The organism is Streptomyces sp. NBRC 110035 (assembly GCF_000829695.1).
In the GTDB taxonomy this organism is placed as follows: Bacteria; Actinomycetota; Actinomycetes; order Streptomycetales; family Streptomycetaceae; genus Streptomyces.
Genome location: NZ_BBNN01000039.1, coordinates 1 through 57,671 on the forward strand (window position 1 = coordinate 1; position 57,671 = coordinate 57,671).

Consider the following 57,671-nt stretch of genomic DNA (forward strand, 5'->3'; position numbering starts at 1 on the left):
GGAAGAAGTACGTGATCCTCTCCTCCAGCATCGCCCGTCTGACCTCGCGTTTCGTCGGCTCGGCCGGGCGACGTCGCCACTTGTGGAACCACGCCTCGGATACGCCGAGCGCGCGGCAGGAGACAGTGTGCGGGATGCCGTGCCCGGTCCTCTGGTCGCTGATCACCCCGACGAGAGCCGCCGGGTCCGCCACAGCTGCTTCACCCACAGGACCATGCAGCGTTTGAGGACATCACGCTCCATGGCCAGTTCCTTGTTCTCTTTGGTCAGCTCGGTGTTGCGCCTGCGCAGTCGCTCCAGTTCCTCCTGGACGCTCTCGCTCCGCCCGCCAGCAGCCGCACCGTTCCGCCGGGCGCGAGAGACCCAGCTGGCCAACGTGGTCTCGTTGATCCCCAGCTCCCTCGCGACCTGCGCGAGCGGCTTGCCTGTCTCGGTCACGATACGCACAGCCCCCTCACGGAACTCCGCGTCGAACTTCCGCCTCTTCTCCGCCATGACTCCCAACTTCCCCTGCAGTCACGGCCTCTACGCTACGAGGGGAAGGTCACCGCTTGACCGCTGATGAGGGGCCTGACGACCACTCCGGTTCGGCGCAATGCCGGACCGCTTTGCGGGTGGGGATGTCTGCGTAACGTGGTTGCCGGCGTGTGGTGCCGCAGGGACGGCCGGGAGTTGAGGCGACGAGAGGCGAGGGGCACACGCACATGGTCGACACGACCGGGACAGATCTCTTCCTCGGCCTGGACCTGGGCAAGGAGTTCCACCACGCCCACGGCCGGACCGGGGACGGCAGAACCGTGCACGACAAGCGGCTGCCCAACACCGAGCCGAAACTGCTGGAACTGTTCACCAGACTGGTGGCGAAGTTCGGCACCGTATTGGTGATCGTGGACCAGGTCGCCAACATCGGCGCGCTGCCGCTGACGGTGGCCCGCGCGGCGGGCTGCCGGGTCGCCTACCTGCCCGGGTTGTCGATGCGCCGGGCCGCCGACCTGCACCCGGGCGAGGCCAAGACCGATGCCCGCGACGCGTTCGTGATCGCCGAGACCGCCCGGACCATGCCGCACACCCTGCGCGCGATCGACCGCGACGACGAGGTGCTGGCCGAGCTGACCATGCTCACCGGCTACGACAACGACCTGGCCGGCGAGGTCAACCGCACCACCAACCGGCTGCGCGGCCTGCTCTCCCAGATCCACCCCTCCCTCGAGCGGGTGCTCGGCCCGCGCCTGGCCCACCCCTACGTCCAGGCCCTCCTGGCCCGGCACGGCTCCCCGGCGCGGCTGAAGAAACTCGGCCGCACGCGGTGCGAGGCCCTGCTCAAGGCACACGGCTCGCGCAAGGCCCACCACCTGAGCGGGGAGATCTTCGACGCGCTCGCCGAGCAGACCCTGGTGGTTCCCGGCACCGAGGCGTCCGCGCTGATCGTGCCGGGCCTGGCCGCCCAGCTCGCCGCCGCCCACACCCAGCGCAGCCAGGCCGAGCAGGAGATCGCCGCCCTGCTGGAGGCCCTCCCTCTTTTCCACCTCCTGACGTCCCTGCCCGGCCTGGGCGTCAGGACCACCGCCGCGGTGATCGTCGCGATCGGTGACGGCACCGGCTTCCCCACCGCCGGACACCTCGCCTCCTACGCCGGACTCGCCCCGGCCACGAAGTCCTCGGGCACCTCGATCCGCGGCGAGCACGCACCGCACCGCGGCAACCGGCTCCTCAAACGCGCGCTGTTCCAGGCCGCGTTCGCCGCGATCGGCTGCAAGAGCGACCCGTCCTCGCGGATCTACTACGACCGCCAGCGCGCACGCGGCAGGACCCACACCCAGGCGATCCTCCGTCTGGCCCGGCAACGCGTGAACGTCATCCACGCGATGATCCGCACCGGCACCCTCTACGAACCACGCACCCCCGACGACGTCGGCCTCGCCGCCTGACCACTCCACCGTTCCTACCCTCCAGGCCCCATCACGCCCGCGCACCGGCACGGCCGGTCCAGCCCTGCCGGCCACCGGGCTGCCCATCAGGCACCCGATCCGCCGGGAACGTCCCGCTTCGCGGGACGTTCCCGGAAACCAGCACGAACCCCTACGAACCAGCCCTGCCAGGGTTGACGAAACACATAGGGGCACCCCCCTGGAAACACCGCAGGGCGGCGCGGCGACCGGGCCCCCTCACCAACCCCCCGGCCAGGCAAAGGAAGCAGGGAACGCCAAGAGCAAGGCACAGCAGAAGGCCGCCACGGAACGCTGACGGTGCAAGCAGGACATCGACCGGCTCCGCCGTACAAGAAGGCCTCGCGGGGCCGTGATCTGGTGGACGGCCACGACTGTCAGCTTCCTTCCTGCGCTCTACGCCGCTTGGGCGTTGTCCCGCTCCAGTGCCGCGCGCAGCCAGTCGTCCGCGGAGCCCGGGGTCGGCTCCGGCCGGCCATCCGGCAAAGTGAGCACCACGGCCGTCAGCTCCCAGTAGCGGTCCAGGCGCGGCCCGGTCGCGAGCCGCGCGGCCAGCAGGCGCCGGAACTCCCGGGTGTCCTGGCTGCCGTACGCGCTCGCGTACGCCGCCACGTAGGCGTCCAGCGCCTCACCCGGGTACGGATTTCGTGCCCGGCGCAGCTGCGGGCCCGCGATCTCGTACGCCTCGGCGAGACCCGCGTACAACGCGGCCGCTCCGTGGGCCCCGGCCACCCGGTGCACCTCCGGCTGGGGCTGCCGGCCTTCCGGGCAGGGAGCCGTCGTCATCGCGTGCAGCCCGGCGAAAGCGAGCACCTGCGCCGGGGCCGGCTCGTCGGGCAGCTGCGGGACAGCCACTTCCAAGAACGCCGCCGTCGCCCGGGCCGGCATCCGCGGCGGCAGCCAGACACGCCAGAAACGGGCCAGCGATGCCGTGCTCGGCGGGGTACTCACCGCGCCGAGCAGCCGCAGTCGGCCGGCCCGCTCCGCGGCCGGGCACTCCTGCACCAGCCGCAGCGCCGCCTCCCGCCAGCGCAGCGTCTTCAGCTCACTGCCCAGCTCGCGCAGGCGGCTCGCGACGGCCTCCTCCAGCACACGGCCCGCCGCGTCCTCGTCCTCGAGGACGCGGCGCACCTCGGGCAGCGACAGGTCGAGGGCGCGCAGGGAGCGGATCAGCCGCAGCCGCTCCAGCGCCTCGGGGCCGTACCGGCGGTGTCCGCCGCCGCTGCGGAAAGCCTCGGGCAGCAGACCCCGGTCGGAGTAGAAGCGGACGCTCTTCACAGTTGCCCCCGCGCGCTCGGCGAACTCGCCGATGCTCCACAAAGCCTCGTGTGATGCGGACAGTTGAACCTCCCTCTGGGGGAGCTCCTACGGTATCGGCACACACGGGCCGGGGGTACGCCCCGGTCCGCGGACCACGGCGTGCGCGACCGGCGCGACGTCGTGTGACAAACCCGAGGAGAGGTCCATGACCGTGTTCATCATGGTGGCGGGCGTGTTCACCGGCGCCCATGTGTGGCAGGAGACGGCCGCGCGGCTGGCCGCGGCGGGCAGCGAGGCGCACGCGGTCCCGCTCACCGGAGTCGACGCAGGCCGCCCCGCCGCGTCAGCCCGTATCGGTCTGGAGACACACATCGCGGACGTGGTCGCGGCGATCGACGCGGCGCTTGACCGGGAAATCGTGCTCGTCGGTCACGACTACGGCATCCATCCGGTGCTCGGTGCCGCCGACCGGCGGCCGCAGCGCGTCGCCCGCGTCGTGTACCTGGACTGCGGGATGCCGCAGAACGGTGTCCCGGCCCTGGCCACCGTACCGGACCAGGCCCTGCGCGCACAGCTGGCCGAGCGGAGCCAACGCGGTGATTTTGAAGGGGAGTTGGCGCCTCCGTCCCGTGACGAGTGGCAGCGCTGGGGCAGTACCGCCGGGGTCTCCGAAGCGGCACTGGACCGGCTCACCGCCCTCGCCGCACCACAGCCGCTGGGCACCTTGCTCCAGCCGCTGCGGCTGACCGGATCGGCGGTCGCGGTGCCCACCACCGGAGTGCTGTGCACCCGTAACGGTGTCAGCGTCGACCTGGTGCAACGGCTCGTCGACTTCGGCGACCCCACGCTGGCGGCTCTGACCGGCCCTCAGGCCACCTTCTTCGAACTGCCCACCGGGCACTGGCCGATGCTGTCCTGCCCCGCCGGGCTGGCGGATGCCCTGCTGCGGGCCGCGGCCGGCGAGGGGCACCGTCTGCGGCCGACCGGCGCCCAGCCCGCCCATCTGCGCCCGTTCCCGATGGATGTACCAGAGCTGCCCCGGGAGCGCAGAGGACCTACCGACCTGTACGTCCCCGACGCCGAGGGCCCGCGACCGGCCGTGGTCTTCGTGCACGGCGGCCCGGTGCCGGCCGGGTCCCGGCCGGCACCGCGTGACTGGCCGACCCTGGTGGGCTACGCCCGCCTGGCGGCCGCCGAGGGCATGATCGGCGTGACCCTCGACCACCGGCTGCACGACATCGCCGACTACGAGCGCGCCGCCGCGGACGTCACCGCCGCGGTGGAACTGGTACGGGCCGACCCCCGGGTGGACGCCGACCGGGTGGCCCTGTGGTTCTTCTCCGGTAGCGGCCTGCTCACCGCGGACTGGCTGACAAAGCCTCCCCTCTGGCTGCGCTGCCTGGCCGCCTCCTACCCGATCCTGGCGCCGCTGCCCAACTGGGGGCTGACCGGCAGCCGGTTTCACCCGACCCGTGCGATCACGCACGCGGGCACACTGCCCATCGTCCTCCTGCGTGCGGGACGAGAGGCACCCCAAATCGCCGCCACCGTGGAGGCGTTCACGACCGCCGCCGAGAACTGCGGGGCGGACCTGGAACTGATCGACGTCCCGAACGGCCACCACGGCTTCGAGACCCTCGATGCGCCCGAGGAGACCCGACCGGCCCTCCACCACGCGATACGCTCGGTAGCGACCCACCTGACCAGCTGACCCCCGGACCGCGTACCACGGGCCTCGCCCCCCGGGCAAAAAGCCCCGAAGACACCGGCACCGCGGTGACAGACCTACAACTCCGGCCGGTTCACCGACGTCACGCGATCAGCCCGCCCACCCAGCAACAACAGATCACCCGACGCGGGAAAGGCATCGCTCTTCCAGAGTGGTGAGCAGCCCCCGCACCCACCGGACACGACCGGCACAACGAGAAGCGGAGCGCGGCCGTGGTCGGGGGGAAGCCGTCGCGCGATGGTGGTGAAGCCGTAGCCGCCTATGTACAGAAGGCGGCAGGTTGACGCTCCATCAGGCGGAGAACCCTTGCGGATCCTGGCTCCGGACTCGAGGACGCCATGGTGCGCCACCCTGGGCATGCACGGGCCGTCACCCGAAAGTGGGTAGCGGTTACTTCGCGTTGCAGCCTACCCGCATGTGAAGAAGCCCTGTTCCTGCCACGGCACAGGAACAGGGCTCCTTATGGAGCGCTGGGCAGGCCTCGCACCTGCATTTCCCCGCAGGAAGCGGGGCGTCTTTCCTTGGACGACCAACGCATAGACTGCAAACCGCCGAAACGGCCCGCGCCTTCTAGAGAAGACTTTAGCGCAGGTCCGCCAGCAGCACACACCAGGCCCCACACCCGCGCAGCCACCCGGCCGGGGCGGGGCAACAACTCCAGCCGCAGAGCCGGACACACGCCGAGTCGCCTTGCGCACCGACCCGGAGATACCACCCCTCCCCCGTTCCCTGTGGTTTCCGTACGGGTCCGCACCGTGCGCTGCGCCACCGGAGTGACCCCGCGGACAAGCCTGCCCGGTCGGCTACGTGCGCATCTGCCGGTAGGCCGACTTCGGCGGCTTCGCTTCAGGCCTCAGGCGGGTGGTCCGGACCGACTGACGGCTGGTCAGGCATGTGCGTGTCGTGGTGCAGTCGCCTTCCGTGACGCGGCGTGGTGTGCAGGAGTGCCCGAACCCGCGGCCTCGAGACGCCGGAGCCACAGGGAGGCTGCAAGCAGGAGGCCCGCGAAGACGGCCAGAAGGAGGGCGGACACCCACATCTGCCGGCTCCCGGGGAACTGCCAGCCCGTCCAGGCGGTCGATGCCGCCCACAGCAGGATGCCTGCCAGGTAGAAGGCGCGGACCCGGCGCAGTTGCCGCACGGCCCGCAGGGACATGACGCGATCAGTCTTGGATGCCATGCCGGCCCGTATACCCCCGTGCGCGCTGTTCAGTGGTTCGGGTTCGGCCCTGCTGTTTCACTGGTTCGGTCACCTTGGCTCTTGCTGCTGGGTGCGTCCTTCGAAGTTGCTTCGTACTGCCGCGCCCTGGTCTTCGATGAGTCCTGCATCGTCGGGGAGGTCCAGTACGGCACCGCAGCGCCTGCACTGTTTCCCGTCTTCGGCCGGCGTACCGCACGCCTTGCAGAACCGGTTGCCCTTCTCGTTCTCGGTCTTCTGTGTCATTGCTCTCCGGGGCAGGGGGGATGGTGAGGGATGTGGAGTACCCATGACGTCGGTGTTGATGCGCTGAGGGTTTGCCGATCATCAACATGTTGCTTCCCGTTGCGGAGCTCGTTGGCGTGGTGTGCGCGTCCCGGACGAGACCGGCGGGCAACTCGTCGCGAGGGCCGCAGTGTCGTTTCCGCATCCGGACGAGCGGCAGGGCGACTGCTTACGGCTGCCGAGGACTGGGGGCCGGGAGCTGGGGCACGGCGGTGTCAGGGCAGTCGCACGTGCGGTCGAGGTGAGTGGGACGACGCTCCGCAAGGGTGAGTTCGAGGTGGAGGCCGCCTTCAGCGCCGCCGGCCTGCCGACCGCCTGGACTGGGGTCGAAGTGCCTGAGATCAGGATCTGCGCGGCCGCACACCGTCCCGGATGCCCGACCCTGGCTTCCCGCCGTCAGGTCGGCGCCTCCTCGTAGGCGACCTGCTCGACGGTGGTGCGGCAGGCGGTGGGCGGCGGACGTGCTGTCGGTCATGGCATCCTCCAGTGCTGCCGTCGGCCGGGAGCACGGCTGTACGGCCGGGGCGGGGGCCACGGGTCGTGCGGTGCGGGGTCGCGAGCGGCTGTCCCATACGCCGAGGTGGACGCGGCCGGAGGCGTCGATCCACTGGCCGGTCACCCGGCGGGCCTCGTCGCTCGTCACGAACGACACCACGTCGGCAATGTCCGCGGGGGTGCCGAGCCGGCCGAAGACAAAGACGTCCGCATACCTCTGGCGGATCTCCGGGAGGCAGCGAACCGGTCGGCTGACTCCGTCGGCAGACCGTCACGAAGGATCGAGGTCAACGCTCCAGGCGTAGCTGAGCGTTCCGTCAGACGTGCAGGTCACCGGCCGACACCGGAAATCAGGATCAATCTCACGCGCCCGGGACGAGTGGAGAAACCACACCGGTCAGGGCGGGGAAGCGCGGGCGCGCAGGGCCGGGGTGGGTGTGTGCCGGCCTGCTCGACCCGCCTACTTCCGCCGCAGTAGCCGCCGACTCCCCGCGTCGGACGTCCGGACCTGTCCCCTTCCTTAGCGTCGTAGACATGACCGGGGCGAGAGAGCCCACCGGATGCTTCGGTGGCAAGACCGCCGTCGGCGGCTGTCCTGCGCCCGTCCGGCCCTGCCCTGTGAGCAGCCTCCTCGGCCCAGAACGGCGTCGACGAGTTCAGCCCCGTGCGTGTGGTCCTCGGCCTGGACGCCCTCACGTCGAGCGCTGTGGCCGGCCGTACCGGGAGCTGCGCGCCCGCGACGCGTGACCATCCGTACGATCCATGAATCGAGGAACCTTCATGACTCTCCTGCGCAAGCCCCACACCCGAGTAGCCCTCGTCATCGCCGTCCTCATGCTCATGCCGGGCGCGGCTCAGAATGCCGCCGCTCCTTCAGGACCGGACCAACACGAGTCCGACGCCCACGTCGTCGACGAAAGGCGCGTCGCACCCCGCTGGCCAGCTACAGCGAATACGTACACCCCCTGCAGCACACCCACGCGATCGAGACCGCGGTCGACTACCTGAACAAGGCCGACCTCATGGACACCGACTGGAAGGACATCTGGGGCGCCCCGGAGACCAACCGGGAGAACTGGAAGCAGCACGACCCGTATTACCTGGCCGACAAGCTGCGCTCCGTCCCGGTCCATCTCTCCAGCGGCGACGGCACCGCAGGCGTCCTCGACCCTCCGGGCTTCGAAGACGAGTACATCCCCGGGCTCGAGGACCCCGATGAGCCCTTCGCCGAGGACGTGGTCTCCCCGACGGAGACGCTGATGGACCGCGAGTCGAAGGCGGTGGCCCAGCAGCTGCAGAAGGCCGGTGCGGACGTGACCACGCACTTCTACAAGGGAACGCACTCACCCCAGTACTGGAAGCGCGAGTTCCAGCGCTCGCTCCCGATGCTGCTGTACGCCCTCGGTACCCGGCCGGCAGGCCGCTGACCGCCACACACCGGCCCCGGTGCGTCATGCCGCACGGTGAACCGTTTCTCCCGCCAGGCGCGGGACTGGGTCGATCGGGCCGGTCCCGGATCGGAGCCTTCGCTGCTCACATGAGTGGGACGGGGCGGGGCATCCGTATGTCCGTCCACCAGCAGAGGGAGCCGATCATGGTAGCCGCCGCCGTCATCGCCATGTGTGGTCCTGGCCTTTCTCGTCACCCGCCTCTCCCGCCGTCCCGAACGCGGCATGCAACGCACGCTCGGTACCGGGGCGCGGGCCGGTGGCACGACGTCCGGCATCCTGGGCCGGCTCTTCAGCAAACCCCTCCACGCCAGTTCGCGTGCGGTGGGCCGCGGTGGTTCGGCAGGTCGCCGCTCCCGCGGCCGTATGCCCTTCTGGCCAACTGTGCGAACTGAGCGGAGAACCTGGTGACGAACACCGAAGATGCGGACAAGCTGCTGGACGGGCTGACTGTGGATGCCCGTCGGCGAGAGCAGCCGATCGTGCTGGACACGGACGGGCGTCCCATCCGGACATGGCGGGAGAACCATCCGTACGACCGCAAGGTGGGCCGCAGGGAGTACGAGCGGACCAAGCGCATCCTGCAGATCGAGCTGCTCAAGCTCCAGCGGTGGGTCAAGGACACCGGCACACGCCTGGTCGTCGTGTGCGAGGGGCGTGACGCGGCGGGCAAGGGCGGCACGATCCAGCGGCTCACCGAGCGGCTCAACCCGCGTGGCGCACGCGTGGTCGCCCTGGACAAGCCCACCGAACGCGAGGCGGGCCAGTGGTACTTCCAGCGGCACATCGCGCATCTGCCGACTGCCGGTGAGATCGTCTTCTTCGACCGCTCCTGGTACAACCGGGCCGGCGTGGAGCGCGTGATGGGATATTGCTCCAGGGACGAGTACAAGCTGTTCCTCGACCAGTGCCCCGCATTCGAGCGGATGCTGGTCGACGACGGCATCCTGCTGGTGAAGTTCTGGTTCTCCGTGTCCCGCTCCGAGCAGCGGACGCGCTTCGCGATCCGACAGGTCGACCCGGTGCGCCAGTGGAAGCTCTCGCCCACCGACCTGGCGTCACTGAACCTCTGGGACGACTACACCGAGGCGAAGGTCGACATGTTCCGCGCCACGGACACCGCCCACGCCCCCTGGACCGTCGTCAAGAGCAACGACAAGCGGCGCGCCCGACTGGAGACCATGCGCAGTCTGCTGTCGCGCATCGACTACGCCAGCAAGGACGGCGAGGCGGTCGGCACACCCGACCCCCTCATCGTCGGCGCCGCCGACACACTTCTGGAGCCCGGCGAGGAAGACACCACCCTGTCACCCACTCCGTTGTCACCCGGCGCCGACGGGCCCGGCAAACACCCCGAGACGAACTGACGCCCATGAGCCCTTCACGAGAGGGGCCGGACCTGCGTCATCGCTGCGCGGGGGCGCGCCTTTCGATGCGATGGTCTCGTACTACGCCACGCGGTCACCGCCACCACGGCAGCCGGACCGACCGCAAACCGGGGAGGGGACGGGGAGACGAAGGGTGTGAGCGTCGGCGAAGCTGGAGAAAACAGTGCCGGAGGTGCGTTCCGGGCCGCTGATAAGCTGTGTCCGCGCTTCATTGCACCGGGGTCCGTACCGAACGGTACGGACCCCGGTGCGTTCCGGGCGCCAGATCAGGAAGGTGCCTCATGAACGCGAAGCCGTCGGTCTCCGGGCTCTCCAGGGGTGACACGTCCCCGCGAGTGACAGCGTCGCCGGAGGTGACTCCGGCCGCGTCCTTCGGCGCGTTCGGGCTGCCGCCGGACCTGGTGGAGACAATGGGACGGCTAGGGGTGACGAAACCGTTCCCCATCCAGGCGGCGACGCTGCCCGACGCGCTGGCCGGCCGGGACGTCCTCGGACGGGCGCGGACGGGATCCGGCAAGACGCTGGCCTTCGGGCTCGCTCTGCTCGTCCGGACGGCGGGCCGGCGTGCGGAGGCGAAGCGGCCGCTCGCGCTGGTCCTGGTGCCGACCCGGGAGCTCGCCCAGCAGGTGAGCGACGCCCTGGTGCCGTACGCGCGGACGCTGAACGTACGGCTGGCGACAGTGGTCGGCGGGCTGTCCATCAACCGGCAGGTGGCGGAGCTGCGGAGCGGCACCGATGTGGTCGTCGCGACGCCGGGGCGACTGGCCGACCTCGTATCGCGCCGGGACTGCCACCTGGACCGCGTTCGGATCACGGTGCTGGACGAGGCGGACCAGATGTGCGACCTGGGGTTTCTGCCGCAGGTCTCGGACATTCTGGAACAGGTCCCCTCCGACGGGCAGCGGCTTCTGTTCTCGTCCACGCTCGACCCTCACGTCGAGCAGTTGGTGCGGAGCCATCTGAACGACCCGGTCCACGCGTCGGTCGACCCCGGGGCGGGCTCGGTGAGCACCATGGACCATCACGTCCTGACCGTTCATCCCGCCGACAAGTACGCCGCGGCGACCGAGATCGCCGCTCGGGACGGCCGGGTGCTGATGTTCCTGGACACCAAGGCGGGCGTCGACCAGTTCACACGTCATCTGCGGGCCGGCGGTGTGCGGGCCGGCGCCCTGCACAGCGGCAAGTCGCAGCCGCAGCGCACACACACGCTTGCCCGGTTCACGGACGGTGACATCACCGTGCTGGTGGCTACCAACGTCGCGGCGCGGGGCATTCACATCGACGCGCTCGACCTCGTCGTCAACGTCGATCCGCCGGCCGACCCCAAGGACTACCTGCACCGCGGCGGGCGCACAGCACGGGCCGGACAGTCCGGGACCGTGGTCACCCTGGTCACTCCCGCCCAGCGGCGTGAGGTGAACCGGATGATGTCCGATGCCGGTGTCCGGCCGACCGTCACCCCGGTCCGCTCCGGCGAGGCGACCCTGACCGCCATCACCGGTGCGAAGCGACCGCCGGCTGGGACGAAGGCCAGCAGCGGCAATGTGCCCTTCCGCGGCCTCGGCAGCCGTCCGGGCCGCCCCGTCAAGGAGTCCCGCAAGGCAGCCGAGGCCCGCAAGGCGGCGGAGGCCCGGGCGGCGGCCCGAGTGCGCAGGGGTCACTGACCCCGGACGGACCCCACCTGCCGATCGTTACCGCGAGCGTCATCGACTCCCGGCTGGTCACCGCGGTCGGCAGGCAGGACGCGATCGCCGGCCGGACGCTCATCGAACGGGTTGCCGCCGAGCATCCCACCGTCCGCGAGACCTGGGGCGACGGCGGTTGCCGCAGGCACCTCGTCGAGCACGCCGTCCCCCCCCCTGGGCATCGACATGCATGTCGTCCGCCGCGATCCCACAACCAGGGGGTTCACTGTTCCACCCCACCGTTGGGCCGTCGAGCGGACTCCGGGGTGGCTCATGAACCACCGGCACCCGGCCCGCGCCCACGAAACCCACCCGCACCGGCCCGAAGCCATGATCCGAGTCGCGATGATCAGCCTCACGACCCGCAGGCTCGCCACTGATCCCCCCGACATGGCGCGGCGCATGAACCATGAGCGACCCGGCAATCTCAGGATGAGAGGACGGGACGAAACGCTCTTCAGGACTTGCCGCTGGCACACCGCGTGCACGGGGCGACGGCGGTGAGCCGCTACCCCGCCACCAGCTTGCGTACGTTCTCCACGCTGCCGCAGTTGGTCTCCAGGTACCTTGCGCGTGCTTCACGGAACGCCGTCCCGAGCTGAGCGCGGCGATCGTCGGCCACGTTTTCGCGGGCGTCGTTGAGGAGGGTCCGCTCTTCCTCGTCCATGTGGTGGTTGACCGCCGTGACAAGCTCTTCGAGCTTGTCCTCCCATTCCTGCGAAGCGGTGTCTTCCACTTCCAGCAGAGCAAGCAGTGCCTCGTTTCCCTCCTCGTGTTCGTGGACGCCGTGGTCGACGTCGTCGCCGTCCACGTTCTTGTGGCGTCGTAGGGCCGGGTAGACCTTGTCCTCCTCGGCCGAGGCGTGCGCGATGAGCAGGTCCGCGAACTCCGCGAGAGCGGTGGCGCGGTCGGCCTCGACGTTGCGCATGGTGCGGAAGAGGTCTTCCATGCGGCGGTGGTCCCGCAGGATGAGTTCGACGACGTCATGGGACGACACAGTGGCTCCTCACCTGTGAGCGTTGGTGTTCGGCTCTCCCAGCTACCCCCGTTCCCCCTGGTGAGACATTTCCTGTTCCGCCCGCCGCTCGTGGCCGGGCTCAGCTCTCCGGCGTGTCGAGGCCGTGAACGGTGGTCAGGTCGGCAAGCCCTGAAATGTTCAGGACCGGGGCCAGCAGGGGGGTGGCGATGAGTTCGATGCGGTCGGTGTGAGTGAACAGCACGCTCAGGCCGGCGCTGTCGAGGTACTCGACGGCCGTGAGGTCGATGACGAGAGGGCCGTCGGTCGTCTCGATGGCCGTGGCCAGGACATCGGTGTTGCTCATGTCGATTTCACCGACGACCGTCAGCAGGGTTGCACCATCGGAACGCCGGCTGGGGGTGAGAGTGAGCGGGGTGGTCATCAGGCGATCCTCGTATGCATGTCGACGGTGGTCCCGGCCGCGCCGGAGGTGATGGTGACCTGCTGCATCAGAGCGCGCATCAGGGCCACGCCTCGCCCACGGTGGGTGTTGAGGTCGGGCCGGGGTGGCTTCCACCGGCCGGTGTCGGCGACGGTCAGGCGGAGATCGTCGACGAAGGCTTCCGCGCGTAGCCGGATCGTGTCTCCGGGAGCGTCGCGGTGCCCGTGCTCGATGGCGTTGGCGCAGGCTTCTCCCGCCGCCACCAGGATGTTCTGGACGGTATGAGGTGGAAGCTCACACCGGTCGAGCCAGCTGCGCAGGGCCTTGCGGACCGGCGCAAGCTGTGACGACTCCGCCGGGAAAGCCACGTCCAGCGGTGCCGGGTGCCGGTAAAGCAGAAGAGCCACGTCGTCGTCGTAGCCGTCGGTGGGCGCAAGCCGTGTCATGACCTGGGTGGCGAGGTCGTCGACGGCTGCGTTGCGGCCCTCCTGGATGGCCTGGCCGGCCTGGTCGATGCCGACGGTCAGCGGGCGGCGCCGACGTTCCACGAGGCCGTCGGTGTACAGCAGGAGGGTGGCGCGTGCGGGCACGGTGCAGGCGCCTTCGGGGCGGTGCTTGCCCGGGCGTACGGCCAGGGGAATGGACCGTCCTTCGTCCAGGAACAGGATGGTGCCGTCGGGGTGGGTGAGGATGCCCGGCGGGTGCCCGGCGCTGGAGTAGGTGAGGTGGCCGGTGCCGGGGTCGAGGACCGCGCAGAAGACGGTGGTGCACATCGCGCCGGGGACGCCTGCGGCGAAGCGGTCCAGGGCCATGAGGGTCTGAGCGGGGCTGGCGTCCTGAAGGAGCAGGGCACGGCAGGCGCTGCGCAGTTGGCCCATGACGGTGGCGGCTTCGAGACCGCGTCCGACGCAGTCGCCGACGACGATGCCGATGCGTCCGTCCTGGAGCCGGACGGTGTCGTACCAGTCGCCCCCGACCTCCAGGGGTGGGGTGGCGGGCTCGTAACGGACGGCGAAGCCGTCGGGCAGGTTGGACGGGCCGAGGATGGCTCGTTGCAGGGCGATGGCCGTCTCGCGCTGCTGGTCGATCTGATGGGCGCGGGCCAGCCCCTGGGCGAGCTGGCCGGCCAGCAGGGACAGCAGCAGTTGGTCCTCATCGGTGAAGGGACGATGGTTACCGAGGTCGATCCACACCACCATGGCCCCTTCGGGGTGGTTGACGGTGATGGCTGCACCCGTGTCGTCGTCCACCTGAGTGAGCGGGGGCTGGTCGAGCCAGGCGGTGAGTTTGTCCCGGCGGTCGGCAGGCAGGTCCTGCCAGCGCAGATCGGCATCGGTCGCGGTCACCGACGCTTCCTGACCGGCTGCGGCGACGGCCGCCAGTACGCGTTGGGCACGCCACAGGTGCTTCAGCTCGGCCAGGACTCCTGCCAGCGCTTCCGGCAGGCTGGTCGCCTGGGTGAGCCGCATGCCCAGGGCGGCTTGGGCGCTCCTGCGCTGGATTGCGTAGTGCTCGGCGGTGACGTCGCGGAAGGTGCCGACGGTGACCTGGCGTCCGGTGTCGGGGTCGTGGGCCTGGTTGAAGGTGGCGGTCACCCACAACCGGTGCCCGTCGCGATGGCTGACCGGGATGGTGTAGGAGCCCTTGGGATCGCCCAGCAGTTGAGCGAAGGCGTCGGAGACCTGGTGGTGCGCTTCGGGGTCGGTGTCGGCGTCCGGCCACCAGGGGTGCACCGGCGAGTAGGGCAGGCCCTCGGGGCCGTAGCCGAGGATGTCGGTGAAGGCCGCGTTGATCTCGACGACGGCACCGTTCTCGTCGCAGACGAAGAAAGCCTCCTGAAGGGAGTCGATCAGTGCGGTGCGCCAGCGCGCCTGGTGATTGCGCAGCCGCGCCAGCTCGACGTTGGCCCGCACCCGTGCAAGGAGTTCGGCCGCGGCGAACGGCTTGACGAGATAGTCGTCGGCGCCCGCCTGGAACCCCTCGATGGACGCCTCCTGCCCGGCCCTGGCGGACAGCAGCAGCACCGGCACGGAGGAAGTCCGCGGGTCGGTGCGCAGCGTCGTCACCAGTGTGAGGCCGTCGAGGCCGGGCATCATGACGTCGCTGATCACCAGATCGGGAGCGTCCGCTCGGACGGCCTGCAGGGCCGCCAGACCGTCGTTGACGGTGTCGACCCGGTATCCGCCGCCGTGCAGGAGGCGGGTGAGGTACTCGCGCATGTCGGCGTTGTCGTCGGCGACCAGAACCCGCGCCGACGCAACCGGGCCAGAGGTGTGTCCCTGCGCTCCGGCGTCAGTCACTGTGGCAGCTGTCTGCTCGTCGGCGCCGGCCGCCTCGTCCGGCAGCCAGCGCAGCGCTTCCAGCAGATAGGGGTCGGCGGCGGACGCCACACGGCTGCCCTCGGCCGGCACGAGAGCTTCGGAGGGGAGGTGAGCCGCGCCGAACGGCACGCGGATGGTGAAGCAGGTGCCCTCGCCTTCGGCGCTGTCGGCGGTGATCGTACCGCCGTGCAGGGCGACCAGTTCCTTGACCAGGGCCAGTCCGATGCCACTGCCCTCGGTGGAGCGGGAGCGGGCGGTCTCGATACGGTGGAATCGTTCGAACAGCCGGGGCATCTCCTCCGCGGGCACACCGATGCCCGTGTCGGCGACCGCGACGACCGCGTGGGTGTCCTCGGTGTGGACGGTGACGCGGATCGATCCGGTGAAGGTGAACTTCAGTGCGTTGCTGAGCAGGTTGAGGATCACCTTTTCCCACATGCCGCGGTCGATGTACACCTCTCCCGCCGGCGGAGAGCATGCGATGTCGAATTCCAGACCGGCCTTGTCGATGGCGGATCGGAACACGCTGGCCAGCTCCGCTGTGACCTCGGCCAGGTCGACCGGTTCGTAGCGTGCCTGCATCCGGCCGGCCTCGATACGGGAGAAGTCCAGCAGCGAGTTGACGAGCTTGCCCAGCCGCAGCGCGTTGCGGTGGATTGCGTCCAGTTCCTCTCGCACCGGCGCCCCGGCGTCTGCCAGGCGAGCGCGCAGTTCCTCCACCGGTCCCGTGATCAGGGTGAGCGGGGTGCGGAACTCGTGGCTGATGTTGGAGAAGAAGGTGGTCTTGGCCCGGTCCAGCTCGGCCAGGTCCTCCGCCCGCCGCTGCTGCTCCTCATAGCTGCGGGCACTGGCGATACCGGCCGAGAGGTGACCGGCGACCAGCTCGATGAATCCGCGGTAGCCCTCGTCCAGCACGCGGTAGCGGTTCAGTCCGGTCACCAGAAATCCGTACGGTGCGCTGCCCGACTGCTGCAACGGCACCACCAGCGCCTGTACGGGCGGCTCGGACCAGCCTCCGGCCGGCAGGCCGAGGAACGGGGCGCCATCGAGCGACACGAGCACGGACTCCCCACGAACCGGCTCCTCCACCGGCCAGACGTCGCCGGAACCGGAAACGGGCAAGGTGACGGGGGCGATCGCGTGCCCGCTGGGCATCCCGGTCGTGCCCGCGAGCTTCGCGGAGCCGTCGGGCTGGAACAGGTAGGTCAGCGTGAACGGCAGATCTTGGAGGTTGCGGCCCAGTTGCTGGTCCACGAAGGTCAGCATCTCCTGTTCGGTGCGCACCACGCTGGGATCGGATCCCAGGTCACGCAGCGTCGCCATCCGCCGCTCACCGATGACCCGCTCGGTCTCCTCGCTGACCACGCAGAGCATGCCGACCACCGCGCCGTCGTCGTCGCGCAGCGGACTGTACGAGAAGGTGTGGTAGCTCTCCTCCGTGTAACCGGACCGCTCCAGGAACAGGAGCAGACCTTCGTCCCAGGTCGCCCGTCCCGTGGTCATCACGGTGTCGATCCGGGGGCCGATGTCGTCCCAGATCTCCGCCCACACCTCACTCGCCGGCCGGCCCAGCGCCCAGGGGTACTTACGGCCCAGCGTGTCCCGTCGATAGGCCGCGTTGCAGAAGAACGTCAGTTCCGGACCCCATGCCATCCACATGGAGAACCGCGTCGACAGCAAGATGCTGACCGCCGTCTGCAGACTCTGCGACCACTGGGCCGGAGGGCCCAGCGGGGTCGACGCCCAGTCCACCGCGGCGAGGTCCCGGCCGACCTCCGCCTCGGCGGCGAACACGCCGGAACCGGCCGTGACCGCCGGCTCGTGTTCAGCGTCTTGCGAACGCTCCACTGGACACCCTTCCCCTCACACCCTCACCACACCGCCGCACCGGTCGCCGCGCCTCATGACGGACAGCACTCGCGTCGCCTCGGAATACAGCACGTACGGACACAGCCGGACGGCCTTGTTCCACGGGCTCGTCGCTGCCGGACTTGCCCGCGGGTGCTGCCAGCTTCGTAGGATAGGCCAGGCGGCCCCATGCCCTCGCCGCAGGTAGTATCACGACGGACGCACAGCAGGGAGCGGTAAGGGTGGCAGCAAGTCCTTTGCAGGTCCCCCTGCCACGGGCGTCCGACGAGGGAAGTCGCCTCGACGCGGTCCGGCGCTACCAGATCCTGGACACGCCGCCGGACGGCGCGTTCGACAGGATCGCGGGCCTCGCTGCCCGGATATTCGACGCGCCCATGGCCACGGTGTCGATCGTGGACACCGACCGCGTGTGGTTCAAGGCCGCCCACGGACTGACCGGTGTCACGCAGATACGCCGCGATCCGGGCCTGTGTTCCTCCGCCATCCTCCACGGCGAACCCTATGTGGTCACCGACGCCGCGACCGATGCCCGCGCACTCGCCGACCCCCTCGTCCAGGGCGACATCGGCGTCCGCTTCTACGCCGCCGCTCCCATCACCACGGCCGACGGGCAGCGTCTGGGCACGGTCGACGTCCTCGACACCCGACCGCGCAAGCCGACCGATGTCCAACTCGACGCCCTGCAGGACCTGGCCGCGCTGGTCATGGACGAACTCGAGTTGCGCCTGTCGGCCATCCGCACGGTCGCCGCCGAACGCGACCGGCGTACTGAAGCCGAACGCCTCGCCCGGACCCTGCAGCGCACCCTGCTGCCCCCGGCCCTGCCGACGGTCCCCGGCCTGCAGACGGCAGCCGCCTACCACACGGCCTCCCCGCACGAGGTCGGCGGTGACTTCTACGACCTGTTCCCCCTCGACGACGGCCGCTGGGCCTTCTTCCTCGGGGACGTGTGCGGCAAGGGCGCCGAGGCAGCCGCGCTGACCTCTCTGACCCGCTACACCCTGCGCGCCGCCGCCATCTACGACCCTGACCCGTGCGCCGCGCTGTCCAATCTCGACAGCGTCCTCAAGGGCGAGTACCAGGGCAGCGACCCCCGCTACTGCACGGCGGTCTTCGGCGTGCTGCAGCCTCTTGCCGACGGTTCCTTCACCGTCACTCTCGCCGGTGGCGGGCACCCCTCGGCCCTCGCAGTACGCGTCGACGGAAAGGTGGAGCCGATCTCCACCACCGGCGGCCAACTCGTGGGCATGCTGCCCGACCCCCAGTTCGTACAGAACACCACGCGGTTGTCACCGGGTGAGAGCCTCCTGCTCTACACGGACGGTCTCACCGAGGCGCGCATCCCGGGTGGCACCATGCTCGACGAGGACGGACTCACCCAGCACCTGCTCTCCACGTGCGTCCACGCCGAGGACCGCTGCGCCGACGGATTGCTGGGCTCCGTCGAAGCACTCCTGCACCGCCTGGGCGACGGCGTCAGCGACGACACCGCGCTGCTCGCCCTGTCCGTACCCGCACAGCCCGAACCCCGCACTCTGGAGAAACGGTGACCGAGCCCGAACACCTGCTGACCGTCACCCCGCGACAGGCTCCCGCCGGTCCCTTCGTACTGGAGGTGACGGGTGAATTGGACCACCACAGTGCCCGACTCCTGTCCCAGGCCGTCAAAGAAGCCCCCTTCGACAGCCATGGTGTGATCCTCGACCTGTCCGGGCTGACCTACTGCGACTCCACTGGAATCACGGTGCTCCTCACCGCCCACCAGCGGTCACAGACAGCCGGCTCGCCCCTCAGCCTCGCCGGCGTCAACCCGGACCAGATGCGTGTCTTCCAGGTGGTCGGACTCGACCAGGTCTTCACCTTCCACGCCACCACCCAGGAGGCCGTCTCCGCCCTGCGACGTTGACCCCGCGCCCCGCTGTCCACACGCTCGGTTTCCAGCCGACTCCCGACCGCCGTGTCGCCGTGCCACGACAGTGGATACATTGGCCGGTACACGGTTGTCCGGCCATGGGGGAACACGGCACGGGAATGCCCTGAGAAGGCAGGATCGACAGGGGAGGGTGGGAGGCCGGGGTGATCACGTCCGAGGGCACGGACCGCCGGGTCCAGGACATGGACCATGGTGATCACTTGTGTCTGGCGTTCACCGACGATACCGAGCAACGCCGAGTGGTGACGGCGTATCTGACGTCCGGCCTGCGCCGCGGTGAACGGATCATGTACTTCGCCGACCAGCTCACTCCTCAAGAGGTCCTCGGCTGGCTGGCCGTGTCCGGCGCCGATCCCCGCCCGGCGCTGGAAAAGGGCCAGCTCGTGGTGACAACAGCGGACGACAGCTACCTGGCGACAGGCTCGTTCGACGCCGACGGCATGGTGGCTGCCCTGCAGCAGGAAGTCAGGAAGTCCCTGACCGCCGGTTACACCGGGTTACGCGTAAGCGGCGAGATGGGCTGGGTGCTTCGCCAGGTCCCGGGGGCCGATCGGCTCACCGATTACGAGACCAAGGTCAACCAGGTGTTCGCCGGCCAGCGGGCCTCCGCCGTGTGCCAGTACGACGCCCGCCGCTTCAGCCTCGATCAACTGGACCACCTGCACGGCTGTCATCCGGGGGCGGTCGAGCCCGAACCGCTCTACCACGACAGCACGCTGCGGCTCGTTCCCTCCTTCCGGGGAGGGCGCCGCAGCCTGCGCGTGGTGGGCAGCGTGGACCACCGCACCACGGACGCCCTCGCCGATGCCCTGGAAACAGCGCTGGCCTGGCCGGGCGACATCCAGGTGGACATGCAGGCGCTGGAGTTCATCGACCTGAGCGGCGTGCGGGCCTTGGCCCGCGCCGCCGCGCGGCTGGAGGACGACCGACGACTGCACGTCGTGGAGCTCGCCCCCTTGCTCTGCCAAGTGATCGGCATGGTCGGCTTCGACGAGACCCCCGCCCTGGTCGTCACCGCCCAGGAGGTCCTCGCGTGACCGGCCGCCTCACCGCACCGCCCCGGCCACGCCGAGGCGGTGGCCTGACCCACCAAGGGCTCATCCACAGCAGCAGCCAGGAATTCCTGGCCACCACGGTGCCCTTCTGCCGCGAAGGACTCGAGCAGCGGGACGCCGTGCTGGCGGTGACCACCCCCGCCAACATCGACCTGCTGCGACAAGCACTCGGGGACGCGTCCGGGCAGGTCGAGCTCATCGACGCCGGCGAGTGGTACCGGGCGCCCGAACGCACCCTCGGCGCCTACCACCGGTACGTCGACCAGCGCACCGGCACGGGGCGGCACCAGCAGGTACGCGTCATCGGCGAGCCGGTCTGGCACGGCAGGGACACGCTGGAGACGACTGAGTGGACCCGCTACGAATCCGCGATCAACGTCGCCCTCGCCCACTGCCCGGCCTGGATCATCTGCCCGTACGACACCCGGGCCCTGCCCGAGAGCATCGTGGCCGACGCCCGGCGTACCCACCCGCACCTGGCCGTGGCGGCATCCGCCCGCCCCAGCGACAGCTATGCGGATCCCGCCGCCACCGACAACGGCTGGCATCGGCCGCTCGCGCCCGTGGCCGGGGAGGGAGAGGAAGCCTTCATGCGCTTCGGAGCCGACCTTTCAGCAGTGCGTTCCACGGTCGCCGAAACCGCTGCCGAGATGGGCCTGTCCGCCGACGGTACCCAGCGTCTCGTGTTCGCGGTCAACGAGGTCGCCACCAACGCCGTCCAGCACGGCGGAGGCACGGGGCACATAGCGGTCCACCGCGCGGGCCGGCGCATCGTGTGCGACGTCACCAGCACCGGCCGCAACAAGACGGACTGGTACCTGGGCCACCTCCCGCCCGACCCGCAGCAGCAACGCGGGCACGGCGTGTGGGTGGTGCGTCAACCGTGCGACCTGCTCGAAGTCCACACCGGACAGGACAGTACGACGGTACGCCTGCACGTCAGCCTCGCCTGGGCGGAGAACACCGGCGCCCCGCACCGCCTACCGTGGCATCGGCCGCTCACCGGGCTGGACCACCTGACGCCCCGGGCGGACCGAATCGTCCAGTGAGATGCGCGCGATAATACGCTTGCCGGTCGGTTCTCGCTGGACATCGAGGTCCTGGCTCAGCGCCGCGACAATCTCCAGACCGTGCTGACCGACCCGGCGCGGGTCGGCAGGCCGGTGCCTCGGCAGCGTCGTTTCACCGTCGCGAACGGTGACGGACAGCGTGTCCTCAGCAAGAACCAACGACAACTCCACTGGCCCGGAACCGTACTTGATCGCGTTGGTGACCAGCTCACTCACCACCAACTGCGTCGCCTCCACCACGCGCACGGACAGCGCCGGTTCCCCGCCGTTCTGCGAACCGGCGAGGAACTGGAGCGCGGAGTCACGCGCCTCGGCGGCGTGGAACACCTGTCGCTCGAAAGTTACGGAGAGCGTCCTCGGACCGTTGCCAGCAGGTGCCTGCCAGAATTGTGAATCATTCAGTTCGAACTCACCATCCCGCACAACCGTCGCGTGACTCCCCCGTGGAGCACGGAACATCGACCCGTTCCTCGTGACACCAGAAGACCTGGCAACCCGATGATAGTTCCCGCGTGCACCCGGCCGCCGTCAGCCCAGTCGTCGCAGAACCGGCCGGACGTTCAGTGGCTGGTGAGCATGCCTTCCCGCAGGCGGCCCAGCAGACGCGAGATCAGCCGGGACACATGCATCTGCGAGATGCCGAGGCGCTCGCCGATGTCCTTCTGGGTGAGTTCCTCGACGAACCGCCAGTGGATGATCTGCCGGTCGCGTTCGTCCAGCTCGGCGATCATCGGAGCCAGGGCGTGGAAGTCGTCCACGAGCGCCAGAGCGGCGTCGTCCGTACCGATGAAGTCCGCCAGCGCCGACTCGCCGTCCTCGCTGCCGCTGATGGTTGCGTCCAGGGAGGCGGAGGTGTAGCCGTTGGCCGCGAACCGGGCCTCGACGACCTCGTCCTCCGGGAGGCTCATCAGCTCGGACAGTTCCTTGGTGGTGGGGTTACGGCCCAGACGGCTGCACAGCTCCTCGGTGGCCCGGGCCAGCTGGACACGGGCCTCCTGAAGCCGGCGGGGCACGTGCACGGCCCACGAGGTGTCACGGAAGAACCGCTTGATCTCGCCGACGATGTACGGCACGGCGAAGGAGGTGAACTCGACCTCACGGGTCAGTTCGAACCGGTCAATGGCCTTGATCAGGCCGATCATGCCGACCTGGACGATGTCCTCCATCTCCTGCGGCCCGCGGCTGCGGAAGCGGCCGGCCGCGAAGCGGACCAGGGAGATGTTCATCTCGATCAGCGTATTGCGCGCGTACTGGTACTCGGGCGTCCCCTCCTCGAGCGTCGTCAGCTGCTCGAAGAACAGCCTCGACAACTCCCGCGCGTCCTTGGGCGCCACCTTCGACGGGTCCGCAATCTCCGGCATCGCCGTGGTGGTGTGCTCGGTGGTCTGTGCGGTCGCCGTCACCATGATGTGCCCTCCCAGTCGATCGGCCTTGCCTCTGCCCGTCTCATCGGCCGACGGTCGAGCGGCTACCCCGAACAACGGGGCGCATGCCTCGGTCTTGCCTGGCGGGCCGTCGAACCCAACGGGTCTGTGTGCAGCACGTCCTGATCTTCGTCCGCTCCACAGGGCGCGCCGCCCCGGGACGCAGCGGCGTTCCGACATCCCGGGGATGCGCCGGCCGGCCTACTCGTCCACGGCGTGGGGCCGCGATCCCGCACGCAGGTCGGTCTGCGCCCTGCGGCCGGCGCGACGGCTGGGCGCCTCCATCTGTGTGCTCCGTATACGTCACGGCGGTCGGGCGGGTGGCGCGGCGGAGGCCGTGGACCTGGGTGGCGAGGAACCGGCGCCGGGTGGGGCCGGAGCGGGGCGGGCGGGGTGGGGGCGCCTCTTGAGGGCTGCGGGATCTCCCCTACGGTGGACGGGGCGGGCGAGCTCGCCCGGTGTGCGGCGGTCGTCCCAGATGCTGTTCTCGTGTGCCGGACGCAGGATGAGCTGTTTGACGGTGGGCACGGCCGAGGACCGTCCCGGAAGGCGGCGCCCGGTGCTGTCCGCTTCCGAGAGACCAGGCACCGATGCCACGCCGGCAGGACCGCCCGCCGGGCCCCGAAGACGGCGCCCGCCTCCCGCCGTGCCGCATCGTCACACGAGTCATGCGCCTGCGGGCATCCCGCGGTGTTCTTTCCTCACGCCAGCGGGCTGTCGGCCAGGGACGCGAGCAGTTGGGCGGGGCTGTCGTAGACCGCCCGCGCGCCCGCCTCCTCCAGGTCGGCGCGCGGAATACCGCCGCACAGCACGCCGACGCAGTGCACCCCGGCCCTGCTGCCCGCCTTCATGTCCCACACGGTGTCACCGACGAACACCGCGCGCTCGGCGGGCACCCCTGCCAGCTCCAGAGCGTGTTCGACGGGTTCGGCGGCCGGTTTGCCCTGCTCCACGTCGTCGGCGCCGGCTGTGGCCTTGATCGCGTCGTCCGCGTCGATCGCCCGGCGCAGCGCGGACAGCTCCGCGCCCCCGGCGGAGGTGGCGAGTACCACCGTCCAGCCGTCCTGGTCGAGGCGGCGCAGCAGCCGGCCGGCATCCCGCAGTGCGGGCAGCCGGTCGAAGTACTGCCCGTAGAGGGCCTTGTGGGCGGCGCTCAGCTCCTCGTCCAGGTCCTTGTCCCGGTCGTCCCCGAGCAGATGGGCGACGAGGTCGCCGGAGCCGAGCCCGACGGCCCGGTGGATCGCGTGCATCGGCACCTGGTGGCCCGCCTGCCGGAACGCCTCCCACCAGGTGGTCACGTGGAGGTGGTTGGTGTCGACGAGGGTTCCGTCGACGTCGAACAGGGCAGCCCGTTCCATGCGCCGGTCCCTTCCTCTCTGTCGTCGTGTGCCACGGACGTATGACGTCCTGTTGTCGCGGACGTCCGTGTCGGTACGGGTTCCACGTCAGAGGCTTGTCACTCCGGCCGGAACTCGACGGCTGCTCGCCGCCGCCGGGCGGTGCGCCGCGCCGCACCGGGTACGCGTCGGCGGCGGAGGGTCCGGCCACCGGGCCGAGATGCTCTCCGGCTACGACGGTCTTGCCAGAGCCGCGTAAATATGTACGCCGGCAACCCCACCCCCTCGCCTGTGCCGGCGACCGGGCGTGAGGGGGCTCCCGGCTCTGGACGACAGCCGGGGCGTTCCCGTCCCAGGTCCACTTCACCCTGAACGGGCAGGACTCCCCCACGCTTCGGGCCTGCCCAGCAGCGAGTCCCACGCCGTGCGGGGCGGCCTTGCCGTATTCACCGTGTTCGAGGGGAAGGTCCGCATGATGCTGCAGGTCCCGAAGCACCCCCTCACCGAAGCGGGTTCTGGCGCACCTCGGCGGTGAACAGGCTGCTGCAGGTGTGCTGCCGGACGGGGCCCGGCGGCACGGAGACCACCACCGTCACCGACGGGGCGAGCGCCCTTCACCAACCCCGTAGGCGCGGCCTCCTCACCCGAGGGAGAGGGCCTGCCGGCGTTTCACGGTCCTCAGGGGATGAAAGGGGTGGCGGAGCGGGCCCGCTCCCACATACCGGGCAGTTGTTCCTCGGGGCGCTGCTGCTCACCGTGCAGGGCGTTGAGGATCACCAGGCATCCGGTCAGGGCCGGTACCGCCCACTGCGCGTAGCCCAGCTGCCGCCGGGCCTTGTCGATGTCGATGGGATGCTGCTGCGCCTTCTCGACGTCCTGCGGGTCGGAGGAGGAGGCCAGCTCGACCTTCTTGCCCAGGATGCGGGCGTAAGCGGTGGCGGCCAGGGCTCCGGCGGTGACGAGGGTCTTGGCCGTAGTGGAGGCGGCCACACCCTTCTGCGCGGCGACCCGGTGGGTGTTCACGGCGAGCAGCCCGCCGCCGCCGAACAGGTGCGCACCGATGGCAGCGGCGTTGACCGGCGCCCACTTCGCCCAGCCCGACGAAGCAATCAGTGCCTTGGCCTGGTCCGTTCCGCCTTCCTCCTTGGCCGCACCGTTCAGGCCGACCGCGCCCATGAGTGAGCCGCCGAACCAGGCTGCCAGGCCCACATCGTGCAGGCTGCGGATCCAGGTATTGCGTTCGGACACGAGAGCGCTCCTTCGAAGGGCTGTGAGTTGACAGGAACATCGAGCACTCCCTCACCCTCACCCGGCCATGCTCTCGCCGCCATCACTGCTGACCCGGGCGGGTGATCCGCTTGCGTGTGGCGGCGCTTCAGCGGCATCGCCTGTGTTCGCCGAGCTGCACCACGGTCACCCGGACCCTTCTTGGGCAGGTCAGTTTCGCCGCCAAGACCTGTGGGCCGTTCCTCCTAGGCGACTGCCGTCGCAGCACCGCCGGGGCTGCGCGGGGCGCCGCCCGTGACGTGGGGATTCCTCATCAGGAACGGGCGGCCAGGACATCGCGTGGTTCACCCACGGCGGGTACGCGATGGCGGCCGGCGGGGATCGCTTGGTACAAGTCCTTCACCCGCAGGGGTACGAGCCCCGTGCGGTGTACCAAGGCGGTCAGCCCTGCTATGAGGGGTACATGACCCGTTCACCGCCTGAATGGCGGGGGGGGTTCCCGGCCGGGAGACCGTCCGTGTGCCTTCGGGACGGGGCACGGGATCGTGGTGCCTGAGCCGTACCGGCCCTCGAGTGGTGCCCGGTTCGTCGTCCGGGGAGCCGGAGCGGGACGGCCACCGATGGCTGAACCACCGGACGACCGGGGCGATGACGAGCAGAAACATCGTCCGGGCAAGCCGTCCCTTCGAGGCTCTGTCAGGCGGGGGCGTCCTGAGGGGCCCGGGGACGGGGTGATCCCTGTCCCCCTTCCTTCTTCCCTTTCCTCCTGGGGAGCCACGGCAGCCGGGTGATGGGGGCGTCGGTGGCGAGCGGGGCGGGAAGCACGTCACGATGCCTCGCGTACGGGCCACGCGCCGGCCCGAACTGCCGATGCGCAGCCACCGGGAGCGAGCCGCAGTGGCATGCACGGGATTCCGCGCCACTCCGCCGATCGCGGGCACGGCCGTCTCGTTCGTGGTCGCGTACACCTCGATCGCCTGGCGCTGAAGTTCGTGGCCAGACCCCCTTTCAACGCGTTCGTGCCCTGGCGGGTCACGGTCGGACCACTGCTGGGTGCCCGGGGTCCCGCCCGGCCCGGGAGCGGGTCCGGCTGCTCGTTCTTGACAGCCGGCCCCCGTTGCCCGCAGGATCACTCCCGTGAACCTGTCAGACAGCCAGACAGGTGACTCGGTGCCGCGGCGCGTCAGCGCGATGGAAGCGGTGCTCGGTCATCTGCGGAGTGCCATTGAGCGCGGTGACTACGCCGTGGGGGACAGACTGCCCTCCGAGGCGGAGCTCTGCCGCCGCCTGGAAGTCAGCCGGCCCGTACTGCGGGAGGCTCTGCGAGCCCTGCAGACGATGGGGTTGACCGTCTCCCGGACGGGCAAGGGCACGTTCGTCGTCTCGAACGGGCCGGTCGAGGACCCCACCTTCGGCGACTACGCGGCCAGCGACCTGCTGGAGGTCCGGCGGCACGTCGAGATCCCCGTCGCGGGCTACGCCGCCGAGCGCCGCACGCCCGAAGACCTCGACCACCTGACCCACCTCCTCGACCGGATGGAACGGGAGACCGACACCACCGCGTGGGTGGCCATGGACACGCTCTTCCACCTCGCCGTCGCGCAGTCCGCCCAGAACCCGGTCTTCCGCCGGGTGATCGAGGAGATCCGGGACGCGCTGGCCCGGCAGTCGGCGTTCCTCAACGAACTCGGCGGCCGCCGCGAGCAGTCCAACCGTGAGCACCGCGCCATCGTCGAGGCGCTCGTCGACGGCAGCGAGCGCGACGCGACCGAGGCCATGGCCCACCACCTCGACCGCGTCGAGACGACCCTCACCGCGATCGTCCGCCCCGGACGCACCGACGGCGCGGACACCCCCACGGAAGGCGGAGGACCCCAGGCGTGAGCGAGCATTCCCTCGAAGAGCAGATACGCCGTACCGGTCCTGACGCACGCCGGCGGGGAGCGGGTCGCACGGAAGTCCGAGGTGGAGGTACGAGCATCAACACACATACCGCGTACAACAGTTCACTCGCCGAGGCACCCTCCGTCCGAGAACCGCAGCACGCGCCCGTCGCCCATCTCGTACGCGGCGACGTCATCGAGGGGGTCCACTACGGCTCGGTCGTCGTGCTCGCCGCGGACGGGAGTGTGGAGCTGCAGATCGGTGACATGGAGGCGGCCTTCCACCCGCGCTCGGCACTCAAGCCCGTGCAGGCCGTGGCACTGCTGCGGGCCGGGCTGCCTCTCGACGGAGACCTGCTCGCGCTGACCGCCGCCAGCCACTCCGGCGAGGAACGGCATCTCTCCGGCACCCGGCGGATCCTGGAGCTCGCCGGGCTCGCCGAGGACGATCTGCGCAACGTCACGGACCTGCCGTTCGACCCGGTGGTCCGCGAGGACTGGATCCGTGCGGGCCGGCTGCCGTCGAGGCTCGCGCAGAACTGCTCGGGCAAACACGCCGCGATGCTCTACACAGCACGGCTCAACGGCTGGTCGCTCGACGACTACCTCGACCCCGCGCACCCTCTCCAGCAGGCGATCGCGGAGATCGTCGAGGACCTGACCGGTCAGAGCATCGCCCAGGTCACGGTCGACGGCTGCGGCGCTCCTCTCTTCTCCGTCTCGCTGCACGGGCTCGCGCGCGCCGCCGCCCGCATCACCACGGCCCCGCCCGGCACCCCCGAAGCCCGAGTGGCCGACGCGATGCGCGAGCACGCCGAAATGGTGTCGGGCTCCGGCCGCGATGTCGCCGCGCTGATGCGGGCCGTGCCGGGACTCCTCGCCAAGGACGGCTTCGAAGGGGTCCAGGTCGCGGCGCTCCCGGACGGCCGGGCCGTCGCCGTGAAGATCGCGGACGGCGCGGACCGGGCGCGCGTACCGGTGACCGCGGCGGCTCTCGCACGCTGCGGCGTCGACCCGGCCGCACTCGCCGAGTTCGCCGGTGCGCCGCTGCTCGGGGGCGGTGCGGTGGTCGGAAGCATCCGCCCGGCGCGGGCGCTCGAGCCTCTGACGACGCCCTCGTCGCCCGGTGGAACGCACGCCTGATTCACCACCGCCCGCCCTCCCCCGGCTCACCCGCTCCAGAAGGAAGACCCGCACCGACATGACCGTCCGCAGTGAGCACGACCTCCTCGGCCACCGTGACGTCCCCGCCGAGGCGTACTGGGGTGTCCACTCCCTGCGTGCCAAGGAGAACTTCCCCGTCACGGGAACGCCGATCTCCACCTACCCGCACCTGATCGACGCGCTCGCCGCCGTCAAGGAAGCCGCCGCCCGCGCCAACGAGGAACTCGGCCTGCTGGATCCTCGCAAGGCGGCAGCCGTAGTCGAGGCCTGCCGCGAAATCCGTGCAGGGAAGCTGCACGACCAGTTCGTCGTGGACGTCATCCAGGGCGGGGCCGGCACCTCGACGAACATGAACGCCAACGAGGTCGTCGCGAACCGGGCGCTGGAGCTGCTCGGCCACCCGAAGGGCGCGTACGAGTTCCTGCACCCGAACGAGGACGTCAACCTCGGCCAGTCGACCAACGACGTCTGCCCGACCGCCGTCAAGGTCGCCACGGTCTTCGCGGTACGCGGCCTGCTCGAGGCGATGTCCGTGTTGCAGGACGCCTTCGCGGCCAAGGCGCTGGAGTTCCGCGACGTGCTGAAGATGGGGCGTACGCAGCTGCAGGACGCCGTGCCGATGACGCTCGGGCAGGGGTTCTCGGCGTACGCGGTGATGCTGGACGAGGACCGCAGCCGGCTCGCCGAGGCCGTCGAGCTGATCCACCAGATCAACCTGGGCGCGACGGCGATCGGCACCGGGCTCAACGCACCCGCCGGATACGCCGAGGCCGCGCGCCGCCACCTCGCGGACATCACGGGCCTCCCGCTGGTCACAGCCGCCAACCTCGTCGAAGCCACCCAGGACTGCGGGGCTTTCGTCCAGGTGTCCGGCGTGCTGAAGCGCATCGCGGTGAAGCTCTCCAAGAGCTGCAACGACCTGCGTCTCCTGTCCTCCGGGCCGCGCGCGGGCCTGAACGAGATCAATCTGCCACCGGTGCAGGCCGGTTCGAGCATCATGCCGGGCAAGGTGAACCCGGTGATACCCGAGGTCGTCAACCAGGTCGCCTTCGAGGTGATCGGCAACGACGTCACGATCACCATGGCGGCCGAGGCCGGCCAGCTCCAGCTGAACGCCTTCGAACCGATCATCCTGCACTCCCTCTCCGAGAGCATCACGCACCTGCGCGCCGCCTGCCTGACGCTCGCCGAGCGGTGCGTCGCCGGGATCACGGCCAACACGGACGTGCTGCGCACGGCCGTCGAGAACGCCATCGGCCTCGTCACCGCGCTCACCCCCCACATCGGCTACTCGGCGGCCACCGACATCGCCAAGGAAGCCCTCGCCACGGGGCGCGGCGTCGCCGAACTCGTCCTGGAAAAGGGCTTGCTGCCGGCCGACACGCTGGCCGCGTTGCTCCGTCCGGAGGTTTTGGCGGGGTCCCGGACCGGCTGAGCACGGGCGGGTGCGGGCCGGTGGGGGCTTGTCGCGCGGTTCCCTCCGCGCCCCTCGAAAGCCCGGGGCCGGTTCGTACGCTGCGGCCGGCCACGAACCACCCGCACCCGCCCACCCGGCTCGGCTCGGCTCCACCCCATGGCGCACCCCGGAGGGCCCGACGGCACAATGGCGATCATGACCTCGTCCCACACCTTTCAGCCCCTTCTGCACCGTATCGCCGCCGAGATCGAGAGCAGGCCCGAACGCGGTCGGCCCGCCGACTACATCCCGGCGCTCGCGGCATGCGACCCGCACCGGTTCGGCATGGCCGTCGCGGAGCTGGACGGCACGGTGTACGGAGTCGGGGACTGGCGGCAGCCGTTCTCCACGCAGTCCATCTCCAAGGTCTTCACCCTCGCCCTCGACCTGGCCCGCGAGGGCGACACGCTGTGGGCGCACGTAGGCCGTGAGCCCTCCGGCAACCCCTTCAACTCGCTGGTGCAGCTGGAGTACGAGAACGGCATCCCGCGCAATCCGTTCATCAACGCCGGCGCACTCGTCGTCACCGACCGCCTCCACACCCAGACCGGCGACGCGGCGGGCACCCTCCTGGAGTTCCTGCGCGCGGAGAGCGACAACGCGGAGCTCGCCATCAACAAAGGTGTCGCCGCCTCCGAGTCCGCCCATGGCGACCGCAACGCCGCGCTCGGCCACTTCATGGCCTCGTACGGGAACATCGGGAACCCGGTTCCGGTCCTCCTCGACCAGTACTTCCGCCAGTGCTCCATCGAGGCATCCTGTGCCGACCTCGCCCTGGCCACCGGTTTCCTCGCCCGGCACGGCATCCGCGCCGACGGCACCCGTCTGCTGACCCGGAGTCAGGCCAAACAGGTCAACGCGATCATGCTCACCTGCGGAACGTACGACGCCGCGGGCGACTTCGCCTACCGTGTGGGCCTGCCCGGCAAGAGCGGTGTCGGCGGCGGCATCATCGCCGTCGTCCCCGGCCGCTGCACGCTCTGTGTGTGGGGGCCCGGTCTGGACGAGCGGGGCAACTCGGTGGCGGGAGTGGCGGCCCTGGACCGCTTCACGACGCTCACGGGACTGTCGGTGTTCTAGCGCCGTCCCACTGGACCGTACGGACCCGGTCCAGTGGGACGGCAGGCATGCCGTGGCTGCCGCTCAGAGACGAGTGTGCGCTTTCCGCCACTCCGCGCTGAGACGCCGCCCAGGTGTCGGCCGAGGGTGCTCCGTCGATCTGCGTCGCTGTCATGTGCTCGGGCTCGCGGGTTCGGCCGTTCCCGCGGTGGGAGGCGAGACGGCCGGTGCCCTGCCCGTGCGGGAGCTGCCGAGCCCGGTCTCCGGCCGCGCGGCGCTCGGACTGGTCGGCGTGCGCTTCGGGGCGGTGCCGCAGCTCCGACGCGGCAGAGAGGCCGGCTCAGGTGAACAGCGCGGATCCATGCACACGGTTGAGGCCAGAACAGCCTTCGGAAGGCATTCCCCGCTCCGCCGAAGAGGGGGCATCCCCTGGCTCGGCCCGGAGTTCGCGGCTCACCGTTTCAGGTCTTGTGACTCAGCGTTGCGACGGGCCGGCCTGCGTTCGGGGCGGCCATGCGGGCAGCGGGGGACCAGGAAGCCGACCGATGGGGATTCAGGGGGGCGGAGCGCCCATCGGCTGCTCCGGGGTCCGCTCGGCGGCCTGCCTCTTCAGTTCGGCCCGGAGGCCGTCCGGGGTGAGCGCCAGCAGTTCGCCGATCGACCGGTTCCATGCGTCAGCCGCCTGTTCCACCGCGGACCGGAAGCCTCGCCGCACCGGGCGCCCGGCCACCATCAGGGCGACAGCGGCGACCGGCCGCAACAGCCACCGGCCACGCACGGTGAGCGCGACGTCCACCTGCCACCGGCCGCCGTCCGCCCGCCGCGGGCGCAGACACAGACGGGCCTTGCCCAGCCGGTGCTTCAGCCGTGCCGTCGCCGGGGCACGCACCGCCGGCGGGGCCCCGGGCGCGAGGCCGGTCGCCGCCCACCATGCGACCAGGTCGAGCCGTGCCTTTCCCGACCCCCGGCGCAGTGCCCCCGATCCTTCGGGGCCCCGCACCCGTCCTTCGACCTCCAGCAGTCGTGGTCGGTCGGGAGTGCGCAGTCGCAGAGTCATCCGTACCGTCGCATCGTCCGAGACCAGTAGCTGTTCCACGGCGATCGCGCTGCGGCGCTGCCACTCACGTACGAGCAAAGCCACCTGATCCGTGGCCCCGGCCTCCGAGAGCTCGTACCGCGCGCCGGGCCGCAGATGCCGTCCCTCGACCAGTCGCACGTCCTCGACCGGCTGCCCGTCCTCCAGGAGGATCTCCTCTCCCTGGGCCCGGGTGGATTCGGCCAAATCGAAGATCAGCCCGGTGAGTTCCTGGAGTCGGTCGGGTTCCAGGGCGAGGACGGACACGGAGTGCCGGAGAACGGTCATGCGGCCCTCCCCCCGGGGACCGGACGAACCGGCCGTGCTGTTGGAGGCCGCCTTTGCAATGCGCTCACTGTCCCCGTCCCTCCGTCGGTCCCACCTACGCTGTCAGGGGTACGCGCAGCCCTGGCGTGCATCTGCGTTCAGCACAGCAGGTCGGAATGCTACAAGCAGGGGCGCCGCTTGGCGGAGCCCCTGCGGGAGCCGGCCGGTACCTTGGCCGGCCAGATCTCGGCCGGCCCACGGAAGTACTCGGTCGCAGGTCTGTGGCCAGCAGGTGTGTCCGATGTCGGCGTCGAGGAGGTGGAGTGGGACGCCGCGGGTGGTTCGGACGGTGGGCGGGTCGGTGGCGTTGCCGGTCCGCAGGGTGAGTTCGGCGAGGTGGTAGACGATCATGCGCCCGGTGGGGCGGACGCGGTGGTTGTCGGGGGAGTGGCCGTTCATGGTCTGCCCGGGGTCGAGCTCCCGTCCGACCTGCCGCTCGGTCAGGCAGAAGAACGGTGGGCCGGGCAGGTGACCTGGATCAGGTCATGTCCGGCGTCCACCTGGTGGGCGGGGGCGGACGTCAGCAGTGCGTACCAGCCGTCGACAGCGGCTTCGGCCCTCGGCACGCCCGGGTGGAAGTGCCAGGCCAGGGCCGGGGCGCCGGCCTCGTTATCGGTGACGGTCCAGCGCAGACAAGAGGTGGCACGGCGCTTGGCGGCGATGACACCGATCCGGGCGACGGTCTTCTCCCCGGTCTTGCAGTGGCGTCCGCCGACCGCGGTGGTGAACTTGTCCGGGTCCTCCGCGGCCTTGTCCAGGCGTTTGTCCCGGGCGGCTTACCGGGCGGCGGCGTTCGCGGTGGGGCGGACCGGGACCCGTCGCACGGTGAACGCCGGATCGCTCTTGCGGGGCCCGGTCAGGGTGTGGGGGTCCGCCAGCACGCGGTAGGTCTCGCGCCGCTCGGTGGGCTTGCCCGCGTCCCGGTCCGGCGGCCAGTCCGCGACGACGGTGGCCTGCGCGAGATCGAGAGCGGCACAGACCTCGTCCTCGAGCTGCGCGGCCGGGGCCGGGGCGATGAACCGGCCCCGGAGCCACCGGAATCCGCAAGGGCCGAAGCACCCGATACGCAGCGACATCTCAAGGAGCGCCCGATGAGCACCTCACGCCTCAGTGGCTGGCTGACCACCCGCCGGCCCTTCGTATGCCGGGGATTCCTGCTCCTCGTGTTCTTCGGGCCGGGCGCCCTGTCCCTGCCGGGGCTCGTGGGCCGCGGGGAAACCGACGTCCGGCCCGCTGCTCGCCCGGAGCCCGGGCAGCGGGTGGGCGATTGAGCGGCGCCGGGACGAGGACGTCCGGCATGTCGTGTCCGTTCGGTCCGGACGGGACGTGGTGCCACAGGTCCCTCGCGGTCAGGCTGCCACCGGCCGCGCTCAGCGCGCCGGTGGTCTTGGGGACCCTTGGCGCTGGTCGCCGCTGTGCCGGCGGAGCCGGTCGGTGTGGCGGGCGACGTCGTCGACGCGCGCCGCGAGGTCGGGGTGGGCGGACACCAGGTGCGGGTGCGTCACCGTCAGGGGGCCGACGAGGGCGCCGGCGTCGTTCTCGGCGAGGGCTGCGGTGAGTTCGGCGAGAGGGGTGCGGGCGGTGGCGGGAAGATCGGTGAGCGCGGTGATCCGACCGGCGAGCTGGCGCAGGTCCGCGGCGTTGGCGCGGGCCCACACGGTGACGGTGCGGTCGGCGGCACGGCGGTCGCGGGTGGCCCGCACCCGCTGTTCGCTCGTGGACCCCGGGGTTCCGGGGCGTACGCGCAGGTAGCGGCGTTCGGCGGCCTGGCGGCTGGAGACACCCAGGGGATGGGCCAGGTCGGCCCAGCTGGCACCGGCCTCCCGGGCCTCTTCGATCAGGCCCGGTTCCCACCCTGCGAGCTGATCGCGGACTTCACGGAGCAGCAGGAGAGCGGCGAGTGCCTGTTCCGAGCCGGTCCGGTCGGGCTCGGGGCGCACCTCGTCCTGCGACGTCCGGGCGGTGTGCAGGGCTTCGTGGATCGTGTTCAGGGCGGCGGCGGCGAGGAAGGACGTGGGGCTGAGACCGCGGGCGCGCGGGGTGGGCCGATCATCGCTGATCATGGAATCTCCAGCAGAGGCAGACAGTGTCGTCATCTCGGTGACACTCAACTTGTCATCACTTGGATGACATGTTACAACGAAGGCAGGTGAACCGCATGGGCAGCAAAGTGCCCGGCCTGAACACTGGAGGTGTTTCACCATGTTGATGCGCACCGACCCCTTCCGTGAGCTCGACCGGCTCACCCAGCAGCTCCTGAACACGACCGGTACCTGGTCACGGCCGTCGGCGATGCCCATGGACGCCTACCGTGAAGGCGAGGAGTACGTGATCGCCCTCGACCTGCCCGGCGTCTCCCCGGACGCGATCGAGATCGACGTCGAACGGAACATGCTGACCGTCAAGGCCGAGCGGCGGCCCGTCACCAAGGCGGACGACGTCCAGATGGAGCTCTCCGAGCGGCCCCTGGGTGTCTTCTCCCGCCAGGTCGTGCTGGCCGACACCCTGGACACCGAGCAGATCAAGGCGGACTACGAAGCGGGTGTACTGACCCTGCGTATCCCGATCGCCGAACGCGCCAAGCCACGCAGGATCGCCATCGGCGGCTCCGCCCACAAGGAGATCAGCGGCTGAGCCCCCTCCCGGCCGCGCGGAGCACGGGGGTGACGGCCGCTCCGCGGCCGCCCCTCGCTCCGCGCCGGCGCGTAGGGCAGAAGGCAGCGACACCCCCTCCCCCGACCGGGCGGCATCGGCGGCCGGCGAAAGGACCCCGACCGCCGCCTCCCCCGCCACCTCTCACGAGAAAGGCAACCGCGTCACCGATGATCCCCCAGCAGGAGCCATTCCGGTCCACCGTCAGCACGACCTACGAGCAGATGCTGGAAAGAGTGCGCTACGAAGGCGCATACCCCACCCGCGCACGGGCCGAGCAGGCCGTGCGTGCCGTGCTGGCCTCCCTCGGGCGGCAGCTGGCAGGCGACGAGCGCGTGGCGCTGGCGGCCGAGCTGCCCCACGAAGCGGCCGACATCCTCACCTCACAGACACCCGCCACCCGGCCCCTCACCGGCTGGGGCTTCGTCGAGGACCTCTCCTACCGCACCGGCGGCACACCGGCCACCACCCGCTGGGACACCGGCACCGTCCTGCGCATCGTCGCCCAGCTCACCGACGAGACACTCCTCGACCGTATCCTCGGCCGGCTTCCCACCGGTTACGCCCTGTTGTTCGGCCGTGCCGAACTCACCCAAGCCGCCTGACGACACCCAAGGGCCGTGCTGCTGCGGAGCCGGGCCCCGCCGCTCAACGAAACGAGCGGGCTCCACCAACCGGCGCCTTCGACGGCTGACGCGACCACGCGTCGTCCAGGCACGGCCACGACGTGCCTCCGGCCAGGTGCACGACCCTCAGGCCGTTGGTTGGGGCCATCGGGCGCGGTGTCGGTGAGGTATGCGTAACCGCGGCACAGGTCCGCCGGTGCCCGGCCAAGAGTGAGCAGCGGCCGGGGTGGAGCCACCCTCGATGTGACGTCTCCGGACCCCTTGCCCGCCGGTCGTCCTCTGTGGCGGCCCCCCGGGGTGCTGGTCACGCCGCGCGTCGGAGTGTTCACCGACTTCTTCACAAGGGACCCCTGGACTTCCCGGTGCGGCAGTTGCACCGCTGCGCGTGGGGCGAGCCACTCGCGCACATCGCGCCGACCGGGGACGGCGCGGGATGAGGCACCGCTCTCGGTGGTCAGCGTGTTCGCGCACCGGGAGCACCCGGGTAGCCACGCGTGGCCGATCTGGTGAGATTGTTGTGGACGCGTCTGAGGTGTTTCGCCACGGCGCACGGCACACCGTCCGCGGCACACTGACGGCAGGTTTCGAGATGCCTCTCGTGCGAGACACGTGCCTGCTCCAGAGGGTCGTGCGAGGGCTGCATGATGGTTCCTGGAAAGGAAAGGGGTGCCGCGGACGATCTGCCCGCGGCCCGCGGGACGGGAAGGAGGCCGCGGCTGGTTGCCCGAGGCGCCCACCGCACATTTGATCTTGTTACTGAGGGTATGACAAGTTGTTCTTCGGGCCGGACAACTCCGTTACCGATGGAGCCAGTTGTCCCTGGCTGATCCTCTCCCCCAACCAGCCTGGTCCGGCACCCTGCGGGCCGAGGTGGGCAACGAGGTCCGCAGCGTCGGTCCCGGTGGCCCGACCCCACCGTTCCCCCTGTGACCCGTGCTCCTTGCGGGCTCACAGCCCCCGACGGGTGAAGTCAATGGGCCGCGTCGTGAATCACGAGTTTGAATTCGGCCAGCGTCACCAGCCGGGGAGCCGCGTCGTTGTGCGTGACGCGCAGCGCCAGGGGTGTGCCGGGGTCGACGAAGACACCGTGGTTCTTGACGTAGTACTGGCCGCCCGGTGTCGGGGTGCGGTGCTCGGTCGCCGTCGTGTCGTCGGGGTTCGCGGTCAGGCCTAGCGGGTCCCGCACGAACTGGTCGCGCAGCTCGGTGTAGCCACCGGAGGAACCGGCGGCCTCCCACTGGATCATGGCGTGCAGATGGCCCCAGCCCGCCTTGGACGGCCAGACCAGCCCGCTGCGGTCGTCCGTCGCCCAGTTGCCCACCACGTACCCGTCGGGCTGAACCGCCTGGTGCATTCCGAACCGGTCGGTCGGCTCCGCCGCACCGAACGGAAACCTCACTATTCGGTACGTGCTGCCGGGTGGGATCAGTTGGTCCGTGTCGGTCTTGAGGGAACACACCCGCACCCCGGGGGCGGCGGTCTCGTCAGCAGACATACAGCGATGCTGCCCGCCGTCGGACCGGCCGATGCCGGGACCTGCCGATCCGGCGGACGGCGCTCGACGCACGGCGGACCACGGAGTGTGCTCGTGCGCCGCCTCGTGCGCCGGAGGGCTGCAACCACTGGTCCGCGGTGCGTGTCCTGTCGGCTGCCGCGCCTTCACAGGTGCGGCCGACTGCCCGCCCGCGGTGAGGGGTCCGCCTTGTCCTCCCGTGCATCGCGCAGGCGCGCCGCCACCGCGGTCGCGGCCGTTGTCACCCTTACGGGGGCGGCGCCCGCGGTGTCCCGTGCCGGTGTCCCCTCGTCCGGTTCCGTCGTATCCGGGGTCACGGCGGTGTTCCGAAGCTCGCAGCCCAACTGTTCCTCATCTCGTACACGGCCGGCTTCGACCAGAATTCCTCTTGCGTGCAAGGAGAGGGGTGTGGGAAGCCGTTTTCCCCCATTGACATGATCAGAACCGCAGTCCAATGATTGGCTCCCGCCGGCCCCACGAACCGACCCACGCCTCCTGCACCTCGGTCGTCACCCCCCAACCACCGTTCACAGCACGGCAGAAGGGCTGCCCTTGTCGGCAACACGCGCATCGCTCCCCCACCTCCTCCCGCCCGATGCACGCGCTCACGCACTCCTCCCCCCGTTGTCCTTCGGGCAGCAGCGCCTGTGGACCCTGGCCCAGACGGAGGGCACCCGTACCGCGTACAACGAGACGCTGGCGTTCTCCGTCCGGGGGCCGTTGGACAGGACGCTCCTCGCACAGGCTTTGGACATCGTTGTCTCGCGGCACGAGACCCTGCGCACCCGGTTCGTCTCCGTGGGCGGTGACGCCCGCCAGGAGGTCGGCCCCTCGGAGACGGGTTTCTCCCTGACGGTGGAAGACCTCAGCGGCGTCCCCGACCCGGATGCGCGGCTCACCGACCGGCAACGCGAAGAATGCGAGACACCGTTCGACCTGTACCGCGGGCCGCTGGCCCGGGGGCGGCTGATCACCCTGGCGGACTCCCGTCACGCACTCCTGCTGACCCTGCACCACGCCGTCTTCGACGGCAGGTCCATGGAGATCATGCTGTGGGAGCTGAGTGAACTCTACGGGGCCCTCCTGCGGGGCGAGGCGGATCCGCTGCCACCGCTGAAGGCACGGTTCGCCGCTCATTGCCACCGGCAGCGCGAGTGGGTGAACGGCCTCGATGCTGCCGCACAGGCCGAGTTCTGGCGGACGTATCTGGACGGCGCCCCGGAACTGCTCGACCTCCCGGCGGACAGGCCCCGTCCTGCGCGGCGAAGTCACGAGGGCGGGCGCGTCCCGGTGCGACTCGACCCGCAGCTCACGACAGCTCTGCGCGCAGTGGCCCGCAGTCACAGGTGCACTCTGTTCGCCGCTGCTCTCACCGGCTGGCACATCCTGCTGTCCCGGCTCTCCGGGGAGAACGACACCGTCGTGGGCATCCCGGTGGCGGGACGGCGCGGCCCCGAGGTCTCCGAGCTCATCGGTTTCTTCGTCAACTCGCTCGCCCATCGGGTCGACCTGTCCGGGGACCCGACCGGCTCCGAAGCCCTGAGCCGCGTCCGTGCTTCCCTGAGGAGCTCGCTCGACCATCAGGATCTGCCCTTCGAGCGGGTGGTGGAGGCGGTGAACCCGCACCGCAGCCTTTCCCACGGGCCGCTCTTCCAGACGATGCTGGCGTGGGGCACCTCACGCAAGGACCTGCTGAACCTCGCCGGCACCCGGGTCGAACCGCTCGTCATCGGTTTCGCACCCGCGAAGTTCGACTACACCCTGTCCCTGCACGAGGAGGACGGTGGCATCGCCGGGCATCTGGACTACGCGCGCGACCTGTTCGACGACGAGACGGTCCGACGGCATGTCCGCTACCTGTCGCGCGTACTGGAGCAGTTGGCGGCCGACCCCGGACGGGGCGTCGCCGACTTCGTCCTGCTCGACGAGCGGGAACACGGGGAACTGCTGGCGCTGGGTCAGGGGCGGACCACCGCGGCACCGGCCGCCGGCCTGCTCGAGCGCTTCGAGAGGCAGGTCCGGGAGCGGCCGACCGCTCCTGCCGTGGTGGCAGGCGAAACGCGGCTGGACTACGCCACGCTCGACCGGCGCGCCAACCGGCTCGCGCACGCTCTCCTGGCCCGGGGTGTCCGTCCCGGGGACGTCGTCGGACTGCACTGCGGCCGCACGGTGGAGTTGCTGGTGGGGATCTGGGGCATCCTCAAGGCCGGCGCGGCCTACCTTCCGCTGGATCCGGGACAACCGGGGGGCCGGCTGAAGGTGATCGTCGAGGAGGCGACCCCCTCTCTGGTCCTGAGCGACGTCGAGAGCCCTCCCGGCTCCTGGTCACCGCTGAGGCGGGTGGAGGAGGAAGGAGCGCGTGACGACTCCCCCGGTACGACGGTCCTGCCGTCCCATCTCGCATACGTCATCTGCACCTCCGGATCGACCGGGCGCCCCAAGGGAGTGGCAGTCCGCCACAGCAACGTTGTCAATCTGCTGGACAACTGGCTGGGCCACTACGGCGCGATCCCGGGAGAAGCGTCCTCGGGGTGGGCGAGTATCGGCTTCGACGCGTCCGTGCACGAGCTGTTCCTCCCGGTCACCACGGGTGCCGTCCTCCACCTGGTGCCCGAGGACCTGAGAGGCGACCCCCGGCAGCTGATGAGCTGGATGCGCGTGCACGGGATCGTGCACGCCTGGCTGCCGGCGTCCTACATCATCTGGATCGACGAGGACCCCGAGGAACGCCTGCGCGGTCTGGTGCTGCGCCAGGTGGCGACGGGGGCGGAGCCGCTCCCGGAGCCGGCACTGCACCGGATGCGGCAGATCCTGCCGGAACTTCGCATCTGCTACGTCTACGGTCCGACCGAGACCACCGTCTACAGCATCACGTACAACGAGACGCGCGCCCTGGAGCGCAGGTGCCCGATCGGCCGTCCCGTGGACAACACCCGTATCCGTCTGCTGGATCAGCGGCGCCGGCCCGTACCGCCCGGTGTCACCGGCGAGGTGTACATCGGCGGAGCCGGTGTGGCCGACGGGTATCTCAACCGGCCCGACCTGACCGGCGAACGTTTCCTGCCGGATCCACTCGTCCCCGGCGAACGGGTCTACCGCACCGGAGACCTGGCGCGGCTGCTCCCCGACGGCAACTTCGAGTTCGTCGGCCGCGTCGACGACCAGGTAAAGCTCCGCGGATTCCGCATCGAACCCGCAGAGGTGGCGGCAGCCCTGCGGGAGCTGCCCGGCGTCACGGAGGCGGCTGTGCTCGCCGACCGCGACGAGGCCGGTGAGACCGTGCTGGTGGCGGGTGTGGGCCGCGTCGACGGTCCTCCTGTGCCGCCCCACGAATGGCGTGCCGCCCTGTCGGACCGTCTGCCGGACTACATGATCCCGTCGTGGTTCGCCGAGTTTCCCCGGCTGCCGCTCAACCGCAGCGGCAAACTGGACCGTCAGGCCGTGCTGGACCACGCGCGCACGACGCCGCCCGCCCAGGTCAACGTCCAGGCGCCCCGCGACGGTGTAGAGATGTCGCTGTACCGGATCTGGCGCCGGGTGCTCCTGCATCCCGGCATCGGTGTCACCGACGACTTCTTCGCGGTCGGTGGCACCTCACTGTCCGCCATCAAGGTGGCGCACCTGATCCGTGAGCGGTTCGGCCGGGACCTGCCGATCCGTGACGTGCTCGAACATCCCACGATCGAGCGTCTGGCGGCACGCCTGCGCCGGGGGGTGCCGGCAGGAGGCGACGATTCCCTGATCGAGTTCCGTGCGGGCCGCGGCGGAGGGCGTGTGGTGTGCGTCCACCCCGCCGGCGGCACCGCCTTCTGTTACCTGCGGTTGGCCACCGCCCTGCCCGACGGGACCAGGGTCGAGGGCATCCAGGCCCCGGGGCTCAACCCCGGCGAGGAACCGCTGCCGACCGTGGAGGCGATGGCGGAGCACTACCTGACACTCGTACGGCCCGCGCCGGAGGAGACCCTCGTGCTGTGCGGGCTCTCCTACGGCGGTCTGGTCGCGCACGAGATGGGGCGCCGGCTGGCGCGGGCCGGTCACCACCGGCTCGCCGTGGTCCTGCTCGACACGCACGGCACGGACGACGAGGCGAAGAGGGCCGCGTTCGCGCCGGTGGAGGCGGCCGAGTTCCGTGAGAAGCTCGTCCGCTTCAACGGCATGTATCCCGGCATCGACGACGCCCAGATCGACCGGTACTTCCGGATCTACAACCACAACCGCGTCGCTGCCCGCGACTACGTCCCGCGCCGGACGACCGCCCCGTTGCTGCTCGTACAGGCGGAGGCCGAGGGGCAGACCCGTGGGGAAGCAGCCGCGGCCGAAGCCGAGTTGCGCCGTTTCTGGCAGGACCGGGCCCTGGGTGGCTTCCGGGTCGAGCAGGTGGAGGGCGGTCACTGGGATGTACTGGAAGGAGAGCGGGTGCCCCGCATCGCCGAACTGATCACCGACGAACTGGTCCGGCTCGACGGCAGGTTCGCGGGAAACCCGGTGGCGGAGGCATGATGTGTCCTTCCACCGCTTCCGCCGGCCTGGCCCTCGCCGTGTACGAACAGGCCGGGCGCACTCCGCACGCTCCCGCCGTGAGCGACGGGGACCGTGTACTGGACTACGCCGCCCTCGACGCCGAAGCCGCACACGTCGCTGACGCGTTGCGGGCCCGGGGTGTGTGCCCCGCAGACGCCGTCGCCGTGGGCCTGCCCCGGTCGTGGCAGCTGGTCTGCGTCATGCTGGGCGTCCTCCGCCTCGGTGCCCGTGTGGTCCCCCTGGACCTGCAGAGCCCCTCGGACCGCCGTGACCACATCCTCACGGACTCCGGCGCCGTCGTGTTCGTACACAGCCGTGACGCGCCGCACCGCGTCCCCCCGGAGGTCGCGCCCCTGCCCGCCGACGAACTGCTGGGCGCCGGACCACGTACGGCAGCGGACCTGGCGCGGCCACCCGCCGCCGGCCCACCGGTCTCCTTCCTGTTCTACACCTCGGGAACGACGGGCCGTCCCAAGGGCGTCGCGGTGCGCGACGCGGGCATTCTGCGGCTGGCGGAGCCCGGGTACATACGGCTCGACAAGGGTGCTCGCTTCGCCTGTCTCGCCAATCCCGCCTTCGACGCGCTGAGCTTCGAGGTCTGGGTGCCCCTGCTCACCGGCGGTTGCTGCGTCGTCCTGGCCGACTCGGACGTCCAGACGCCGGAACGGCTTGCCGACGTCCTGCTGCGTGAACGCATCGACACCGCCTTCGTGACCACGGCACTGTTCAACGCCGTGGTCGACGCGGTCCCCGGCTGCTTCGCCGGCCTCGGGCAGTTGCTGATCGGCGGCGAACAGCTCAACAGCCGTTCGATCCGGTCCTGGTACCTCCGCAACGCGGGCAGCGGCACACGGTTGTACAACGTCTACGGACCGACGGAGTGCACCACCTTCGCGCTCTGCCACCCCGTCCCGCGTGACTTCGACGCGCAGGTGGTACCGATCGGGCGGACGCTGCCGCAGACCGGCGCCGCCCTCGTGGTACCGGGCACCACCCGCGCGGCCGCACCCGGCGAGGTGGCCGAGCTGCTGCTGTCCGGTGCCGGCCTGGCCACGGGATACCACAACCTGCCGCAGGAGAGCGCGCACAGGTTCGTGTCCCTGCCCGGTCCGGACGGGGCGTCGGCTCTCCACTACCGCACCGGTGATCTGGTACGCCGTAACGCGCGAGGGGACATCGAATACGTCGGGCGCGCCGACCGCCAGGTCAAGGTCCGGGGATTCCGCGTCGAACCCGGCGAGCTGGAGCAGCAGATCCTCACCCACCCTGCCGTGCGCCAGGCCCACGTGTGCACACACCGGGACGGTGACGACGGACCGAACGAGCTGCTTGCCCACGTCGTCGTGGACGACCGGCTGTCCTGGGAGGACTTCGACCGGCATCTGGCGGCCCGGCTGCCGGCCTACATGCGTCCGCACCGTCTCCACCGTGTCGACGAGCTGCCGCTGACCGCCAACGGCAAGGTCGACGAGGGCGCGTTGCTGGCCCGTACGGACCCGCCCTGGCGGCCGGCCGGTGACCACGGGGACGAGGTCACCGGCCCTCTGCAGCGTGAACTCCTGGAAGTGGCCGGCCGGATCCTGGGGCTGGCGGACCTCCGGCCGGGCGACACCTGGATCGCATGTGGCGGCGACTCCCTCAAGGCACTTCGGCTGCGCTTCGAGATACGGCAGCGCTGGGGCTGCGACCTGCCGCAGAGCCTGGTGCTGCGCGACGATCTCGCCGCACTGGCCCGGGCCGTCGAGGCGGCCCGCGGTACCGGGGCCTCTTCGTACCCCGTCGCGTCCGCGGCCGGGGCCCGCTCCGGGCCCGCGACCGGTGAGCAGCAGCGCCTGTGGCTCATTCAGCAGCGGTCGCCACGCTCTCGGGCGTACGACGTCCGGCTGGCCTTCGCCATGAGGGGCGACGTCGACCTCGCGGCCCTGCGCAGGGCGTTGTGCGGACTGGTCGCACGGCATCCCGCGCTGCGCACGGGTTTCGAGGCCTCGGCATCAGGACTCCTGCAGGTGGTGGGTGAACCGTACGACCCGTGGGTGGGGACACCCGGGGTGGGGACACTCGGCACTGCGCAATCGCAGGGGGAACCCGGGACGCAGGACGCCTTCTTCGCGGAGCCGTTCGACCTGTCGCGCCCTCGGATGCTGCGCGTGTGCCGGCAGCCGTCGGACTCGGGCTCCGGCTCCGGCTCCGGCTCGGACTGGACGCTGCTTCTCCACCTGCACCACATCGCCGTCGACGGCTGGTCGGTGAACGTCCTGCTGCACGACCTGTCGGACGCGTACGCCGCAGCCCTCGCCGGGGAACACGACGCCGGGACGCGGCCTGCCGCACTCGTACCCACGCCGCTCGACTTCGCCGTCTGGCAGGACGACTGGCAGGCCGGCCCGGTCTACGCCGCACAGCGCACCGAACTGCTGGCCCACTACGCCGAGTCGGTCGGTCCGACGCAGACGGGGCCGTCGCGGTCGGCCTCCCGTGTGACGGGCCTCCCCGGTGCCGGGCTGCTGCACACCTCGCTGGACGTGGTCCGCCGCGCTGCCCTCGATCGGCTCTGCGGCGAACTGGGTCTGACCCGTTTCCAGTTGCTGCTCGGCGTCTACGCATGGGCGCTGTACGGGGTCACCGGTCACGCTCACCTCCGGATGGCGGCGCCGGTTGCCAACCGCCCGGTGCGGGAGTTCGAGCACAGCGTCGGCATGTTCGCCAACACCGTGCTGCTCCCCATGAGCGTGTCGCCCCGGGAGGAACTGCGCGCACAGCTGCTGCGGCTGGGCAGGAGCACCCGGGCGGTACTGGAGCGGCAGGACGTCGCGCTGGCCGACGTCCTGCACGGACAGCTGCCGAGAACCGGGGCGGGCCCTGCGTTCGACTTCCTTTTCGTGCTGGAGAACACGGACTTCGAGGCACTGAGTCTGCCGGGCTGCCAGGCCTCTCCCCTGTGGCCGACGGCCGCCGAGGCCAAATGCCCCATGACGCTCTCGGTGGTCGAGCGGCCCGACGGCCTGGCATGTCTGTGGGAGTACGCGCGGGCGGACTTCTCCGACGGGCAGGCCGCCGCGGCGGCCGATCTGTTCCGCCAAGGGCTCGATGCCCTCCTCGAGGGGAGGTCCGCCGCCCCTGCCGACCTGGCCGCCGTCCACCGCGACTGCCTGCCCGAGCCCGGACGCGGCGAGTCGCGTGCCCTGGTCTGGAGCACGATCGCGGAGGGGTTCGCCCTCCAGGTCGCGGGAACGCCCTCCGCTCCGGCCCTGATGACCGCCGAGGGGCCGGTCGACTACCGCACGCTGGACGCCTGGGCGTCGGCGCTCGCCGCCGACCTGCTCGCGGCGGGCCCCCTGCCCGGAGAGGGACGGCCGTGCCATGTGGCCCTGTTCCTGGAGCCGTCCGTCGAGCACGTGGTGGCGCTGCTGGCCCTGGCCCGTCTGAACCTGACCGCTGTACCGCTGGACCCGTCGTACCCGCCCCCGTTGCTGCGGCAGATCCTGGAGCAGACCGATCCCCTGTGCGTCCTGCTCCCCGCAGGCGACCGGTCGGCGTTCGATGCCATCGGTCCCGGGGATGTGCCGCGCCGCACGGTGACCCTGTCCGACGCTGCCGCCCCGCCCGTTCCCGCCCATGAGGGTGCACGGCCGCTGTACACGCTCTTCACCTCGGGATCGACCGGTGTCCCCAAGGGTGTGCGGGTGTACGACCGCACCCTGTGCAACCTGCTCCAGTGGCAGCAGGGGCCGGGGGGCCTCGGTGGCCCGGCGGTGACGCAGCAGTTCTCGATGCTGTCGTTCGACGTCTCGTTCCAGGAGATCTTCAGCACCCTGTGCACCGGTGGCTGTCTGCATCTCGTACGGTCCGGCTGGCGTCAGGACGTTCCCGCGCTGCTGGACCAGTTGGACACGGCCGGCATCGAGCGCCTCTTCCTGCCGTTCGTGGCGCTGCAGTTGCTCGCCGAGCACGCCGTGCACCTGGGCCGCTTTCCGTCCCGGCTCCGGGAGGTGGTGACCGCCGGGGAGCAGCTGGTCTGCACCGATGCCGTGCGCCGCTGGTTCGCCGGCATGCCCGGCTCCCGGCTGTTCAACCACTACGGACCGACCGAGACGCACGTCGTCAGCAGCCTGTGTCTGGAGGGCGACCCGTCCCGCTGGCCGGACCGGCCCGCCATCGGCGCCCCGGTCGCCAACGCGGTCCTGTGCGTCGTCGATCAGGCCGGACATCCCGTACCGCCGGACCGTCCGGGCGATTTGCTCATCGGCGGGGTGGTGGACACCCCCTGCTATCTGGGCGACACCGGCCTGAACGAGGAAAGGTTCACCCACCTTCCCGGCAGGAGCGGCCTGTTCTATCGCAGCGGCGACCGCGCCCGGTTCGACCGGGACGGCCTGCTGCACTTTCTGGGGCGCGCCGACGACCAGGTCAAGCTGAGCGGCCACCGTCTCGAGCTCGGCCAGGTGGAAGCAGCCCTGCTGCGTCATCCCGCGGTCGTCGGGGCCGTCGTGGCCGTGGACGGCCCCGGCCTGGTGGCGTGTCTGCAGTGCAGGGGGGCCGCGCCCGCGCCGGCCGTCCTGCGGGAGCATCTGCGCGGGCTGCTGCCCCCGCACGTGCGCGTCGACCGGTTCCGGCTGCTCGCGGACCTGCCACGCACCCCGAGCGGCAAGCTCGACCGGGAGGCCGCCCTGCGCGCTCCCGCGCCGGAGCCGGTCGCCGGCGTTGCCGTCACCGCGACGCCGTCCGGGCGGGAGGCCGAACTGGCCGCCGCCTTCGAGGAGGCGACCGGGTCGGCCATCGGGCTTGATCAGACGTACTTCGAGGCGGGCGCCTCCAGCCTCGACCTCATGCGTTTCCACGTGCGCTGCACGACCACCCTCGGTCTTCGTTTCACCGTCGCCGACCTCTTCGAACACGTCACCCTCCGACAGCTGACCCGCGCACTCGGCAAGGAAGGGGAAGGGGAGAACGGCACGGAAGGAGAGGGAGGGAGCGCATCGGAGCCGGCCGACGCGCCGTACCCGGGCACCCATGGAGACGGCACAGCCGGCGAGCACATCGCCGTCGTCGGGATGGCCGTACGGGCACCGGGAGCCCCGGACCTGGCCGCCTTCTGGGAGTTGACCACCTCGGGGCGCAGCGGCATCGAGCACTTCGAAGCGCCCGAGGGCATGGTCGGTGCCCGAAGCCAGATGGACGGACTTCTCGCGTTCGACCCCGGCCGCTTCGGAATCGGCCGCCAGGAGGCGCGGCTGATGGACCCTCAGCAGCGACACCTGTTGATGGGCTGCGTCGAGGCGCTCGCCCACGCGGGCATCGCCGACCCCGGTGCCGTGCGCATCGGTCTGGTCGCCGGCGCGGGCGAGAACACCTACTTCCAGACCATGCTGCGTGAAACCGGTCCCGCGGGGCTTCCCGACGGCTTCCAGCTGGCCCTTCACCACGACAAGGACTTCCTCGCCACCAAGGCGGCCTACCACCTCGGGCTGACCGGCCCTGCGCTCACCGCCCAGACGGCATGTTCGAGTTCGCTGGTGGCCGTGCACCTCGCGGCGGGCATGCTGCGGCAGGGCGACGCCGACGTGATGCTGGCGGGCGGCGTCCTGGTCGACACGACGTTGTCCCAGGGCTACCGCTACCGCCCCCAGCACATCTTCTCCGCCGACGGCCACTGCCGGCCCTTCAGCGACGACGCCGACGGTACCGTCGGGGCCAGCGGTGCCGGTGTGCTCGTCCTCAAACCGCTCAGCCGGGCCCGGCGGGACGGCGACACCGTGTACGCAGTGCTCACCGGGTCCGCGGTGAACAACGACGGTGCGGACAAGCTGAGTTACAGCGCGCCCTCGCTCTCCGGTCAGCGTGCGGCCGTCCGTACCGCGCTGCGCCGCAGCGGCCGTCCCGGCTCGGACGTCGCCTACGTGGAGGCTCACGGCACCGGTACACGTCTCGGCGACCCGGTGGAGGCGGACGCCCTGCGCCAGGCACTCGACGTGACGGAGCCGGGCACCTGCGCCCTCACCTCGGTCAAGAGCCAGATCGGTCACCTGGGCGCGGCGGCCGGGGCGGTGGGGCTGGTCCGGGCCGTGCTCGCCGTCCACCACGGTGTCATACCGCCCACTCCCGGGTTCCGTGCGCTCAACCCGGCGATCGGCCCCGATTCGACACCGTTCTACGTGCCCACGAAGGCCGCCCCCTGGCCCGCGGACAGGGAACGGGACCGGGTGGCCGGCGTGAGCAGCTTCGGCATCGGCGGCACGAACGCCCACGTGGTGCTGGAGGCGGGTACCACGGCGGGGCCACGGGGCACCGCGGACCGCGGCTTCGCGAACGACGGTGCTCTCCCGCTGGTCGTCCTCTCCGCCGCGGGAAGGACCCCACTGCGGTCGGACGCCGCGCGGATCGCGGACTACCTCGAGCGCAGGCCCGACGCCTACGGCCAGGTGCTGCGTCATCTCCAGGCGGGCAGGACGCACGGACGCCTGCGCATCGCCGCCGTCTGCGCGGGCCCGCAGGACGCCGTCGCCTGGCTTCGGGCGGCAGCCGTGGCGGAGCCGGCCGCGGCGGACCCGGCCGCGGCCGACCGGGTCGTGGCCGTGGAGGGCCGGTCCGCATCGGATCTCGCCGCGGCATGGCTTGCCGGCCAGACCCTCGGGTGGCCGGGAGGATCGGCTCAGGCGCCGTGGGACTTCCCGCCGCCGTCGTTCGACCTGGCCGATTACCACTTCGACCAGGCGGCGGGTGCGCACCGGCCCGAAGCCGTGCGCTCCGCAATCCTCCCGGCGCACGTGCCGGAGCGCCTTCCTGAGACGAAGTGGCTGCACCAGCCGCAGTGGGCCCGCCTGCGCCGGGCGGTCGCCGCCGCCCCCGGCGGCGACCGCGCGCGTGTGCTGGTGGTCGTTGCCGACGGTCCGGTGGACAGCGCCCTGGTGGACACCCTGGCTGCCGGCCGCCGCCGTGTGGTGTGGGTGGAGGCGTCCGGGAGCGCAGCCCGGACGGGAACCGACCGTTTCACGGCCGATCCCGCCGACCCGGCCCATCTGCGGTACGTCCTGGACGCTCTCGCCGAGGACGGCAGGGACCGCGAAGACGGCGGGGACGGCCCTTCCGGCATCGACTGGCTGCACACGCTGCCGCTCACGGTCGAGGGCCCCGTCCGCGCGGCGAGTCTCGACCTCGCCGGCTGGGCCTGCCTGGACACACCCGCGGCATTGGTCCAGGCGCTGTCCGGCAGCCCGCAGGGGGCGCTGGTCAGACCGTGGTGGCTGTCCCGCGGAGCCCGGCCGGTCAACGGCGGGGTCGGCAGGCCGGAAGCCGCCCTGCTCGCCGGAGTCACCGAAGTCGCTCCTCAGGAGGGCGCCCCGCAGGGCCGTTGGATCGATCTTCCCGACTCGGACGGCTGGGCACCACGGCTGGCCGCCTTGCTGGCCGAACCGGACGCGGACGGTCTCCCCCGGCAGTTGGCCCTGCGTCAGGGCTACTGGTGGGAGCAGGTGACCCTTCCGGTCGCCGCGGCCGGCGAACCCCTCCTCCCGTGGCTCTCCGCGTACGACGGCGACCATCTGGTCCTGGGCGGCACCGGCGGCCTGGGCACCGGCATCGCCCAGTGGCTGCTCACGCACACCGGCGGACGCGTCCTGTTGCTGTCCCGCCGACCGCGGCTTCCCGGGGCCCTGTCGTCCTGGGCGGAGCGCGTGGAGCTGGTCGAGGCCGATCTTGCGACCGAATCGCCCGAGCGCATCGCCGAACGCATCACCTCCCGCACCAGGGGGCTGGCCTCCGTCGTCCACGCGGCCGGCGTCCCCGCGGGCGGCCTCATGGCACGACGCGACGCCGTCGGCATGAGGCGGGCCCTGGCCCCGAAACTACGGGGAGCCCTCCTCATGGAGCAGCTCATCGAAGAGTACCGCCCCGCCCTCGCCGTCTACTGCTCGTCCATGTCCGCGCACCTGGGTGGTGTGGGCCAGCTCGACTACGCCGCCGGCAACGCGCTCCTCGACGCCTTCGCCCACCACGACGGGCAGGGAGAGAGTGCCACCGCCCGTCTCACGCTCGGCTGGGACGTGTGGCGGGAGACCGGGATGGCGGTACGGACGCTGCCGGGCGACGCGCGGCACCGGGCCCACCTCGCTGTGGGCCTGACCGTCGAGGAAGGGCAACGAGTCCTCGCACGCGCGCTCGACCTCGGGCTGCCGCACCTGCTCGTGTCCACCACTGACCTGGAGGCGTCACGCGGTTTCTACGCCGGTGACCGGATGCCGGCTGTCGCCACGCCCGTACCTGCAAACGGCCCTGCGGCGGACACGAAGAGCTCGACGTGGGAGGTGGTGGCCGCACAGCTGCGCTCATGGCTGGGAGTCGAGCGGCTCGACCCGGACATCCCGCTGTACGACCTGGGGGCCGATTCCCTGACCCTCCTCGGCGTGATCGAGATCGTCGAGAGGCACTCCGGCATCGAACTCGATCTCGCCTCCCTCAGTCATCGGGTCAGCCTCGCCGAGATCATGCAGCGGCTGGACGAGGCCGGGACGAAGGCAAAGCGGGCGCACGACGCGCAGGAGGTGCCGCTCGAGGTGTGGCAGGAGGGCACCGGCCGTGACCTCGTGTGCCTGGTGCATCCGGTCGGCGGGGACATCCAGGCCTACCGGTCCCTGGTCTCGGCGCTCGACCCGCGGTCGACGGTCGCCCTGATCGCCGATCCGGGCCTGCGGCGCCCGGACCGCCCCGGGTGGACGATCACCGAAAGGGCGCACCGTTATCACACGGCTGTGCACGCACGCTTCCCCGGCACCGTGTGGCGATGGCATCTGGCGGGCTGGTCCTTCGGGGCCTGGGTGGCTGCCGGCATGGCGGCCCGGGCGGAGTCGGACGGCCGCCCGGCCCGGTCGCTGCATCTGCTGGACCCGCCGTCGCCCGGCAGCGGCCAGGCGTTCCAGGAGTACGACGACACACAGCTCAAAACGGTGTTCGCCGCCGAACTCGGGCTCGGCGGCGACGGCGCAGGGGGCGGGGGCCAGGCGCACACCCACGCGGAGCGCCTCACCCGCTGCTGCCGGGACAACCTGCTGAGCATGGCCGCGCACCGGCTGCCCCGGATCAGCGCCACCCCTACCCGGCTCTGGCTCGCCCGGGACTCCGTCGAGGGTCTGCCCCCGCTCGGCCCTCCCGCGGAGCGGCACGCCCTGTGGCGCCCCCATCTGCCGGACCGGTCGGACTGGGCAGTGCTCGGCACGACGCACTACGGCGCGGTCCGCCCGCCGCACTCGACGGCCGTGGCACAGGGCATCAACACGGCCGTCGCACAGGCCCCGACAACCACCCATCGGGGCACGCCCGCCCGTCCGACGCCCTGACCGGCAGGACCCGCACCACCGAGGAGAACGCGATGGAGCCCTACGAACTCGATGCTCTCGAAGCCGTCACCACCAGGCGGCCGAGGTCCTACGAACACATCTTTGTGACCTCCCTGACGCCCGTCATCGGCGCCGAGGTCGCCGGCGTGGACCTCTCCCGGCTCACCGACGCCCAGGTGGCCGAGATCAGAACGGCTTTCCTCGACCACCACGTACTGGTCTTCCGCGACCAGGAGATCACCACGGAGGACCACAAGCGCTTCGCCGGCCACTTCGGCGAACTGCGGCCGGTCAATCCACCGCCGCCCGAGGGCGACCCCTACGTACTGGAGATCAGGACCAGCGCGGCCGCGGGCAACGTCGCCGGCAACGCCTGGCACGCCGACGGCACGGCCGACCTCGAGCCGTCCCTCGGCTCGATGCTGTACATCACCGACACCCCCGAGGGCGGCAGCGGGGGCGACACGCTGTTCGCCAACATGCATCTGGCCTACGAGATGCTGTCACCCGCGATGCGCGGCTTCCTGGACGGCCTGACCGCCGTCCACGACGGCGCGCAGAGCTTCCGCGGCTACACCGTGCCACCCCACTACGAGATCCCGGTGAACGAACACCCTCTGGTGGTGCGGCACCCCGAAACCGGCCGGCCGGTCCTCTATGTCAACCAGGCCTACACCTCCCGTGTCCCGCAGCTCTCCGCCGACGAGAGCGAGGCGCTGCTCGAGATGCTCTTCGCCCTCGTCGCACAGCGCCCGCTGCTGACCTGCCGGGTCCGCTGGGCCCCCGGCACGCTCGTCTTCTGGGACAACCGCTGTGTACAGCACCACGCCACCTACGACTACTACCCGCACACCCGCTACGGTCGCCGGGTCGCGATCAACGGCGGCCCGCTGAAGAGCTGACCGGCCGCCGACACGACACACCCGGCCTCTTCGGGCCGAGCGCTCCACGCCGCCGCGGCCGGCCCGGCTCGTCCTTCACCCCTTGCGCGCCAGGAAGGCCGACAGGCCCGACAGGAGCCGGTCGACGTCCTCGCTGTCGGTGTAGGGGGCCAGTCCGATACGGAGCCCGCCCGTGTCATTGAGGCCGAGGCGGCGGGAGGCCTCCAGCGCGTAGAAACTGCCGGAGGGTGCGTGGACGCCGCGGTCGGCCAGGAAGCGGTAGGCGTCCACGGTGCTGTGGCCGTCGAGGGTGACGAGCAGGGTCGGGGTGCGCCGGGCCGCGCGGGACCGGACGGTGACCTGTTCGAAGGCCGCCAGTCCTTCCTCGAGCCGGTCGCGCATCGTGCCCTCGTGTTCCTCGATCATCTCGAACGCCGAGGCGAGCCGTTCGCGGCGGCTGCCGGTCCGGTGCGCGGCCAGTCCGGCCAGGAAGTCGACGGCCGCACGGGTGCCCGCGAGGAACTCGTAGGGCAGCGTGCCGAGCTCGAAGCGCTCGGGAACCCCGTCCGTGGAGGGAAGCAGTTTGTCGGGGCGCAACGTTTCGAGGAGTTCGGGCCGGGCTGCCAGGACGCCGTGGTGGGGGCCGAGGAACTTGTACGGGGAGCAGACGAAGAAGTCCGCGCCGAGCGTCTCGACGTCGGTGAGGGCGTGGGCGGCGTAGTGCACTCCGTCGACGTACAGCAGTGCGCCCGCCTCGTGCACGATCCGCGCGATCTCGCCGACCGGAGGGATCGTGCCGAGGAGGTTCGAGGCCCCGGTGACCGCCACCAGCCGGGTGCGTTCACTGAGCACGGCCCGGATGTCGTCGCCGGTCAGTTCACCGGTGGCCGGGTCGAAGTCCGCCCAGCGGACGGTGCAGCCGGCCCGCTCGGCCGCCTGTACCCAGGGCCGGATGTTGGCGTCGTGGTCCAGCCGTGTGACGACCACCTCGTCGCCCGGTGACCAGGTTCCGGCCAGGGTGCGGGAGAAGTCGTAGGTGAGCTGGGTGGCGCTGCGGCCGAAGACGATGCCCGCCGGGTCGGCGCCCAGGAGATCGGCCATGGCGCGGCGGGTTTCGACGACGAGGGTCTCGGCGTTGCGCTCGCCGGGCAGACCGTCGCCCCGGATCGAGAGGGGCTGGGACAGCGCGGCGCTGATCGCCTCGATGACCGGCAGCGGCATCTGGGTGCCGCCGGGGCCGTCGAAGTGGGCGGTGCCGGTGGCCAGCGCGGGAACCTGGGCGCGCAGGGCGGTGAGGTCGTACGTCATGTGGGGCTTTCTGTCGGTGCGGCCTGGGAGGGGGTGCGGTGGCCGGCGTGCCGGCGTGCCGGTCAGGGGTGCGAGCCGTCGGTCAGCGGTTCCCGCGGCGGGTCGGAGAGCTGCTCGCGCAGATAGTTCCAGACGACGGCGATCAGCGCGGCGACCGGTACGGCGAGCAGGCTGCCGACGATGCCGACCAGACTCCCGCCCAGCGTCACCGCCAGCAGGACGACCGCCGCGTGCAGTCCGAGGCCGCGGCTCTGGATCATGGGCTGGAACACGTTGCCCTCGAGCTGCTGCACCCCGACGATGACGGCCAGCACGATCAGCGCGTCCACCAGGCCGTTGGACACGAGCGCGATCAGCACCGCCACCAGACCGGCGAACAGGGCACCGACGATGGGCACGAAAGCCGACACGAAGGTCAGCACCGCCAGCGGGAGCACCAGCGGTACGCCCAGGATCCACAGGCCCAGGCCGATGAGCACGGCGTCGATCAGGCCGACGAGCGCCTGGGACCGGACGAACGATTCCAGGGTGTTCCAGCACCGCGTGGCCACGACCGGGACGTCGGTGGCGAGCCGGCCGGGGAGCTGCCGGCCGAGCCACGGCAGAAAGCGCGGGCCGTCCTTGAGGAAGAAGAACATCAGGAAGAGCGCCAGCACGGCTGTGACCACACCGTTGAAGACGGTGCTCACTCCCGTGGCGACCGTGGAGACGATGGTTCCGGCGCTGTCCTGGACGCGGGCGGTCGCGGTGTCGAAGGCACCGGCGATCCGCTCCTCCCCGATGTTCAGCGGCGGCCCGGCAGCCCACTCGCGCAGCCGCTGGATGCCTTCCACCACTCCGTCGGCCAGTTGTCCGGACTGCGACGTCACGGGTACCGCGATCAGCGCGACGGTACCCGTGGCCACCAGCAGGAACAACACGGTCACCAGTGACGCGGCAAGCGCCGGGGCGAGGCCGCGCCGGCGCAGGAAGCGGGTCGGGGGCCAGGTGAGCGTGGTGAGAAGGAGACCGACTATCAGGGGCCAGACGATCGGCCACATCCGGCCCAGGACCCACAGAACCACCGCGACGGCCACCAGGACCAGCAGCAGCTCACCGGAGATGCGCGCGGACGTGCGCAGCGCGGCGCGGGTTTTTCCCGCATTCAACGTGGCAGACATGGAGGCACCTTATGGGGCCCGCCGGTCACGGACCTCGCCGCGTCGTGTCCGTCACCGGCGGTGGCGGCGCGGGGCCCGCACGCCGCCACCGGCACGGTGTGCACCGCGCAGGAACGATCAGCTGAAGGGGTCCAGGGTGAGTCGGGCCTGGCGCGGGTCGCCGTCGTGGACGAGCGACTCGTGGTTGCCCACGTCGTCGAAGGCGAAGGCGTAGGCCTTCCCGTCGGCCATCTGTGCGTGGATGGCGCGGGCGTAGTGGTTGGTGACGGCGTCCTGGTAGAAGCCTGCCGCACCGGAGTCGGGCTGGTGGGGGTTGGTCAGGAGTGTGGAGCGGTGGAATCCGGCGCACAGGGTGCGTGAAATGGGGCCGCGCACCTGGTCGTTCGGCGCGTCGAGCCGCCTGTGACAGCCGAAGACGGAGGAGGCGTCCGGCTTCTGGAAGCTGGTGACGACGGCGCCCGCGCTGTCGGTGAAGTTCATGACGTCACCGAGGACCCGTCCGTGGTAGGTGACGTCGGGCTGGTGGGCGAAGGGCGTGACCGTCAGGGTCGAGGCGGTGTACTTCTGCCAGACGCGGTTGACGTAGTCGTCGATGACCGATGCCGGCAGGGCGCCGGTTTCCACTCCGTACAGCGGGGACAGTGCGCGTAGCACGGTGCCGTCGGACCTGGTCTGGATCAGGCCGGCCCAGCCTCCGGACTGTCCTCTGAGTGCGTCGAGAACTGCGGTGTAGCCACCGGACCTGAGCCGGCCGGCGCCCGCCGTGCTGCCGTCGGCGCGCTGCACTCCGACCGAGTAGGGCGCGGAGAACATGTCGACCTGCGTGCTGTTGAGCCACAGGCCCGAGTCGTTGAGGGTGTACTCCGACCAGTTGAACAGGATGTCCCGGTTGGGGTCGGCGGGGTTCTGCACGGCGGGCTGCACCAGGCCACCGGTGGTCAGCCTGAACACGAGCTTCCGGCCGTACGAGAAGTAGATGCGTCCGGAGAACTTCGGCATGCGGATGGTCGTGGACTGTCCGGCGGCCGGGCCCGGTATCGACGCGTCGGGCGCGGGGGCGGGCGGGTTGCCGCCTGCGGGCCAGGGGTGGAACGTGCCGTTCGCGTCGGCCCAGCCCTGGCGGCCGGTCGACAGCTGGGTGCCGAGGTTGTAGACGTACACCTGCTCGCCACGGCCCGAGTGGTTGGTGATCTGCAGGGGGATGGTGTCCGGGACGGCGGCGTGGGCGGCCGAGGGGGGTGCCGTGGCGAGCAGTGAGCCGCCGAGCAGCATGAGGGTGGTCGACATCACGGCCAGGGCCCGGTGTCCGAGTGTGCGCAGCATGCTCCGTCTCCGTTCGACTGCGGTCGATGCGGGGTGGGGGGGGTGAGAGCGCTCTCAGCCTGCCGCCCTGGTATGGACCTGTCAACGGGTGGGACGGGGCGGGTCCGGCCCGGGTGCGCGGCGTCGTCGCGCACCGCGCCGCCCCGGCCCGGGCCCGTGTGCACTACAGTCTCTCGGCCGGGAGTGACGCGTAGAGGTCGGCGAGGCTGGCCACAGTGGGATGATCGGCGGGAAACACGAGGCCGTCCACCCGGGTCACGGGGTGGACCCCGAGGGTGGAGTTGGTGACGAACACGGCATCGCACCCGGCCAGTTCGGACAGGGTGAGGCGGGCGGCCGTCCCGGCCCCGGCGCGGCGCAGGAGTGCGCGGGCGGTGCCCGCGAGGGCCGGTCCCGCCGGTCAGACCACCCGGTCGTCACGGACGACGCCGATGTTCCAGGTACTGCCCTCCAGCAGCGCCGAGTCGCCGTCCGTGAACAGCACGTCGTCGTAACCGGACCTCCGGGCCTCGCGCCGCAGCCGCAGAGCGCCGAACAGACCGATGTCCTTCACCTCGGGCAGATCCCGCAGGTGGACGGCGGAGCGCACCCGCAGCGGCTCCGCCCTGGTCGCGGGCGTGGGCCTGACGGTCACCAGAACCTGCGGGACCGCGTCCTCGGACATGTTGGCGAGGCCGAGGAGCGGATCGAAGACGGTGATCCGCACGGCGCACCGGCCGGCCGCCGAAGCCGCACGGCGCGCCCAGGTACGAACCCGTCCCAGGTCGAGTGGCACGTCGAAGAGGAGGCGGCAGTCGCGGTCCAGCCGCTCGAGGTGCAGCTCCAGTCCGCGGACCCTGCCGTCCTCGATCGCATGGTGGTGAAGTGACCGTAGTTGGTCAGGGCCAAGGCCCGCAGAACCTCCGGGCCGGCGGGTGAGCCGTTCAGTTCCGTCACCTCGGCGGAGCACGCGCCCCGCCCCCGAAGCGGCGCACTCCGGCCGGCGGACACGTGACTCACTTGATGAAATCCTCGACGACCTTCGGCGGCCAGGTGCCGACCTTGAGCACGCCCATGGAGTAGGAGCGGGACACCAGGGCAGCACGGTTGGGCACCTTGAGCTTACGGAGCAGACCGGACACGTGGTACTCCACTCCCTGGCGGCTGAGGTGGAGGCGGGAAGCGAGTGGCACGGTGGAGACACCCGCGGCTATGCCTTCGAGGATGCGCGCGTCGACCTCGCTGAGAAGCTTCTTGCGAGGCACCACGACCTCGGAGTCCGCGCTCTCGCCGTCCGCCGCGGGCAGCATCACCAGGATCCCGGCGACGTCCGGGATGTGGCCGCCGCGCACCGCCATCGCGGTCAGCGGAAGCGTGTGGGCGGTGTCCTGGCCCAGGGTGATGACCTCGGTGGCGAACCGGTTCCGCTTGCCCTCCAGCATGCGCGAGAACTGTCGCATCAGGGGCTGCTGGACGCTGGGGTGCACCAGATCGCAGAAGGGCCGGCCGCAAAGCTCCTCCACCGGGTTGCCGAACCGGCGGCCGAACTCCTGGTTGGCCTGCTGGATGGTCAGGGTGAGGTCCAGGCACGCCACGGAGGCGTGGGGTCGGTCTGCTGCGGAGGCCGCGCCGTCCAGCGGCCCCTCGGTCCCGTCGGCGGTGTGCGGACGGTCCATGACGAGGTCGTGGGGGGAAAGCGTCAAGGAACTCAGGCCCTTCTACGTCGTACATCAAAGGGAAAAGAAGAACACGGCCGCCTTTCGGATCGACACGGAAGCCCGATCCCAATGAAAGGCCGTGGCCGCGTTCGGCATTGATTCGGAGATTACGGAGACGACTGTCCGCGGTCAATGAGAGAACAGGGGCGGTCCGCCAACACTGTGGTCGCCCCTTCGGCAGGTACGGTCCCGCACCGAAGGGGTTCGGTCTTCGGTGGTTCGGTGCGCCCGCGGCCGCCCCGGGCGGGCACACCGCCCGTACTGGACGAAAAACCCCGCCGCGACAACCCTGAGCCGTGGAGTCATGACAGAAGGAAGGTGTTTCGGCCCGCCGGAAGCGGCCGGGCCCGCTCCGGTCGGCCGGGCGCCCCGGGGACGGTGTCACAGCCACACCCCGGACCCCGGACCCGGAAACACCCGGGCACGGCACTCGAATTCCGCGGACCGTGCCCGGGTGTTCGTGATCGGCTCATTCCCCCTGGTTCGGAGGGAATTCACACGCTGGAAATCAGGGCGATCAGTTCTCGCCGGCCGGAGATCCCGAGTTTCCGGTAGGAATGGGTGAGGTGCTTCTCCACGGCCCGGGAGCTGACCCCCATGGCCTCGGCGATCTCCTGGTTCGTC

Annotated in this window: 44 protein-coding genes and 3 pseudogenes (1 of these 47 running past the window's edge); 23 read left to right on the plus strand and 24 right to left on the minus strand. The window is 70.8% G+C overall.

Features of this window, described 5'->3' with window-relative positions; genetic code table 11:
• Positions 1 to 162: 162 nt before the first annotated feature.
• Entirely contained in the window at positions 163 to 495 is a 333-nt protein-coding gene (locus tag TU30_RS26180) for a transposase (protein ID WP_042174380.1), read from the minus strand.
• A 209-nt stretch (positions 496 to 704) separates the two neighbouring features.
• Here TU30_RS26180 and TU30_RS26185 point away from each other — a divergent pair, with 209 nt between their 5' ends.
• The gene (locus TU30_RS26185) at positions 705 to 1,928 is read left to right on the plus strand and encodes an IS110 family transposase (RefSeq protein WP_042174382.1); all 1,224 of its coding nucleotides are present in this window, start codon (positions 705 to 707) and stop codon (positions 1,926 to 1,928) included.
• Positions 1,929 to 2,342: 414 nt separating this feature from the next.
• Here TU30_RS26185 and TU30_RS26190 read toward each other — a convergent pair whose 3' ends face one another.
• A complete protein-coding gene (locus TU30_RS26190; protein WP_042174384.1) occupies positions 2,343 to 3,287 on the minus strand; it encodes a MerR family transcriptional regulator in 945 nt (314 codons plus the stop codon).
• Positions 3,288 to 3,411: 124 nt separating this feature from the next.
• Here TU30_RS26190 and TU30_RS26195 point away from each other — a divergent pair, with 124 nt between their 5' ends.
• The gene (locus tag TU30_RS26195; RefSeq protein WP_042174386.1) at positions 3,412 to 4,917 is read left to right on the plus strand and encodes an alpha/beta hydrolase; all 1,506 of its coding nucleotides are present in this window, start codon (positions 3,412 to 3,414) and stop codon (positions 4,915 to 4,917) included.
• A gap of 904 nt (positions 4,918 to 5,821) precedes the next feature.
• Here the strand turns inward: TU30_RS26195 and TU30_RS26200 are convergent.
• From TU30_RS26200 to TU30_RS37655, 3 genes and pseudogenes are all read right to left on the minus strand, one after another.
• A complete protein-coding gene (locus tag TU30_RS26200; RefSeq protein WP_042174388.1) occupies positions 5,822 to 6,115 on the minus strand; it encodes a hypothetical protein in 294 nt (97 codons plus the stop codon).
• 69 nt (positions 6,116 to 6,184) lie between these two features.
• Positions 6,185 to 6,379: a zinc ribbon domain-containing protein gene (locus tag TU30_RS34645; protein WP_078878524.1), complete on the minus strand. Its 195-nt coding sequence runs from the start codon at positions 6,377 to 6,379 to the stop codon at positions 6,185 to 6,187.
• 610 nt (positions 6,380 to 6,989) lie between these two features.
• Positions 6,990 to 7,160, minus strand: a pseudogene (locus TU30_RS37655) (short-chain dehydrogenase); the annotation flags it as partial.
• A gap of 775 nt (positions 7,161 to 7,935) precedes the next feature.
• On the opposite strand from TU30_RS37655, the gene TU30_RS38390 reads away from it, so the two are divergent.
• The 5 genes and pseudogenes from TU30_RS38390 to TU30_RS38395 all read left to right on the plus strand — a co-directional run.
• Positions 7,936 to 8,340, plus strand: coding sequence for an alpha/beta hydrolase-fold protein (locus tag TU30_RS38390; protein ID WP_052479913.1), 405 nt, complete (start codon positions 7,936 to 7,938; stop codon positions 8,338 to 8,340).
• A 195-nt stretch (positions 8,341 to 8,535) separates the two neighbouring features.
• Positions 8,536 to 8,772, plus strand: coding sequence for a DUF6411 family protein (locus TU30_RS37660; protein WP_107068582.1), 237 nt, complete (start codon positions 8,536 to 8,538; stop codon positions 8,770 to 8,772).
• Positions 8,769 to 9,728, plus strand: a complete 960-nt coding sequence (gene ppk2 / locus TU30_RS26215; protein WP_042174390.1) for a polyphosphate kinase 2 — start codon at positions 8,769 to 8,771, stop codon at positions 9,726 to 9,728. Before TU30_RS37660 ends, ppk2 begins: the two co-directional genes overlap by 4 nt.
• 302 nt (positions 9,729 to 10,030) lie before the next feature.
• The gene (locus TU30_RS26220) at positions 10,031 to 11,416 is read left to right on the plus strand and encodes a DEAD/DEAH box helicase (protein WP_078878525.1); all 1,386 of its coding nucleotides are present in this window, start codon (positions 10,031 to 10,033) and stop codon (positions 11,414 to 11,416) included.
• A 50-nt stretch (positions 11,417 to 11,466) separates the two neighbouring features.
• Positions 11,467 to 11,843, plus strand: a pseudogene (locus TU30_RS38395) (IS5/IS1182 family transposase); the annotation flags it as partial.
• A gap of 102 nt (positions 11,844 to 11,945) precedes the next feature.
• Here the strand turns inward: TU30_RS38395 and TU30_RS26230 are convergent.
• From TU30_RS26230 to TU30_RS26240, 3 genes are all read right to left on the minus strand, one after another.
• On the minus strand, positions 11,946 to 12,434 hold the full coding sequence (locus TU30_RS26230; RefSeq protein ID WP_078878526.1) for a hemerythrin domain-containing protein: 489 nt from the start codon (positions 12,432 to 12,434) through the stop codon (positions 11,946 to 11,948).
• A 100-nt stretch (positions 12,435 to 12,534) separates the two neighbouring features.
• On the minus strand, positions 12,535 to 12,837 hold the full coding sequence (locus TU30_RS26235; RefSeq protein ID WP_042174394.1) for an STAS domain-containing protein: 303 nt from the start codon (positions 12,835 to 12,837) through the stop codon (positions 12,535 to 12,537).
• Positions 12,837 to 17,006, minus strand: a complete 4,170-nt coding sequence (locus TU30_RS26240) for a SpoIIE family protein phosphatase (protein ID WP_042174396.1) — start codon at positions 17,004 to 17,006, stop codon at positions 12,837 to 12,839. Before TU30_RS26240 ends, TU30_RS26235 begins: the two co-directional genes overlap by 1 nt.
• 242 nt (positions 17,007 to 17,248) lie before the next feature.
• Here TU30_RS26240 and TU30_RS26245 point away from each other — a divergent pair, with 242 nt between their 5' ends.
• The 4 genes from TU30_RS26245 to TU30_RS36165 all read left to right on the plus strand — a co-directional run bounded on the left by TU30_RS26245 (position 17,249) and on the right by TU30_RS36165 (position 21,064).
• Positions 17,249 to 18,577, plus strand: coding sequence for a PP2C family protein-serine/threonine phosphatase (locus TU30_RS26245; RefSeq protein WP_042174398.1), 1,329 nt, complete (start codon positions 17,249 to 17,251; stop codon positions 18,575 to 18,577).
• On the plus strand, positions 18,574 to 18,933 hold the full coding sequence (locus TU30_RS26250) for an STAS domain-containing protein (RefSeq protein WP_042174401.1): 360 nt from the start codon (positions 18,574 to 18,576) through the stop codon (positions 18,931 to 18,933). Before TU30_RS26245 ends, TU30_RS26250 begins: the two co-directional genes overlap by 4 nt.
• Positions 18,934 to 19,103: 170 nt before the next feature.
• Positions 19,104 to 19,997 carry an MEDS domain-containing protein gene (locus tag TU30_RS33025; RefSeq protein WP_052479914.1) on the plus strand — a complete coding sequence of 298 codons (894 nt, stop codon included), beginning with the start codon at positions 19,104 to 19,106 and terminating at the stop codon, positions 19,995 to 19,997.
• Positions 19,994 to 21,064 (plus strand): sensor histidine kinase, encoded by a 1,071-nt coding sequence (locus TU30_RS36165; protein WP_042174403.1) that lies wholly within the window; start codon positions 19,994 to 19,996, stop codon positions 21,062 to 21,064. The genes TU30_RS33025 and TU30_RS36165 overlap by 4 nt, the downstream gene beginning before the upstream one ends.
• Here the strand turns inward: TU30_RS36165 and TU30_RS26265 are convergent.
• The 4 genes from TU30_RS26265 to TU30_RS26280 all read right to left on the minus strand — a co-directional run bounded on the left by TU30_RS26265 (position 20,996) and on the right by TU30_RS26280 (position 25,094).
• Complete coding sequence (locus tag TU30_RS26265) at positions 20,996 to 21,544, minus strand: ATP-binding protein (protein ID WP_078878528.1); 549 nt, start codon at positions 21,542 to 21,544, stop codon at positions 20,996 to 20,998. The genes TU30_RS36165 and TU30_RS26265 overlap by 69 nt on opposite strands.
• 101 nt (positions 21,545 to 21,645) lie before the next feature.
• Positions 21,646 to 22,491, minus strand: coding sequence for an RNA polymerase sigma factor SigF (locus tag TU30_RS26270; protein WP_042174407.1), 846 nt, complete (start codon positions 22,489 to 22,491; stop codon positions 21,646 to 21,648).
• Between the two features lie 719 nt (positions 22,492 to 23,210).
• The gene (locus TU30_RS26275; protein WP_042174410.1) at positions 23,211 to 23,867 is read right to left on the minus strand and encodes an HAD family hydrolase; all 657 of its coding nucleotides are present in this window, start codon (positions 23,865 to 23,867) and stop codon (positions 23,211 to 23,213) included.
• Between the two features lie 657 nt (positions 23,868 to 24,524).
• Positions 24,525 to 25,094: a hypothetical protein gene (locus TU30_RS26280; protein ID WP_042174412.1), complete on the minus strand. Its 570-nt coding sequence runs from the start codon at positions 25,092 to 25,094 to the stop codon at positions 24,525 to 24,527.
• An 810-nt stretch (positions 25,095 to 25,904) separates the two neighbouring features.
• On the opposite strand from TU30_RS26280, the gene TU30_RS36605 reads away from it, so the two are divergent.
• The 6 genes and pseudogenes from TU30_RS36605 to TU30_RS37665 form a co-directional block, all read left to right on the plus strand.
• A complete protein-coding gene (locus TU30_RS36605) occupies positions 25,905 to 26,060 on the plus strand; it encodes a hypothetical protein (protein WP_176726270.1) in 156 nt (51 codons plus the stop codon).
• 204 nt (positions 26,061 to 26,264) lie between these two features.
• The gene (locus TU30_RS26285; protein ID WP_042174471.1) at positions 26,265 to 26,957 is read left to right on the plus strand and encodes a FadR/GntR family transcriptional regulator; all 693 of its coding nucleotides are present in this window, start codon (positions 26,265 to 26,267) and stop codon (positions 26,955 to 26,957) included.
• A 95-nt stretch (positions 26,958 to 27,052) separates the two neighbouring features.
• Positions 27,053 to 28,099: an asparaginase gene (locus TU30_RS26290; protein WP_042174473.1), complete on the plus strand. Its 1,047-nt coding sequence runs from the start codon at positions 27,053 to 27,055 to the stop codon at positions 28,097 to 28,099.
• Positions 28,100 to 28,157: 58 nt separating this feature from the next.
• The gene (locus TU30_RS26295; RefSeq protein WP_042174414.1) at positions 28,158 to 29,555 is read left to right on the plus strand and encodes an aspartate ammonia-lyase; all 1,398 of its coding nucleotides are present in this window, start codon (positions 28,158 to 28,160) and stop codon (positions 29,553 to 29,555) included.
• Positions 29,556 to 29,723: 168 nt separating this feature from the next.
• Positions 29,724 to 30,656 (plus strand): glutaminase, encoded by a 933-nt coding sequence (locus tag TU30_RS26300; protein WP_042174416.1) that lies wholly within the window; start codon positions 29,724 to 29,726, stop codon positions 30,654 to 30,656.
• Between the two features lie 97 nt (positions 30,657 to 30,753).
• Positions 30,754 to 30,945 (plus strand): annotated as a pseudogene (locus tag TU30_RS37665) (hypothetical protein); the annotation flags it as partial.
• A gap of 243 nt (positions 30,946 to 31,188) precedes the next feature.
• Here TU30_RS37665 and TU30_RS26305 read toward each other — a convergent pair.
• From TU30_RS26305 to TU30_RS26315, 3 genes are all read right to left on the minus strand, one after another.
• Entirely contained in the window at positions 31,189 to 31,998 is an 810-nt protein-coding gene (locus TU30_RS26305; RefSeq protein WP_042174419.1) for a hypothetical protein, read from the minus strand.
• A gap of 479 nt (positions 31,999 to 32,477) precedes the next feature.
• A complete protein-coding gene (locus TU30_RS38075; RefSeq protein WP_256082651.1) occupies positions 32,478 to 32,603 on the minus strand; it encodes a hypothetical protein in 126 nt (41 codons plus the stop codon).
• Between the two features lie 210 nt (positions 32,604 to 32,813).
• Positions 32,814 to 33,113, minus strand: coding sequence for a hypothetical protein (locus TU30_RS26315; RefSeq protein WP_042174421.1), 300 nt, complete (start codon positions 33,111 to 33,113; stop codon positions 32,814 to 32,816).
• Positions 33,114 to 33,128: 15 nt separating this feature from the next.
• Here TU30_RS26315 and TU30_RS26320 point away from each other — a divergent pair, with 15 nt between their 5' ends.
• On the plus strand, positions 33,129 to 33,308 hold the full coding sequence (locus tag TU30_RS26320; RefSeq protein WP_042174423.1) for a hypothetical protein: 180 nt from the start codon (positions 33,129 to 33,131) through the stop codon (positions 33,306 to 33,308).
• Between the two features lie 99 nt (positions 33,309 to 33,407).
• Here TU30_RS26320 and TU30_RS26325 read toward each other — a convergent pair whose 3' ends face one another.
• Complete coding sequence (locus tag TU30_RS26325) at positions 33,408 to 34,100, minus strand: hypothetical protein (protein ID WP_042174425.1); 693 nt, start codon at positions 34,098 to 34,100, stop codon at positions 33,408 to 33,410.
• Between the two features lie 139 nt (positions 34,101 to 34,239).
• On the opposite strand from TU30_RS26325, the gene TU30_RS26330 reads away from it, so the two are divergent.
• Positions 34,240 to 34,671 carry an Hsp20/alpha crystallin family protein gene (locus TU30_RS26330; protein ID WP_042174426.1) on the plus strand — a complete coding sequence of 144 codons (432 nt, stop codon included), beginning with the start codon at positions 34,240 to 34,242 and terminating at the stop codon, positions 34,669 to 34,671.
• Between the two features lie 188 nt (positions 34,672 to 34,859).
• Positions 34,860 to 35,294 (plus strand): DUF2267 domain-containing protein, encoded by a 435-nt coding sequence (locus TU30_RS26335; RefSeq protein WP_042174427.1) that lies wholly within the window; start codon positions 34,860 to 34,862, stop codon positions 35,292 to 35,294.
• A 991-nt stretch (positions 35,295 to 36,285) separates the two neighbouring features.
• On the opposite strand, the gene TU30_RS26340 is transcribed toward TU30_RS26335, so the two are convergent.
• Positions 36,286 to 36,810, minus strand: a complete 525-nt coding sequence (locus TU30_RS26340) for a hypothetical protein (protein ID WP_042174428.1) — start codon at positions 36,808 to 36,810, stop codon at positions 36,286 to 36,288.
• Positions 36,811 to 37,452: 642 nt separating this feature from the next.
• Between TU30_RS26340 and TU30_RS26345 the strand changes: the two genes are divergently transcribed.
• From TU30_RS26345 to TU30_RS26355, 3 genes are read left to right on the plus strand one after another with little or no spacing between them, the layout of a single operon-like run.
• The gene (locus tag TU30_RS26345) at positions 37,453 to 41,328 is read left to right on the plus strand and encodes a non-ribosomal peptide synthetase (RefSeq protein WP_042174429.1); all 3,876 of its coding nucleotides are present in this window, start codon (positions 37,453 to 37,455) and stop codon (positions 41,326 to 41,328) included.
• The gene (locus TU30_RS26350; RefSeq protein WP_042174430.1) at positions 41,325 to 50,678 is read left to right on the plus strand and encodes a non-ribosomal peptide synthetase; all 9,354 of its coding nucleotides are present in this window, start codon (positions 41,325 to 41,327) and stop codon (positions 50,676 to 50,678) included. Before TU30_RS26345 ends, TU30_RS26350 begins: the two co-directional genes overlap by 4 nt.
• Before the next feature lie 32 nt (positions 50,679 to 50,710).
• Positions 50,711 to 51,580 (plus strand): TauD/TfdA family dioxygenase, encoded by an 870-nt coding sequence (locus TU30_RS26355; protein ID WP_042174431.1) that lies wholly within the window; start codon positions 50,711 to 50,713, stop codon positions 51,578 to 51,580.
• 75 nt (positions 51,581 to 51,655) lie between these two features.
• Here the strand turns inward: TU30_RS26355 and TU30_RS26360 are convergent, their stop codons facing one another.
• The 7 genes from TU30_RS26360 to TU30_RS26385 form a co-directional block, all read right to left on the minus strand.
• Positions 51,656 to 52,867 (minus strand): cysteine desulfurase-like protein, encoded by a 1,212-nt coding sequence (locus TU30_RS26360; protein ID WP_042174433.1) that lies wholly within the window; start codon positions 52,865 to 52,867, stop codon positions 51,656 to 51,658.
• A 62-nt stretch (positions 52,868 to 52,929) separates the two neighbouring features.
• Positions 52,930 to 54,027, minus strand: a complete 1,098-nt coding sequence (locus TU30_RS26365; protein ID WP_042174434.1) for an AI-2E family transporter — start codon at positions 54,025 to 54,027, stop codon at positions 52,930 to 52,932.
• Positions 54,028 to 54,144: 117 nt separating this feature from the next.
• The gene (locus TU30_RS26370) at positions 54,145 to 55,350 is read right to left on the minus strand and encodes a glycoside hydrolase family 64 protein (protein WP_042174436.1); all 1,206 of its coding nucleotides are present in this window, start codon (positions 55,348 to 55,350) and stop codon (positions 54,145 to 54,147) included.
• A 163-nt stretch (positions 55,351 to 55,513) separates the two neighbouring features.
• A complete protein-coding gene (locus TU30_RS38080; protein WP_267889354.1) occupies positions 55,514 to 55,645 on the minus strand; it encodes a hypothetical protein in 132 nt (43 codons plus the stop codon).
• Between the two features lie 105 nt (positions 55,646 to 55,750).
• Positions 55,751 to 56,434, minus strand: a complete 684-nt coding sequence (locus TU30_RS26375) for an aminotransferase class IV (RefSeq protein ID WP_370626713.1) — start codon at positions 56,432 to 56,434, stop codon at positions 55,751 to 55,753.
• Positions 56,346 to 57,032, minus strand: a complete 687-nt coding sequence (locus TU30_RS26380) for a PAS domain-containing protein (protein WP_234307994.1) — start codon at positions 57,030 to 57,032, stop codon at positions 56,346 to 56,348. Before TU30_RS26380 ends, TU30_RS26375 begins: the two co-directional genes overlap by 89 nt.
• 509 nt (positions 57,033 to 57,541) lie before the next feature.
• Positions 57,542 to 57,671, minus strand: partial view of a LuxR family transcriptional regulator gene (locus TU30_RS26385; protein WP_042174438.1) — the 3' portion only. It continues 2,678 nt past the right edge of the window; the window shows 130 of its 2,808 coding nt (coding positions 2,679–2,808); its start codon lies off the right edge, out of view; its stop codon occupies positions 57,542 to 57,544.

Coding starts and splice junctions, on each gene's coding strand:
- TU30_RS26180 (WP_042174380.1), bottom strand. CDS start 495: ATGGCGGAGAAGAGGCGGAAGTTCGACGCGGAGTTCCGTGAGGGGGCT.
- TU30_RS26185 (WP_042174382.1), top strand. CDS start 705: ATGGTCGACACGACCGGGACAGATCTCTTCCTCGGCCTGGACCTGGGC.
- TU30_RS26195 (WP_042174386.1), top strand. CDS start 3,412: ATGACCGTGTTCATCATGGTGGCGGGCGTGTTCACCGGCGCCCATGTG.
- TU30_RS26200 (WP_042174388.1), bottom strand. CDS start 6,115: ATGGCATCCAAGACTGATCGCGTCATGTCCCTGCGGGCCGTGCGGCAA.
- TU30_RS34645 (WP_078878524.1), bottom strand. CDS start 6,379: ATGACACAGAAGACCGAGAACGAGAAGGGCAACCGGTTCTGCAAGGCG.
- TU30_RS38390 (WP_052479913.1), top strand. CDS start 7,936: ATGGACACCGACTGGAAGGACATCTGGGGCGCCCCGGAGACCAACCGG.
- TU30_RS26220 (WP_078878525.1), top strand. CDS start 10,031: ATGAACGCGAAGCCGTCGGTCTCCGGGCTCTCCAGGGGTGACACGTCC.
- TU30_RS26235 (WP_042174394.1), bottom strand. CDS start 12,837: ATGACCACCCCGCTCACTCTCACCCCCAGCCGGCGTTCCGATGGTGCA.
- TU30_RS26265 (WP_078878528.1), bottom strand. CDS start 21,544: ATGTTCCGTGCTCCACGGGGGAGTCACGCGACGGTTGTGCGGGATGGT.
- TU30_RS26270 (WP_042174407.1), bottom strand. CDS start 22,491: ATGGTGACGGCGACCGCACAGACCACCGAGCACACCACCACGGCGATG.
- TU30_RS26275 (WP_042174410.1), bottom strand. CDS start 23,867: ATGGAACGGGCTGCCCTGTTCGACGTCGACGGAACCCTCGTCGACACC.
- TU30_RS36605 (WP_176726270.1), top strand. CDS start 25,905: ATGCCTCGCGTACGGGCCACGCGCCGGCCCGAACTGCCGATGCGCAGC.
- TU30_RS26285 (WP_042174471.1), top strand. CDS start 26,265: ATGGAAGCGGTGCTCGGTCATCTGCGGAGTGCCATTGAGCGCGGTGAC.
- TU30_RS26295 (WP_042174414.1), top strand. CDS start 28,158: ATGACCGTCCGCAGTGAGCACGACCTCCTCGGCCACCGTGACGTCCCC.
- TU30_RS26300 (WP_042174416.1), top strand. CDS start 29,724: ATGGCGATCATGACCTCGTCCCACACCTTTCAGCCCCTTCTGCACCGT.
- TU30_RS26305 (WP_042174419.1), bottom strand. CDS start 31,998: ATGACCGTTCTCCGGCACTCCGTGTCCGTCCTCGCCCTGGAACCCGAC.
- TU30_RS26315 (WP_042174421.1), bottom strand. CDS start 33,113: ATGTCGCTGCGTATCGGGTGCTTCGGCCCTTGCGGATTCCGGTGGCTC.
- TU30_RS26320 (WP_042174423.1), top strand. CDS start 33,129: ATGAGCACCTCACGCCTCAGTGGCTGGCTGACCACCCGCCGGCCCTTC.
- TU30_RS26325 (WP_042174425.1), bottom strand. CDS start 34,100: ATGATCAGCGATGATCGGCCCACCCCGCGCGCCCGCGGTCTCAGCCCC.
- TU30_RS26330 (WP_042174426.1), top strand. CDS start 34,240: ATGTTGATGCGCACCGACCCCTTCCGTGAGCTCGACCGGCTCACCCAG.
- TU30_RS26335 (WP_042174427.1), top strand. CDS start 34,860: ATGATCCCCCAGCAGGAGCCATTCCGGTCCACCGTCAGCACGACCTAC.
- TU30_RS26340 (WP_042174428.1), bottom strand. CDS start 36,810: ATGTCTGCTGACGAGACCGCCGCCCCCGGGGTGCGGGTGTGTTCCCTC.
- TU30_RS26350 (WP_042174430.1), top strand. CDS start 41,325: ATGATGTGTCCTTCCACCGCTTCCGCCGGCCTGGCCCTCGCCGTGTAC.
- TU30_RS26355 (WP_042174431.1), top strand. CDS start 50,711: ATGGAGCCCTACGAACTCGATGCTCTCGAAGCCGTCACCACCAGGCGG.
- TU30_RS26360 (WP_042174433.1), bottom strand. CDS start 52,867: ATGACGTACGACCTCACCGCCCTGCGCGCCCAGGTTCCCGCGCTGGCC.
- TU30_RS26365 (WP_042174434.1), bottom strand. CDS start 54,027: ATGTCTGCCACGTTGAATGCGGGAAAAACCCGCGCCGCGCTGCGCACG.
- TU30_RS26370 (WP_042174436.1), bottom strand. CDS start 55,350: ATGCTGCGCACACTCGGACACCGGGCCCTGGCCGTGATGTCGACCACC.